The sequence below is a fragment of the Denitraticella aggregata genome, assembly GCF_048158365.1.
GTDB lineage: Bacteria > Pseudomonadota > Gammaproteobacteria > Burkholderiales > Rhodocyclaceae > Azoarcus_F.
This window is the reverse complement of sequence record NZ_JBLLNL010000015.1, coordinates 1-47,110: the sequence shown is the minus strand read 5'-3', so window position 1 is coordinate 47,110 and position 47,110 is coordinate 1. Positions and strand designations below refer to the sequence as shown.

The 47,110-nt window shown below is 64.6% G+C and carries 53 protein-coding genes, 1 tRNA gene and 1 pseudogene; 27 read left to right on the top strand and 28 right to left on the bottom strand.

Features of this window, described 5'->3' with window-relative positions; translation table 11 throughout:
- Together ACKVEX_RS15270 and ACKVEX_RS15265 are read left to right on the top strand one after the other, a co-directional pair.
- Positions 1-501, top strand: a 501-nt coding sequence (locus ACKVEX_RS15270) for a hemerythrin domain-containing protein (RefSeq protein WP_473216602.1), incomplete at its 5' end; no start/stop codon positions are given.
- Complete coding sequence (locus ACKVEX_RS15265) at positions 410-955, top strand: hemerythrin domain-containing protein (RefSeq protein WP_473216601.1); 546 nt, start codon at positions 410-412, stop codon at positions 953-955. The genes ACKVEX_RS15270 and ACKVEX_RS15265, both read left to right, overlap by 92 nt.
- 267 nt (positions 956-1,222) lie before the next feature.
- Here the strand turns inward: ACKVEX_RS15265 and ACKVEX_RS15260 are convergent, their stop codons facing one another.
- Positions 1,223-2,023 (bottom strand): molybdate ABC transporter substrate-binding protein, encoded by an 801-nt coding sequence (locus tag ACKVEX_RS15260; RefSeq protein WP_473216600.1) that lies wholly within the window; start codon positions 2,021-2,023, stop codon positions 1,223-1,225.
- A 207-nt stretch (positions 2,024-2,230) separates the two neighbouring features.
- On the opposite strand from ACKVEX_RS15260, the gene ACKVEX_RS15255 reads away from it, so the two are divergent.
- Positions 2,231-4,021, top strand: a complete 1,791-nt coding sequence (locus ACKVEX_RS15255; RefSeq protein ID WP_473216599.1) for a SulP family inorganic anion transporter — start codon at positions 2,231-2,233, stop codon at positions 4,019-4,021.
- A 43-nt stretch (positions 4,022-4,064) separates the two neighbouring features.
- On the opposite strand, the gene ACKVEX_RS15250 is transcribed toward ACKVEX_RS15255, so the two are convergent.
- The 3 genes from ACKVEX_RS15250 to ACKVEX_RS15240 are packed head-to-tail and all read right to left on the bottom strand — an operon-like array spanning position 4,065 to position 5,357.
- Positions 4,065-4,565, bottom strand: a complete 501-nt coding sequence (locus ACKVEX_RS15250) for a GNAT family N-acetyltransferase (protein ID WP_473216598.1) — start codon at positions 4,563-4,565, stop codon at positions 4,065-4,067.
- Positions 4,566-4,841 (bottom strand): type II toxin-antitoxin system TacA family antitoxin, encoded by a 276-nt coding sequence (locus ACKVEX_RS15245; RefSeq protein WP_473216597.1) that lies wholly within the window; start codon positions 4,839-4,841, stop codon positions 4,566-4,568.
- A gap of 51 nt (positions 4,842-4,892) precedes the next feature.
- The gene (locus ACKVEX_RS15240; protein WP_473216596.1) at positions 4,893-5,357 is read right to left on the bottom strand and encodes a hypothetical protein; all 465 of its coding nucleotides are present in this window, start codon (positions 5,355-5,357) and stop codon (positions 4,893-4,895) included.
- Positions 5,358-5,746: 389 nt separating this feature from the next.
- Between ACKVEX_RS15240 and ACKVEX_RS15235 the strand changes: the two genes are divergently transcribed.
- The 15 genes from ACKVEX_RS15235 to ACKVEX_RS15165 all read left to right on the top strand — a co-directional run bounded on the left by ACKVEX_RS15235 (position 5,747) and on the right by ACKVEX_RS15165 (position 13,724).
- Complete coding sequence (locus ACKVEX_RS15235) at positions 5,747-7,090, top strand: tyrosine-type recombinase/integrase (protein ID WP_473216595.1); 1,344 nt, start codon at positions 5,747-5,749, stop codon at positions 7,088-7,090.
- Positions 7,087-7,650 (top strand): hypothetical protein, encoded by a 564-nt coding sequence (locus ACKVEX_RS15230; protein WP_473216594.1) that lies wholly within the window; start codon positions 7,087-7,089, stop codon positions 7,648-7,650. Before ACKVEX_RS15235 ends, ACKVEX_RS15230 begins: the two co-directional genes overlap by 4 nt.
- Positions 7,651-7,757: 107 nt before the next feature.
- Complete coding sequence (locus tag ACKVEX_RS15225; protein WP_473216593.1) at positions 7,758-7,991, top strand: helix-turn-helix transcriptional regulator; 234 nt, start codon at positions 7,758-7,760, stop codon at positions 7,989-7,991.
- Complete coding sequence (locus ACKVEX_RS15220; RefSeq protein ID WP_473216592.1) at positions 7,988-8,392, top strand: hypothetical protein; 405 nt, start codon at positions 7,988-7,990, stop codon at positions 8,390-8,392. The genes ACKVEX_RS15225 and ACKVEX_RS15220 overlap by 4 nt, the downstream gene beginning before the upstream one ends.
- On the top strand, positions 8,389-8,544 hold the full coding sequence (locus ACKVEX_RS15215; protein ID WP_473216591.1) for a hypothetical protein: 156 nt from the start codon (positions 8,389-8,391) through the stop codon (positions 8,542-8,544). The genes ACKVEX_RS15220 and ACKVEX_RS15215 overlap by 4 nt, the downstream gene beginning before the upstream one ends.
- A complete protein-coding gene (locus ACKVEX_RS15210; RefSeq protein WP_473216590.1) occupies positions 8,541-8,960 on the top strand; it encodes a hypothetical protein in 420 nt (139 codons plus the stop codon). The genes ACKVEX_RS15215 and ACKVEX_RS15210 overlap by 4 nt, the downstream gene beginning before the upstream one ends.
- Positions 8,947-10,347, top strand: a complete 1,401-nt coding sequence (locus ACKVEX_RS15205; protein WP_473216589.1) for a DNA primase family protein — start codon at positions 8,947-8,949, stop codon at positions 10,345-10,347. Before ACKVEX_RS15210 ends, ACKVEX_RS15205 begins: the two co-directional genes overlap by 14 nt.
- Before the next feature lie 185 nt (positions 10,348-10,532).
- Positions 10,533-10,958: a hypothetical protein gene (locus ACKVEX_RS15200; RefSeq protein WP_473216588.1), complete on the top strand. Its 426-nt coding sequence runs from the start codon at positions 10,533-10,535 to the stop codon at positions 10,956-10,958.
- A 153-nt stretch (positions 10,959-11,111) separates the two neighbouring features.
- Positions 11,112-11,372: a hypothetical protein gene (locus ACKVEX_RS15195; RefSeq protein WP_473216587.1), complete on the top strand. Its 261-nt coding sequence runs from the start codon at positions 11,112-11,114 to the stop codon at positions 11,370-11,372.
- Positions 11,369-11,578 (top strand): hypothetical protein, encoded by a 210-nt coding sequence (locus ACKVEX_RS15190; RefSeq protein ID WP_473216586.1) that lies wholly within the window; start codon positions 11,369-11,371, stop codon positions 11,576-11,578. The genes ACKVEX_RS15195 and ACKVEX_RS15190 overlap by 4 nt, the downstream gene beginning before the upstream one ends.
- Positions 11,571-11,840 (top strand): hypothetical protein, encoded by a 270-nt coding sequence (locus ACKVEX_RS15185; RefSeq protein ID WP_473216585.1) that lies wholly within the window; start codon positions 11,571-11,573, stop codon positions 11,838-11,840. The genes ACKVEX_RS15190 and ACKVEX_RS15185 overlap by 8 nt, the downstream gene beginning before the upstream one ends.
- A gap of 79 nt (positions 11,841-11,919) precedes the next feature.
- On the top strand, positions 11,920-12,921 hold the full coding sequence (locus ACKVEX_RS15180) for a hypothetical protein (RefSeq protein WP_473216584.1): 1,002 nt from the start codon (positions 11,920-11,922) through the stop codon (positions 12,919-12,921).
- A gap of 5 nt (positions 12,922-12,926) precedes the next feature.
- Positions 12,927-13,250: a hypothetical protein gene (locus tag ACKVEX_RS15175; protein ID WP_473216583.1), complete on the top strand. Its 324-nt coding sequence runs from the start codon at positions 12,927-12,929 to the stop codon at positions 13,248-13,250.
- Positions 13,240-13,473, top strand: coding sequence for a hypothetical protein (locus tag ACKVEX_RS15170; protein ID WP_473216582.1), 234 nt, complete (start codon positions 13,240-13,242; stop codon positions 13,471-13,473). Before ACKVEX_RS15175 ends, ACKVEX_RS15170 begins: the two co-directional genes overlap by 11 nt.
- A gap of 50 nt (positions 13,474-13,523) precedes the next feature.
- The gene (locus ACKVEX_RS15165) at positions 13,524-13,724 is read left to right on the top strand and encodes a hypothetical protein (RefSeq protein ID WP_473216581.1); all 201 of its coding nucleotides are present in this window, start codon (positions 13,524-13,526) and stop codon (positions 13,722-13,724) included.
- Between the two features lie 174 nt (positions 13,725-13,898).
- Here ACKVEX_RS15165 and ACKVEX_RS15160 read toward each other — a convergent pair.
- From ACKVEX_RS15160 to ACKVEX_RS15120, 9 genes are all read right to left on the bottom strand, one after another.
- A tRNA-Arg gene (locus ACKVEX_RS15160) sits at positions 13,899-13,975 on the bottom strand.
- A gap of 85 nt (positions 13,976-14,060) precedes the next feature.
- Positions 14,061-14,756 (bottom strand): nucleotidyltransferase family protein, encoded by a 696-nt coding sequence (locus ACKVEX_RS15155; RefSeq protein ID WP_473216580.1) that lies wholly within the window; start codon positions 14,754-14,756, stop codon positions 14,061-14,063.
- Between the two features lie 13 nt (positions 14,757-14,769).
- Positions 14,770-15,939, bottom strand: coding sequence for a VWA domain-containing protein (locus ACKVEX_RS15150; protein WP_473216579.1), 1,170 nt, complete (start codon positions 15,937-15,939; stop codon positions 14,770-14,772).
- Complete coding sequence (locus ACKVEX_RS15145) at positions 15,936-16,871, bottom strand: AAA family ATPase (protein ID WP_473216578.1); 936 nt, start codon at positions 16,869-16,871, stop codon at positions 15,936-15,938. The genes ACKVEX_RS15150 and ACKVEX_RS15145 overlap by 4 nt, the downstream gene beginning before the upstream one ends.
- A complete protein-coding gene (locus ACKVEX_RS15140) occupies positions 16,868-17,521 on the bottom strand; it encodes an SRPBCC family protein (protein ID WP_473216577.1) in 654 nt (217 codons plus the stop codon). Before ACKVEX_RS15140 ends, ACKVEX_RS15145 begins: the two co-directional genes overlap by 4 nt.
- Before the next feature lie 198 nt (positions 17,522-17,719).
- The gene (locus tag ACKVEX_RS15135; protein WP_473216576.1) at positions 17,720-20,122 is read right to left on the bottom strand and encodes an aerobic carbon-monoxide dehydrogenase large subunit; all 2,403 of its coding nucleotides are present in this window, start codon (positions 20,120-20,122) and stop codon (positions 17,720-17,722) included.
- An 18-nt stretch (positions 20,123-20,140) separates the two neighbouring features.
- Positions 20,141-20,638: a (2Fe-2S)-binding protein gene (locus tag ACKVEX_RS15130; protein WP_473216575.1), complete on the bottom strand. Its 498-nt coding sequence runs from the start codon at positions 20,636-20,638 to the stop codon at positions 20,141-20,143.
- A 17-nt stretch (positions 20,639-20,655) separates the two neighbouring features.
- Complete coding sequence (locus tag ACKVEX_RS15125) at positions 20,656-21,519, bottom strand: FAD binding domain-containing protein (RefSeq protein ID WP_473216574.1); 864 nt, start codon at positions 21,517-21,519, stop codon at positions 20,656-20,658.
- A 165-nt stretch (positions 21,520-21,684) separates the two neighbouring features.
- The gene (locus tag ACKVEX_RS15120) at positions 21,685-22,461 is read right to left on the bottom strand and encodes a PAS domain-containing transcriptional regulator (RefSeq protein ID WP_473216573.1); all 777 of its coding nucleotides are present in this window, start codon (positions 22,459-22,461) and stop codon (positions 21,685-21,687) included.
- 262 nt (positions 22,462-22,723) lie between these two features.
- On the opposite strand from ACKVEX_RS15120, the gene ACKVEX_RS15115 reads away from it, so the two are divergent.
- Positions 22,724-23,407, top strand: a complete 684-nt coding sequence (locus ACKVEX_RS15115) for a hypothetical protein (RefSeq protein ID WP_473216572.1) — start codon at positions 22,724-22,726, stop codon at positions 23,405-23,407.
- A gap of 60 nt (positions 23,408-23,467) precedes the next feature.
- Complete coding sequence (locus ACKVEX_RS15110) at positions 23,468-24,496, top strand: XdhC family protein (protein ID WP_473216571.1); 1,029 nt, start codon at positions 23,468-23,470, stop codon at positions 24,494-24,496.
- A 140-nt stretch (positions 24,497-24,636) separates the two neighbouring features.
- On the opposite strand, the gene ACKVEX_RS15105 is transcribed toward ACKVEX_RS15110, so the two are convergent.
- The 8 genes from ACKVEX_RS15105 to ACKVEX_RS15070 form a co-directional block, all read right to left on the bottom strand.
- Positions 24,637-25,515 carry an AEC family transporter gene (locus ACKVEX_RS15105; RefSeq protein WP_473216570.1) on the bottom strand — a complete coding sequence of 293 codons (879 nt, stop codon included), beginning with the start codon at positions 25,513-25,515 and terminating at the stop codon, positions 24,637-24,639.
- Between the two features lies 1 nt (position 25,516).
- Positions 25,517-26,410, bottom strand: coding sequence for an NAD(P)-dependent oxidoreductase (locus ACKVEX_RS15100; RefSeq protein WP_473216569.1), 894 nt, complete (start codon positions 26,408-26,410; stop codon positions 25,517-25,519).
- A gap of 52 nt (positions 26,411-26,462) precedes the next feature.
- Positions 26,463-27,722 (bottom strand): TRAP transporter large permease, encoded by a 1,260-nt coding sequence (locus tag ACKVEX_RS15095; protein ID WP_473216568.1) that lies wholly within the window; start codon positions 27,720-27,722, stop codon positions 26,463-26,465.
- A complete protein-coding gene (locus ACKVEX_RS15090; protein ID WP_473216567.1) occupies positions 27,719-28,282 on the bottom strand; it encodes a TRAP transporter small permease in 564 nt (187 codons plus the stop codon). The genes ACKVEX_RS15095 and ACKVEX_RS15090 overlap by 4 nt, the downstream gene beginning before the upstream one ends.
- Positions 28,279-29,250, bottom strand: coding sequence for a TRAP transporter substrate-binding protein (locus tag ACKVEX_RS15085; protein ID WP_473216566.1), 972 nt, complete (start codon positions 29,248-29,250; stop codon positions 28,279-28,281). The genes ACKVEX_RS15090 and ACKVEX_RS15085 overlap by 4 nt, the downstream gene beginning before the upstream one ends.
- 124 nt (positions 29,251-29,374) lie before the next feature.
- On the bottom strand, positions 29,375-30,139 hold the full coding sequence (locus tag ACKVEX_RS15080) for an SDR family NAD(P)-dependent oxidoreductase (RefSeq protein WP_473216565.1): 765 nt from the start codon (positions 30,137-30,139) through the stop codon (positions 29,375-29,377).
- 18 nt (positions 30,140-30,157) lie between these two features.
- Entirely contained in the window at positions 30,158-31,159 is a 1,002-nt protein-coding gene (locus tag ACKVEX_RS15075; protein WP_473216564.1) for a transketolase family protein, read from the bottom strand.
- The gene (locus ACKVEX_RS15070) at positions 31,156-32,001 is read right to left on the bottom strand and encodes a transketolase (RefSeq protein ID WP_473216563.1); all 846 of its coding nucleotides are present in this window, start codon (positions 31,999-32,001) and stop codon (positions 31,156-31,158) included. Before ACKVEX_RS15070 ends, ACKVEX_RS15075 begins: the two co-directional genes overlap by 4 nt.
- A 199-nt stretch (positions 32,002-32,200) precedes the next feature.
- On the opposite strand from ACKVEX_RS15070, the gene gcvA reads away from it, so the two are divergent.
- Positions 32,201-33,109: a transcriptional regulator GcvA gene (gene gcvA / locus ACKVEX_RS15065; RefSeq protein ID WP_473216562.1), complete on the top strand. Its 909-nt coding sequence runs from the start codon at positions 32,201-32,203 to the stop codon at positions 33,107-33,109.
- Positions 33,110-33,430: 321 nt separating this feature from the next.
- Here gcvA and ACKVEX_RS15060 read toward each other — a convergent pair whose 3' ends face one another.
- The gene (locus ACKVEX_RS15060; protein ID WP_473216561.1) at positions 33,431-34,210 is read right to left on the bottom strand and encodes an SDR family oxidoreductase; all 780 of its coding nucleotides are present in this window, start codon (positions 34,208-34,210) and stop codon (positions 33,431-33,433) included.
- Positions 34,211-34,500: 290 nt separating this feature from the next.
- Between ACKVEX_RS15060 and ACKVEX_RS15055 the strand changes: the two genes are divergently transcribed.
- Entirely contained in the window at positions 34,501-36,132 is a 1,632-nt protein-coding gene (locus ACKVEX_RS15055) for an MFS transporter (protein WP_473216560.1), read from the top strand.
- 27 nt (positions 36,133-36,159) lie between these two features.
- On the opposite strand, the gene ACKVEX_RS15050 is transcribed toward ACKVEX_RS15055, so the two are convergent.
- Both ACKVEX_RS15050 and ACKVEX_RS15045 read right to left on the bottom strand, forming a co-directional pair.
- Positions 36,160-36,924, bottom strand: coding sequence for a 2-keto-4-pentenoate hydratase (locus ACKVEX_RS15050; RefSeq protein WP_473216559.1), 765 nt, complete (start codon positions 36,922-36,924; stop codon positions 36,160-36,162).
- Positions 36,921-37,709 (bottom strand): GntR family transcriptional regulator, encoded by a 789-nt coding sequence (locus tag ACKVEX_RS15045; protein WP_473216558.1) that lies wholly within the window; start codon positions 37,707-37,709, stop codon positions 36,921-36,923. Before ACKVEX_RS15045 ends, ACKVEX_RS15050 begins: the two co-directional genes overlap by 4 nt.
- Before the next feature lie 207 nt (positions 37,710-37,916).
- Between ACKVEX_RS15045 and ACKVEX_RS15040 the strand changes: the two genes are divergently transcribed.
- The 4 genes from ACKVEX_RS15040 (at position 37,917) to ACKVEX_RS15025 (ending at position 43,169) form a co-directional block, all read left to right on the top strand.
- A complete protein-coding gene (locus ACKVEX_RS15040) occupies positions 37,917-38,177 on the top strand; it encodes a hypothetical protein (RefSeq protein ID WP_473216557.1) in 261 nt (86 codons plus the stop codon).
- Positions 38,178-38,340: 163 nt separating this feature from the next.
- Complete coding sequence (locus ACKVEX_RS15035; protein ID WP_473216556.1) at positions 38,341-39,036, top strand: CBS domain-containing protein; 696 nt, start codon at positions 38,341-38,343, stop codon at positions 39,034-39,036.
- Positions 39,037-39,125: 89 nt separating this feature from the next.
- A complete protein-coding gene (locus tag ACKVEX_RS15030; protein WP_473216555.1) occupies positions 39,126-42,032 on the top strand; it encodes an HD domain-containing phosphohydrolase in 2,907 nt (968 codons plus the stop codon).
- Between the two features lie 279 nt (positions 42,033-42,311).
- Positions 42,312-43,169, top strand: coding sequence for an HDOD domain-containing protein (locus tag ACKVEX_RS15025; RefSeq protein ID WP_473216554.1), 858 nt, complete (start codon positions 42,312-42,314; stop codon positions 43,167-43,169).
- A 488-nt stretch (positions 43,170-43,657) separates the two neighbouring features.
- Here ACKVEX_RS15025 and ACKVEX_RS15020 read toward each other — a convergent pair whose 3' ends face one another.
- The 4 genes from ACKVEX_RS15020 to ACKVEX_RS15005 form a co-directional block, all read right to left on the bottom strand.
- The gene (locus ACKVEX_RS15020; RefSeq protein ID WP_473216553.1) at positions 43,658-43,825 is read right to left on the bottom strand and encodes a rubredoxin; all 168 of its coding nucleotides are present in this window, start codon (positions 43,823-43,825) and stop codon (positions 43,658-43,660) included.
- Positions 43,826-43,921: 96 nt separating this feature from the next.
- Positions 43,922-44,347: an acyl-CoA thioesterase gene (locus ACKVEX_RS15015; RefSeq protein ID WP_473216552.1), complete on the bottom strand. Its 426-nt coding sequence runs from the start codon at positions 44,345-44,347 to the stop codon at positions 43,922-43,924.
- A gap of 85 nt (positions 44,348-44,432) precedes the next feature.
- A complete protein-coding gene (locus ACKVEX_RS15010) occupies positions 44,433-45,008 on the bottom strand; it encodes an AMP-binding protein (RefSeq protein ID WP_473216551.1) in 576 nt (191 codons plus the stop codon).
- Entirely contained in the window at positions 44,977-46,557 is a 1,581-nt protein-coding gene (locus ACKVEX_RS15005; protein WP_473216550.1) for a 3,4-dehydroadipyl-CoA semialdehyde dehydrogenase, read from the bottom strand. The genes ACKVEX_RS15010 and ACKVEX_RS15005 overlap by 32 nt, the downstream gene beginning before the upstream one ends.
- A 364-nt stretch (positions 46,558-46,921) precedes the next feature.
- Here ACKVEX_RS15005 and ACKVEX_RS15000 point away from each other — a divergent pair.
- A pseudogene (locus tag ACKVEX_RS15000) lies at positions 46,922-47,110 on the top strand (2,3-epoxybenzoyl-CoA dihydrolase); the annotation flags it as partial.

Genomic DNA, 47,110 nt, shown 5'->3' with positions numbered 1-47,110 from the left:
CTCGCCAAACGCCTCCGGTCTGCCCCGAGTACGGACGCAGCCGTGGCGGATGCGGCAGCCGAGGTTCGCACCTTGCGAGGGGAACTGGAGCGGCATTTCGACGAAGAAGAAGCGACGCTGCTGCCGATTCTGCGCATATGCGACCCCGAGTCAGCGACGCAGTTGATGCGCGAACACGGCGAGTTGCGCACGCTGCTCACGCAAACCGAGAACGCCGCCGCATTGACACGCCTGGGCACCCTGCTCGAGGCACATGTGCGTTTCGAGGAGCGTCGAATGTTTCCGTCCATCGAGGCCTGGTGGGCGGCCAGCGAAACCCCACACATGGAAGGACGACCCAGCGGCAAGGCACGAACCAAAACGGGACCTGGACAACCGCGGAAAGCGGACAACTCGAAGGAGACACACCATGACGACCGCTATCAACACTTGGCACCGGGATCACACGAACTTCTCGAGGCTGCTCGACATGCTCGAAGCGGAGGTCCGGTTGTTCAATGAAGCCGGCAATCCCGATTACCAACTGATGTTGGACATCATGTATTACATGACCCACTATCCAGACGTCTACCACCACCCGAAAGAAGACCTGGTTTTCGCGAAGGTCGCGTCAATGGATCCCAGGGCGGATGCGGCGGTACACACGCTGCTCGAACAGCACGTTGTCCTCAAGCAAAGTGGCGCGGAACTCTGCGAGGCCTTGCAGGGCGCGGTGGATGGCGTCATGCAGCCACGCGAGCACGTCGGCCGATCGGCGGCCACCTACATCCGGTTTTTCCGTGATCACATGAGCAACGAGGAAAACACGATCATCCCGCTGGCTCACACGCTGTTGAGCGAGGCGGACTGGAATGAGATCGAAGCGATCGCCCCGGCTCAGCAGGACCCTCTGTTCGGTTCCGATGCCGTCGGCAGACGTTACGAACAGCTTCAGCGACATCTTCTGGCGGCCTAGACCGTCTGGCGGCCAAACCCGCGTTCGCCCCGGCGACACGGGTTTGCGCGACACATGGCGAGCACGATGAAACTGACACGCCGTCCGGTATTCCTCGATCTGAGGAAGCTTCGCTTTCCGATCGGTGCGATCACGTCGATCCTGCACTCGTTGCTCGTCACCATCGTGCTTCATCGCGAGTAGCGGGTGCGCGTACCGACAAACGCAGAGGACCGCGAACTCAGCCCGACGATGAAACGACGTCGGGCTGCGATACGCACGGCGTCGTCAGATTGCTCCGAACCCGTGACGTTTGAACACCTGCTGCGCGTCCGGCGACAGGATGTATTCGGCCAGGGCATGCGCCGCATCCGGTGCACCGTCACGAACGCTCAAGCCGTAGGCGGCTCCGACTTGTAGTTCCCTCGCGATCTCGACGATCTGCAACTGCGGCTGTGCTGCCTTCGCCGCAACCGCATTGGTGCAATAGGTCAGGAAGACATCGGCCTGCCCTTCCGCCATGACCCACTCATAGGTGCCACGACCCTCCGGCGCCTTCGGCGAATCGGGGCCACCGGTGAGCTTGAGTGCCTTGGCGTCGAGCGCCGCGAACGATCCGGCACGAAGCGCTTCGGCCTTTTCGAACAGCGCCCAGGCATAGTCACCCGAAGGATCGGCTTTCGGCGTCGAGGTACCGAGCTTCACTTCAGTGTCGAGCATCACGTCGAGCAGATTGTCACTGTCGACCTGGACCTGGGGTTGCGCGAGCGCGCACAGGACATTGCGGGTGAATACGACCGGCTGACTCCACCCTCCCGCTGCCGCAAGAGTTTCCGGATGGGAGACATTGGCCGATGCGAAAACCTGTGCCGGCTCACCGCTCTCGATCCGCTGCCGCAGCAGGCCTGACGCGGCAAACGTGGCTGCAACAGGGTGCCCGGTCTTGTTGGTGAACGCTTCGCCGACCTCGGTCAGCACGGCGCGCAGACTGCCGGCTGCGTGCAGCGTGACCTCTGCGCCGGTCTGGGCAAATGCCCCACCGGAACAGACCCCTGCGGCGAGCGCACACATCAGCAAATTGCGGTTCATTCGGGCTTCTCCTGGGCTTGGGGGACAAGTTCGGGAGTCTAGATTCGACGCCAACGGCACACCATCCGGGTTGACGTGAAATGAACAGCTTTGCATAGGCTCATCCTGGCCGAACACCCCACGCCGGAGCAGGCACACCAGATTCCTTGCGCGCGAATAGTCGAGGGGGCTACGCTTGCTGGACACGACCCGCTCAGGCCCGATCCCATGAGCCACCCCGACGTCCCCCCAACCGGCACCAAATCGGGCCGCATTGCCCGTCCCGCCCGAGGCGCCGACCAGGCCGGCTGGATACGCTGGATGCCGGGCGTGCAAACCCTGCGCAGCTACGAGGCCGCCTGGCTGCGCCACGATCTCGTGGCTGGCCTGGTGCTGGCGGCGATGCTGGTGCCGGTCGGCATCGCCTATGCGGTCGCGTCGGGTCTGCCGGGTATCTACGGCCTCTACGCCACGATCGTCCCGCTGCTCACCTACGCCCTGTTCGGCCCCAGCCGCATCCTGGTGCTGGGCCCCGACAGTGCGCTGGCTGCACTGATCCTCGCGGTCGTGCTGCAGCAGTCCGGCGGCGACCCGATGCGTGCGGTCGCGCTCGCCGGCGCGATGGCGGTCGTCTCCGGCCTGGCCTGCATCCTGTTCGGACTGCTGCGCCTCGGTTTCATCACCGAACTGCTGTCCAAACCGATTCGCTACGGCTACATGAACGGCATCGCGCTGACGGTACTGATCAGCCAGTTGCCCAATCTGTTCGGCTTTTCCATCGACGGTGGAGGGCCGCTGCAGGACCTGTGGGCGATCGCCGTCGCGATTGTCGAGGGTCGCAGCAACTGGACCACCTTCCTGCTCGGCGCGGGTACGCTGGCGATCATCCTGCTGCTGAAGGGCCACAAGCGCATACCCGACATGCTCGTCGCAGTCATCGCGGCGACGCTCGTCGTGGGGACGCTGGATCTGGGCGAAGACGCGGGCGTCGCAGTGCTCGGCTCGCTACCCCGCGGCCTGCCCGCCTTCGCCATTCCGTGGATCACCTGGGCCGACCTCGGCACCGTGCTCATCGGCGGACTTGCCGTCGCCCTGGTGTCGTTCGCCGACACCAGCGTGCTGTCGCGCGTCTATGCCGTGCGCACCCGCACCCATGTCGACCCCAGCCAGGAAATGGTCGGGCTCGGTGCCGCCAACCTGGCGGCGGGATTCTTCCAGGGCTTCCCGGTCAGCAGCAGTTCCTCGCGCACGCCGGTCGCAGAAGCGGCCGGTGCGCGCACGCAGCTCACCGGGGTCGTCGGCGCGCTGGCGGTCGCCCTGTTGCTTCTGCTCGCGCCCGACCTGCTGCGGAACCTGCCGACCAGCGCACTGGCTGCGGTGGTGATCGCAGCCGCTGCCGGCCTGTTCGAATTCGCCGACCTGCGCCGCATCTGGCGCATCCAGCGCTGGGAGTTCTGGCTGTCGGTGGGCTGCACCGCCGGGGTCGCGGTGCTGGGTGTCATCCCCGGCATCGGCCTGGCCATCCTCGCCGCGGTCATCGAATTCCTGTGGGACGGCTGGCGTCCGCACTTCGCGGTGCTCGGCCGCGCCGAGGGTGTCAAGGGCTACCACGACATCAAGCGCTATCCCGACGCCCGCCGCGTTCCCGGGTTGGTGATGTTCCGTTGGGACGCGCCGCTGTTCTTCGCCAACGCCGAGCTGTTCCGCGAGCGTGTGCTCGACGCAGTCGAGGAATCTCCGACACCGGTCCGCTGGCTCGTAGTCGCGGCAGAGCCGGTTACCAGCGTCGACGTCACCGCCGCGGACGTGCTCGCCGAACTCGGCGAGACCCTGCAGGGCGCCGGAATCGAGCTGTGCTTCGCCGAGATGAAGGATCCGGTCAAGGACAAGCTGAAGCGCTTCGGCCTGTTCACACGCCTCGGCGAGGAAACCTTCTTCCCGACCGTTGGTACCGCGGTCAGCGCCTACGTCGCAACCCACGACGTCGAATGGCAGGACTGGGAGGATCGCCAGACATGACGCGCCGGATGCCGGCAAATAGGGGTGGCAGCATGGGGCGGCCTCAAAACCCCTGGGAGAAATGGGACCTTGGCAACATCCAGCGCCCCGGCCGACCGGGCAATTCGATAAAACCGAAGTGCCGGTAGAAAGCCGCCGCAGCGGGCGACTTGGCATCGACGATGATGGCCGCCACTGCAAGCGTCTGACTCGCCGCCACCACACGCTTGCAGGCATCGGCCAGCAAAATGCCGCCAAGCCCCTGCCCTTTCATTTCACCGCTCACCGCCAGACGACCCAGCAAGGCTGCGGGGACGGGATAGCGCGGCAGTTTTTTCCGCAAGGGCTCTGGCAGATGCTCCGCCGAAACGCTTGCCGCACTGAGGGAGTAAAACCCGACCACCACGCGCTCATCATCGGCCGGAGTCGCTACGAACACTCGCGCCACGCCGCGCTTGACGTCCTGTCTGGCATAACGGTGCAGGTATTCGTCGAGCGCAGCTTCTCCGCAGCAGAATCCAGCCGTGTCGGCCTCGTTGTCCAGCGGCCGAACGCGGTACTCCACTCAGCGAACCTGCGCGTCGTGCCGGGCAAAAGCCCGCTGCAAGGCCGGCGTGGGCTGAGCCGGTGTCTCCAGCGCGTCCAGAAAGGCCGCAAAATCGTCCTGTGACAGGTTGATCGCCTCGTGCTGCTGCACCACAGACTGGGCCTGCTCGACCGCGTTGCGCAGGACGAACTCCGATACGCTCATGTGGGCATAGGCCGCCGCCTTGTCCAGCAATTGCCTGACTTTCTGGTCACAACGGATGTGGAGGCGCGTGTCCTTGGTCATTGAACTCATGTGGCTCTCCCGATAAAAGTCACCACATTGTGCGCCATTTGTACGCACCTCTCAAGCCTGACAGGATTGAGGTGCAGGGAGCGAATAACCTGTCCGGACAGTTCTCCAATGGTACTGGTCAGGGATCCCTTCGTAACGCGCGACCCTGTCCGGGCGCAGGCTGTAGGCCTCGATCCGCACGAACACGAAGTCCGCGGCGCCTCCTCCGCCAGCAAACGGCTGAAGGAACGCGTGCAACCAACCATGGAGCAGCACAATGCGCGGGGCATGAGTGGATGGCTGCGCAGTGCGCAACTGGGCCGCATCGAGCACCCGGAACAGGGCCGGATCGATGTTGGGCAGGTCCGGCAGCGACTCAGGCACGGGCTCCTCCGCATCGACGAGCTTCCCGCGCTCGAGCGGCTTCGGGTACGCGATGGCGATTGGTTCCTCGCCGCTTTTGCGGATCATCGCCAGCATGTCCCGCGAGGTCCCGCAGCGAAGGTCATGGTGAATGTTGATTTCGCTCTTGAGCATGCCAACTCGCTCATGACGTCCAGTCCTGCCGCAGCGAGGGCGAACTGCAGCGGTGTCACCAGAGCGCACGCGATTGCCGACGCTGGGTCAACAAGCACAAACGCCACCCTTGCGAGGTGGCGTTTGTGTCTGATTCATGGCGCGCTCGGCAGGATTCGAACCCACTACCCCCTGGTTCGTAGTCAGAATTTTACTGTTCCGAAGCATGCCGAAGCGATATTTAAATGCGCGTTTTTTCGCATATCTACCAGACACTTACGCTGTTTTCTTTTCCTGAGCATTCCATTACAATCCGAGTGAATCCTGCGAATTTGTGGGGGGAAATGTGGGGGGAAAATTGAGCCCCTACCGCACTTCACTACCCCCTGGCAGTCACCAAGGAGAACGTGATGTCGAAACTCACCGCTACGCAATTGAAAGCACTTGGCGCAAGTGACCACGGGAAGAAGTTGCGCGATGAGGGCGGTCTGTTCGGCACCGTCCGATCGGGGGCGAAGGGGACGTCGGTCTATTTCGACTGGCGCTATCGGCGTGACGGCAAGGTCAAACAGATTGCTGTCGGCGCGTGGCCTAAAATGTCCCTGGTCCAGATCAGGGCGGAACGCGATCGACTCAAGGTCGAGGCCGACACCGGCACCGACCCGGCCGAGGGCCGCAAGGTCGAGCGACTCAGGGCTAAGGCCGATCAGGCCGAGGCGGTCGAGGCTCAGAGATCCCGGCTCGCTGAGATCGAGGCGCAGTCTGCACGCATGACGGTCAGGGCGCTGTTCGAGCGTTGGGAGCGGGTCGAGCTATCGCGCCGCAAGGACAAGGGCGCAGAGGTTCACCGCATGTTCGAGAAGGACGTCATGCCGAAGTGGGGCGAGGTCGCCGCCGAGGACATCACCCGTCCGATGGTCGCCGCACTGCTCGACGGCGTGGCAGAGCGTGGAGCACGCATCGTCGCGCGAAACCTGCTCGGCGACATCCGGCAGATGTTCGGATTCGCGATCAAACGCGGTTTCGTTGAAAACGATCCAACATCCCATTTGAAGCGTGACGACTTCGGCAGGAAGGTCGAGCGCGACCGCGTGCTGTCGGAGTCTGAAGTTCGCCAACTGTGGGACAAGGTACCTGACGCGGATCTGTGGGATTCGTCCGCGTCGGCGATCTGGATCATGTTGTCCACCTGCTGCCGCGTCGGCGAGATCGCGTCCGCACGCATCGAGCACCTGGACCTTGACGCGGGAGCCTGGCGCATCCCGTCCGAGAACAGCAAGAACGCGAGGGCGCACACGGTCTATCTGTCTGACTTCGCGCAACAGCATTTCGCAGAACTCAAGGCTCGGGCCGAGCGGCTCGGCTCGGACTGGCTGTGTCCGTCGAAACACAAGGACGATTCGCACGTCTGCCCCAAGTCACTTGCGAAGCAGATAGGCGATCGCCAACGGCCAGGCCTGGAGCCGATGAAGGGCCGAACCCCGCTGACGGAATCGCTGGTGCTCAGTGGCGGCAAATGGACCCCGCACGACCTGCGCCGCACTGGTGCAACGCTGATGGGCACGCTCGGCGTGCGACCGGACGTCATCGAGAAATGTCTTAACCACGTCGAGCAAAACCGCCTGGTGCGGATCTACCAGCGGCAGGAACTCAAGGACGAACAGCGCGAAGCCTGGCGACTGCTCGGCGAGCGCCTGGACCTGCTGACGCGCGAGGACGCCGAGAACGTGGTCACGCTTCGGGGGGCTGCATGATGGCCGAAAAGGTCGGACACGCCGAAGCCCTGCGTGAGTGGTGCGGCGATGACATCGGGTGGCACTACGCGGACGCGGATAATCAACGGCTCGCGCCACTCGTGGGCATCCTGGCCGGCGTCAATCTGGTCAGCCTCGACGAGTTCATCGAAAAGCTGGAGGCGGAAGGCGCACCCGCTGGCGACGAGCTACGCGAACGCCGACGTGACGCGCTCCGTCTGTTCCGCGAACAGTTCGTCGGCAAGGTGGGCGAGTTCGACAAGCTAAACGACCACGCCTTCGCTGGACATATCGAATGGATCATGAACCGCAAACGGGAGATTGAACGCTCGGAGGCGGTGCTGCCGTTGGCGAGGCTCGGCAGGAACTACAAGATCACGCAAAGCAACCGCCGCAAGAACAAACCCGGCACAGACGCTTATGTGGACCTACACCGCAACGAGCGCATCCGGGCATTCGTGAAACGCCTTCGCAATGCTCACGAGCGCAACTATATCGCGCAAGCCGCCGAAGAATTCGACCTCTCGCCACGCCAAATCCGACGCATCACAAATTGCTGAAGAACCGCAAGGCGGACATATCCCGGATGTGTCCGTGACCGGTTAGATAGTGCGAACCATGCCGGCACCGCATAGGGCGAGCCGGAGTTTTCCGAGAGGACAACATCATGGTTCAGCAGCAGCAACGCATCGTCCGCCGTCGCGCGGTTGAGGCGCGAACGGGACTCAGCCGTAGCACGATCTACGCGCGCATGGACCCCGAGTCCGAGCACTTCGACCCGGACTTCCCGCGTCCGATCAAACTTGGCAACGGCAAGAATCCGCCGGTCGGCTGGATCGAGGCTGAGGTCGACGCCTATATCGCGCTCCTGATTGAACGCAGTCGCGAGGTGTCAGCATGAACAATTTGCTGACCAACCCTGCCGCGCTGGCGAAGGAGCTTCGCGCCGTCATGGCCGCGAACGACGAAGCGCAACGCGACGCACTCGCAAGCCGGCTCGCATCACAGATGCTCGGCATCCTCAAGCAGCCCGCCCCGCCGCCGGTCGTCACCACCCGCTTCGCCGGTATCGACCAATGTGAGCTGACCGACGCGATGGCATTGGGCGACGCGATCCGCCGCCGGCTTGCACAGGTACGGGCAATCAACCGTCTGATGAGCAAGGCCGCCGAACTGGTCGGCGAAGTGCCTGACGACGTTATCGAGAACGCCGGATGGGCCGTAGCGGATTTGTCGGACGAAGCCGAAGAACTGACCAACATGCTGCAAGAACTGGTCGCAAGTGGCGAGGCGGCAGCATGACAGACGAAAAAAACGCCCGCTGTCCCGAAGGATCAACGAGCGCCACTCTCAAGCGCAATTTTAAACGAATCCACGCCGGCCTGCTCGCCGAGTGGCTGGTGATATTGGCCGTGTGCATCGGCATCCTGCTGCTGTCGGGGGTGGCGCGATGATCGACGCCCTGCTGTCCCGACTGGAGCGCGTCAAACAGACCGGGCCGGGCCGCTGGATCGCATCGGCACCGACGCGCGACGACAAGCGACCGAGCCTGACCATTCGCCAGTTAGACGACGGCCGCATTCTGCTACACGACTTCGGTGGAGATTCGGTGGACGCCGTGCTTGCCGCCGTCGGTCTGGATTGGTCGGCGTTGTTTCCCGAGCGCGCCGAGCACCAGGCGCAACCGATGCGCCGACCTTGGCTTCCGGCCGACGTGTTCGACGTGGCGCGCCTCGAAGTCGGCGTGGTGGCAGTGATTGCAAGCGACATGGTCAAGCAGCGCAGCATTGCCGATGCCGACTTCGATCGGCTGCAGGTGGCTATCTCGCGCCTGGCGCATGTCGCGGAGGTCGCATATGGCCACGCGTGAGGATGAGGTGCTCGCCAAATTCGGCAAGCGGAAGCCTGCTGTCGTGCAGAACATCGCCGACGCGAAGCCCGGACTTGCGGCCGACTCCACCCATTACCAGGTGGCCGACCATTGGCTTGAGCGTGTGACCGCTGAGACCGGCTGCCGGCCGATCCATACGCAGGGGACGCTGTGGCGGCTCGACCCGAATGACAAGCTGTGGAAGCCGATGTCGATGGACGCCTTGGCCGCTGATCTGGGACGCAGATACAGCGCGCACAAGCTGTGCCGGCGACAGAGCGATTACAAGCAGATTGCCGCAGTGGTCGGACAGATTGCCGGCAGCGATGATTTCTTCTCGTGCGCGCCGGCTGGCATTGCGGCAGCCGGCAAGTTCTGGAGCGTGTCCGAATCGGGCGAGATCCGGCACGACCTGCTCACCGCCGAACACCGCCAACGAATGCAGGTAGTGCAGCCGCCCGAATTCGAAGCCGGCGCACCCTTGTTCGAGGGCCTCCTGAGTAACGCCTTCGGTCCTGGTGTTGAGGGCGACGGACAGCGCGAGCTGTTGCAGATGGGACTCGGCGCGGCACTGACCCGACAGCTATGGCGACATCGAATCGTTCTGCTGCTGTACGGCAAGACCTCCACCGGCAAGTCCACCACGCTGGAGATATTCCGCGCGCTGTTTCCGCTGGACATGATCGGCGCGACCAGTCCGCAGAATTGGGCGAGCGAATACTACGTGGCCGCGCTGGCTGGCAAGCAACTGAACATTGTTGGCGAACTGGACCCGCATACGCCAATCCCAGGCGGCCCATTCAAGGCCGTAACGGGTGGCGACGTGGTCGAAGGCCGGCATCCGACGCACCGACCCTTCACGTTCGTCTGTGAGGCCGCGCACATTTTCAACTGCAACAGGCTACCGCCGACCCGCGACAAGTCCGACGCATTCTTCCGACGCTTTCGCATCCTGGAGTTCCGCAATCCGATTGCCGTCGGCTCGGAGATCACCGGCCTTGCCGAGCGCATCAACGCCGAGGAACAAGGCGCTGTGTTGGGCTGGCTGCTCGACGGTGCGGCAAAGCTGGCGCAGCGCGGCACGCTGCCGGAAACCAAAGACCACAAGGATCTGATCGACACATGGCGATCGGCGAACAACAGTGCGCTGCAGTTCCTGAACGACGCAGAGTTCTGCGAGACGGGCGTCGACCTCGAACAACCCGCCGCGCACGTCTTTGAGAGCTACCGCAAGTGGGCCAGCACTGAGGGTGTCAAGCCTCTTGGCCGTTCCGGATTCTACGAGGCGATCGCCGACGGTGCTGGTCGGTTCGGCGTGACCATCTTTGACGATCGCAACAAAGTCCGAAAGGTGAAGGGCTTGAGCTTGAAGAAGGAGTTCGGCTGATGCGTGCGGGTGTTGCGGGTGTTTTTCGGGTGGGGTGGGTCCATGTGCGCGGGTGCGCGCCATGTGCGCGCGCGTGTGTACGAGGTGGGGGGTAAAAACACCCGCAACACCCGCAAGTGCAGAAGAGGCAGTAAGCCTGGTGGGCACTGGCGACCAGGTCGGATTTGTGAAATGGAGATTTGAAAATGAACGAGATGAACACGTTGAAGAAAATGTGCGAGCCGTACCTCATGCGCAAGAACCGCAACGGGCATACGGCCACCGTCCAGTGGCACGATGGGGTCATGTTGTCCGAGGAATCACAAGAGTATTGCCGGCAGTTCGATGAGCGAGTCAGTCCCGTACTGCTCCAACTGTTCGACCAGAACCGCGAGCGCCTGCCAGAGAAAACGTGTCTGTACGTCAGCGGTTACGGGGGCTGGTATTCATGCCCGCGTGACATTGCGGACCAAGTCGAAAGCCTGGTGCGAGCCTTCCACGATGAGTTTGTGCCCGCCGCACTCGTTCGCATGGCAGCCAGAAGAGCCGAGCGCCGCGCATTCCTTGAGAGCCGAACCCATCTATCAGGGCATTCAGCCGAGACGCCAGACCCAGGCCGGGGGGGCGTTTGAAGAATGGAAACGACCCAAGCGGAAACCGGCCGCCTAGTCTTTTTTTTCGTACGACATGTTTTGCAAAGGGGGGGGGGTCAAAAACACCCGCAACACCCGCACACGTGTACCAAGTCTATCGAACCGCTGGCCTACTACAGGAGATCGCCAAGCATGAAACACCGCACCAACCCATCCGCCGCCGCCATCGCTGCCGCGCTCGAATTTCAAAGCCTGGATGCACCCGAGCTGCACCGGCGCTGGAACGTGTATTTCGACCATGCCGGCGCACCGATCGAGCGTACCTATCAGGTGCCGGTCCCGATGTCGCGTGTGCTTCGCGAGCACGCCGCCGCCATTGCCGCCGTCCCGGTCGCGGACGACTCGACCTACACGCTCGCTGCTCGCGCCAGGCTGCGGGGGGCTGCCCGATGAGCGCCGCGCTATACCGGGCTGTCAGCCAGGCGCGTCGGCGCACGCTCGAGGGCGATCGAACTTTTACGGGTGCGTGTCGCGAGGCGGCCGGGGATTTCGGCCTACCCGCTGAACGCATTGCGCTGTTTGCCGGCGAAGCCGTGTTTTCCGACCTGGTGGCGATCATCGAGCGCCTGCAGTGCCGATTGGATCAGGGCGATGTCTGAGCGCTGCCCGAACTGCGGCACCGTCATCGAGGCCGGCACCGACACCCTGACCCGGATGCACGCCTGGTGCGAGGCGTCCGGCGTCCGGCTGGACTTCGAAGACGCGATACCGACAGCCGATGCGGAGCGCCTGCTCGGGCTGGCACCGGGCGTCCTGCGGAACTGGCGATGCATGGGCACCGGGCCGGACTACATCCGCCGTGGGGGCCGATGCCGATACCGCCTTGCGGATCTGGCGAACTTTTTTTGCGACGAAGCGTAATCAAGCGTAATCAGGCGATTGGCATAGATTCGGGGTTGAATGATTCAATGGAACCACCATTCAACCGGAGCAATGCACGATGTCCAGATTCGCCAAAACCTATCCTTTCGCCGCCGCGTTCAAATGCATCGGAGCCGCCGACGGTAACCGCGATGAAGCGCTGCTATTTGCTCAGCGCGCGTACCCCGCAGAACGTCAAACCATCAACTTCCTGAAGTCCGACGCATCCGGCCTGGATACGGACGCGCTTCACAGCACGTACTCTTACGGCGGCCTGGTCGAGCAATTCACGGAAAGTTTGCGCCAGTTTTCGCCGTTCGACGCGATGAAAGCGGGCATGCGCGAAGTCCCGTTCAGAACCCCGATTCACAGCACCACCGGCATCGAAGGTGCAATTGTTGGCGAAGGCGAGTACGCACCAGTCAGCATGCTCGGCATTGACGACTCCGCGCTGATGCGTCGCAGGGCATCGAGCCTGATCGTCATGACCCTGTCCGCATTCCGAACCGATGGACTGCTGGCCCACGTACAGCGCGAGCTGGTGGCCGGCGCATCGAGCGCGGTCAATTCGGCCTTCCTTGCTGAACTCGCATCGGTCGCGACGCCTGAAACATCTGCCGGATCGACGGCCGCGCATGTGCTGACCGACGTCGAGAAGCTGCTCGGCAACATCCGCAAGCGCGGGCTGTCCAGTCTCTACCTTGTGGTCAGCCCGGATCACGCCGCACGCCTGGCGTGCAAGAACGCGGCCGGCGTGGTGTCTTTCCCGGACATGACACCGAACGGCGGAACCCTGGCCGGAATTACTGTCCTGGTCAGCGATCAACTGCCGACCGACTCCGACGGTCATCAAGTCCTGCTCGTGGACGCTGACGCGATCCTGTACGGGGACGACGGTATTGAGCTGATGCGCGCCTTGTCCGCGAACATTCGCATGAGCGGAGATCCCGAGAACGATATTGATCCGGCTGAGGTGAATCTGTTTGTGACGAACAGCACCGCGATCATGCTTGATCGGGTCATCGGGTTTCACGTCGTCCGCGCCGATGCTGTCGCGCTGCTGACAAACGTCGCGTGGTGACCGCCATGACCACCAAACGCACCGAGCCGCCCGGATGGGTGGCCGCGACCATGAAGGCCATCGCCCGGACACTCTCGCCGCACCTGGGGCGCATCGACGCCCTCGAACGCCGCCTCGCAGAGCTGGAGGGCAGTACGAAGATGCTCTATCGCGGCGTCTGGAAGCCAGGAGCCACCGCATCGAAGGGCGAGTTCTGGACGCACGCCGGATCCGTCTGGCACGCGAACGAAACCACCGACCAGCAACCGGGGGCGGACTACCTGGCGTGGACGCTCGCCGTAAAGCGAGGCCGTGACGCGCGGACAAAGGAATTAACCCATGACCATTGAATACGGATCGACCGAATACAAAGCCTGGGCCGCGCGCCTTGTCCAAACGCTGGAGACCGAGAAAGCGACCATTCTGGCCGCGCTGTCGGACTGCAGCGAGGTGCACGACCTGACCGCAGAGTTCCTCGAAGGGGGGGTTCGGCTGCACTTCATTGTCGACGCGGAGCACCGATGCGTGACGGTCACTTTGGACATCCCGCCTACACCCGATGAGCTGCACTGATGGCATTGCCTAAACCCGGAACGCACGAGTACGCACAGTGGCACGCGCGGATGATGGCCACCATCGGCCGCCAGCGCTGGCGGATCATCCAGGCGCTCGGGGCGCGCCATGACATCGTCGACGTTCAGGGGCGTTTCGCTGAATCGCAAGTCGAGGTGCACATTGTGCTGTCTCGTGGCGAGACCGTGATCGTTCCGTTTGACGTTCCGCCGGCATCGGTGGCGACAGGCGCATCCGCCGAAGGTCGGTAGTCGCCTCCGCCTATGTCGGGCACGTCAGGCACGATCACTGACCGCAAACACCGCCTGCGTGGCGGTTTTTTTGCATCTTGTGGTCTGTGGGGGGAAATGTGGGGGGAAAATCTGAATTTCGCCCTACAGGAGCAAAAACGCCACCCCGGAGGATGGCGTAAGTGCTTGATTCTGTGGCGCGCTCGGCAGGATTCGAACCCACGACCCCCTGGTTCGTAGCCAGGTACTCTATCCAACTGAGCTACGAGCGCGCTGAAAAGAAGCGTGATTATAGCGGGGTTTCGAGGAGCGTCAACTCGAGGGCCGGAGTTTTTCGCTTTTCCGCGGGCCCAGCGTTCAGCCGATCCGGGCCGAGTCGGTCGCGTGCTCGTCCATCGCCGGCAGCTCGAAACGCCAGCCGGTCTCGTCCTGCAGGCGCGCGATGTCCTCCGGGGTGTCCAGATCGGTAACGAAGCGCCGGTTGGTCGTCTCGTGCACGAACACCAGATCGGGGTTCCGGTCGACCAGATGGCGACAGCCGAGGTTTCGGCCGCTGGCGAGAATGTCGTCGCGGGCGACCGCATCGAGCACGATCGGATTGCCCCGCGCACCCGTGACCATCGGCACGACGACACGGCCCTTTGGGCGCTTCTTGAACGCGGCGATGAGTTCGGTGAGATCGTTCGAACCGATCAGCGGCTGGTCGGCCAGCACGATCAGCACCGCATCCATGCGCGGCGACAAGGCCTCGAGCCCACGTCGGACGGAACCCTGCTGGCCCTCGGCAAAGTCCGGGTTGCGCACCAGCGTCACCGGAAAATCGAGGATGGCCGCCTCGACCGATTCATGGCGGTGACCGGTGACTACGACGACCTCGTCGACGCCGGCACCGGACAGCGCGACCAGCTGGCGCCGGATCAGCGGCACCCCCTGCAGGCGGATCAGCGGCTTGGAAACGCCGCCCATGCGGCTGCCCTCACCCGCAGCGAGCACGACCGCGCCGATCGCAAGCCGCGCATACAGGCCGCCGCCCTGCTTCAATGGACATCCCATGATTCGTTCCTCGTCAGATTGCAGCCGGCAGCCGCTCCAGGCTGCGCAGATCGAACACCGGCACGAAGGCACGCACCCGCGCGGACGCTCCGCGCATCGCTGTGGACGCCGGAGGCTCACGGGTCGGGTGCAGCCAGACCAGGTCCGCGCCACGCTGCCGGACCCTGTCCAGTTCGAGCGCCAACTGCTCCGGTGGATCCGCATCGAAGCCGTCGCTGCACACCAGCACCAGATCCCGACGCGCCAGAGTACCCCGTAGCGGTCCGTCGAGCGCATCGGCCAGATTCGTTGCGATCCGAGTGCCGCCGCCGAACGCGAAGCTCACCGCATTGATGCGCTCCTGCATGCGCGCGCCCGGCTGGCGCAGCATCGCGGTGATCTCGGCCAGCCCTGTGTGGAACACGAACACCCGCGCACCCGCGCATTCACCGAACGCCTTCGCGATCCGCAGGAACAGCGGCGCATGCGCCTCCATCGAGCGACTGACATCGACCATGACCACCACCTGCGGACGACGCCGGCGGCGACGCTTCAGCGCGAGCTCGATCAGTTCGCCCCCGCTGGAACAGGCGGCGCGCAGCGATGCGCGCACATCCAGCGTGCCGTCACCCGCAGCCTCGCGCCGGCGCATCAGCACGCGCCGCAAGCGACGCGCAAACGCGGCCACCACCGGTTCGATGCGTTCGAGATCCTGCGGGGCCCATTCGGCGAACGGTCGCGTGTCGGCCGGATCGCCGCGGCTCGCGCCGCCCATCGCACGGCGCACGCCGTGCGCTTGCTCTTCGTCCGCGCCGGCCCCATCGCTTGCCCAGGCCGTCCGCGCCTCGGCACCGTGCCGGCTGTCGGCCTCCAGGCGCGCATGCAGATCCGCGACCCGCTCGGGCAGACTGCGCCCCGATCGTGCCGTGCCCGACACCTTTACCGTGCCCCGAAGCTTTCGCGGAAACCAGAACGCGTCGAACAGCGCCGGAAAGCGGTCCCACTGGCGACGGTCGCCACAGACCGCGCTGCGCCACATCGGCGCGACCGCCTTCCATCGCGCGACCGGCACTTCGGCCGCCATACGTACCATCAAGCCCAGTTCATCGAAGCCGATCGGATAGCCATGCATGCGCAGGTGGTTCGCGAAGCGGCGGATCTGACCACGCGGATCGCAGGCCGCAATGTCGGCGGGGGCAGTCATCGGCTCGCCACCGGGCTGGCCGCGACGCCGGCATCCTGCGCGATGCGGCGACCGCCGGCCAGCCGCCGCACCACGTCCGGTGTCATCTGGAACACATCGGCCCGGGTCTTCAGCAGCGCGGCGAGCGTCGCCGCGATCGCGTGCTCGTCGTCGGGCAGCGCGGTGTGGCCGAGCTGGAAAAGCGCCCGCACCCAGTCCAGCGTCTCGGCCACGCCCGGGGTCTTGTCCAGATCCTCGCGGCGCAGTTTCTGCACGAACGCGACCGCATCCTCGACCAGATGCCCGGCCGCCTCCGGCACCAGCCGCTTGACGATCGCCATCTCGCGCGCGAGATCCGGATAGTCGACGAACTGATACAGACAGCGCCGCCGCAGCGCATCCGACAGCTCGCGGGTGCCATTGCTGGTGAGCACGACCAGCGGCCGGCTCAAGGCCTTCAGCGTGCCCAGCTCCGGCACCGAGATCTGGTGTTCCGACAGCACCTCGAGCAGAAAGGCCTCGAAGGCCTCGTCGGCGCGGTCGATCTCGTCGATCAGCAGCACGGTCGCCTCCGGGCTCCGGATCGCCTGCAGCAGCGGTCGCTGCAGCAGAAAGGCTTCGCTGAACAGATTGTCGCGCAGTTGGCCAGCCCTGGCCTGCCCGGCCTCCGCCAGGCGGATCTCCAACAACTGGCGGCTGTAGTTCCATTCGTAGGCCGCCTGCGCCAGATCCAGCCCCTCGTAGCATTGCAGGCGCAGCAGCGGGCGCCCGAGGGCCTGCGCCGCGGCCGCTGCGATCGCGGTCTTGCCCACGCCGGCCTCGCCTTCCAGCAGCAACGGGCGTTCCAGCTTCAACGCCATCCACAGCACGCTGGCCAGGCCCTCGTCGGCCAGATAGCCGGCGCGCTGCAGATCCTGCTGCAGGCTGGCGATGGATGCGCCCGACGCGTTCATCCCGAGCGCCGTCCGAACAGACCGGCGAAGAAGTTGCGGATCATCGCCCACAGCAGCGCCAGCGCGTTGAGTTCCTTAGGTGCGGCCGGCGGCGCGGCGTGGCGGGCGGCCGAGTCCTGCTGCGCCTGCGCGGCACATTCGGTCGCGCTGGTGTCGGGCTGCAGATCGGCATCGGGCACGGTCTCGGGAGCCGGCGCCAGCGCCTGGGCCTTGTTCGAATAGTTGGTCGCGAACTGCGCCAGCAGCACGTCGGACACCGAGTTCAGCATGCGTCCGCCGAACTGCGCGAACTTGCCATTGACGATGACATCCGCCTTGCCCTGCAGCGTGCTCATGCCGTCCTCGGCCGCGACCAGCGTCGCGGTCAGCTCCATCGATGCGGACGAACCGCCCTTGTCGGCACCCTTGCCGATCATGCGCATCGTGCGCGCGGCCGCATCGACCTCCAGCACCTCGATGTCGCCTGAGAACGCCGCGATGGCCGGACCGACCTTGACCTTGACCGAGCCCTTGTAGTGCGTGTCATCCACCTGCTCGGTGATCTGCGCGCCCGGCATGCAGGTCGCCAGTGCGGGCAGATCGGTCATGACCGACCAGGCCGCATCCAGCGGTGCGGCGATCGGGTACTGCTTGTCCAGGGTCACTTGCATCGGGGATTCCTCGTCTCTTTTATTTCATCAGGTGTAATGCCCTCTGGCATACAGGCGGCGTTGGGACCGCCCGGGACCGGCCGGGACCGCCCTCCCATCAAGGGAAGGGTTGGGGAGGGGAGGGGTTGGGTTCAAGCAGCGCTGACGACCCATCCCCATCCTGACCTTCCCCTCTGGGAAGGAACCAGCCAAGCCCGACTACTGCGCCACGCCCAGCCGCTTCAGCTCCTTCCACATGCGATAGGCGGTATGCGGCATGTCGACATGGGTCACGCCCAGGTGCGACAGCGCATCGACCACGGCGCTGGTGAAGGTCGGGATGCTGCCCACGTGCGGCGACTCGGCCACACCCTTGGCACCGAGCGGATGGTGCGGCGACGGCGTCACCGTGTAATCCGTTTCCCACTTCGGCGTTTCGACCGCGGTCGGTACGAAATAATCCATCAGCGTGTTGCCCTGGATATTGCCCTGCTCATCGAAGGACAGCAGTTGCCCCATCGCGACCGCGAAGCCCTCGGTGAGCCCGCCGTGGATCTGGCCCTCGATGATCATCGGATTGATCCGGGTGCCGCAGTCGTCCAGCGCGTAGAAGCGCCGGATGCTGGTCTCGCCGGTGCCCTTGTCGATGTCGACCACGCACAGGTAGATGCCGAACGGAAAGGTGAAGTTGGGCGGATCGTAGTAATGCACCGCCTCCAGCCCCGGCTCCAGTCCGGCCGGCGGCTGATGGTAGGCCGCCCACGCGATGTCGGTCATCGTCTTGAAGCGGGCGTTGTCGCCGCGCACCTTGAAGCGGTCGACCTCCCACTCCAGGTCGGCCTCCGACACCTCGAGCAGATGGGCCGCGATCTTCTGCGCCTTCGCATGGATCTTGCGCGCCGCCATCGCGATGGCGGCACCGGCCACCGGCGTAGACCGCGAGCCGTAGGTGCCCAGCCCATAGGGCGCGGTGCTGGTATCGCCCTCCTCGACCTGTATCACTTCGGACGGGATGCCCAGTTCGGTCGCGATGATCTGCGCGTAGGTGGTCTGGTGCCCCTGGCCTTGCGTGATCGTGCCCATGCGCGCGATCGCGCTGCCGGTCGGATGGACCCTGATCTCGCACGAATCGAACATGCCCACGCCCAGGATGTCGCACATTTTGCTGGGACCTGCCCCGACGACCTCGGTGAAGGTGACCAGACCGATGCCCATCAGCGTCGGGCAATCGGGATCGGCGCGTCTGGCCGCCTGTTCGGCGCGCAACCCCGTGTAGTCGACCGCGTCCAGCACCTTCTGCAATGCGGTGTGGTAGTCGCCCGAGTCGTACTCGAAACCGAAGGCCGACGTATAAGGGAACTGCTCCTTGCGGATCAAGTTCTTCGCGCGGATCTCCGCCTTGTCCATGCCGAGCTTTTGCGCGAGCACGTCCACCATGCGTTCGATCAGATACACCGCCTCGGTGACGCGGAAAGAGCAGCGGTAGGCCACGCCGCCGGGCGCCTTGTTCGTATAAACACCCTTCACGCTGCAATGAGCGGCCGGAATATCGTAGGACCCGGACACGATATGGAACATGCCGGCCGGGAACTTGGTCGGATCGGCGCAGGCATCGAACGCGCCATGATCGGCGATGACATCGACCCGCAGCCCGGTGATCCTGCCGTCCGGGGTCGCAGCGAGCTCGCCGCTCATGTGGTAGTCGCGTGCAAAGGCGGTCGAGGACAGGTTCTCGATGCGGTCCTCGACCCATTTCACCGGGCGGCCGAGCACGATGGACGCGACGATCGCGCACACATAGCCGGGATAGACGCCGACCTTGTTGCCGAAGCCACCACCGATGTCCGGCGAGATGATGCGCACCTTGGACTCCGGGATGCCGGACAGCATCGACACCACGGTGCGCACCACGTGCGGCGCCTGGCTGGTGATGTGGGTGGTCAGCTCGCCGCGCACCGGGTCGAAGCTCGCGACGCAACCGCAGGTCTCCAGCGGGCACGGGTGCACCCGCGGGTAGAACATGTCCTGCTTGACCGTGACCGGTGCGGCGTCGAAGGCGGCGTCGGCCTTGGCCTTGTCACCGGCTTCCCAAGTGAAGATGTGGTTGTGATGGGTGCGCGCGCCATGGGCGCCCTCGGTCCTGCCGGCGAGATCCTCGCGGATGACCGGCGCATCCGGCATCAGCGCCGCCTGCGGCGTGATCACGGCGGGCAGCTCCTCGTACTCGACCTCGACCGCCTCGACCGCGTCGGCCGCGATGTAGCGGTCGTCGGCGATGACGACCGCGACCTCCTGCATCTGGAAGCAGACCTTCTCGTCGGCGAGCACCGCCTGCACGTCGCCGGCCAGCGTCGGCATCCAGTGCAGTTTCAGCGGCTTCAGGTCCTCCGCGGTCAGCACCGCATGCACGCCGGGAATGGCCAGCGCCGCCTCCTTGTTGATGCGCTTGATGCGCGCATGGGCAAGCGGCGAGCGCACGATGTCCATGTGCAGCATGCCGGGCAGCTTCAGGTCGTCGACATAGTTGCCCTTGCCCTGGATGAAACGGGCGTCTTCCTTGCGCAGGCGCGACTCGCCGATGCCCATCAGCGCCTGTTCGCGTTCCTTCACTGGTGCGTTCATTCCGTGTCCTCCTGCGGATCAGGCCGCGACGGTTTCGGTGGCCGGTTCGCGCAACTTGCGCGCAGCGTACTGAACCGCCTTGACGATGTTCTGATAGCCGGTGCAGCGGCACAGATTGCCCGACATGCCGACCCGGATCTCCTCCTCGCTCGGATTCGGGTTCTCCTGCAGCAGCCGGTAGGCGCGCACCAGCATGCCCGGCGTGCAGAAGCCGCACTGCAGACCGTGCTCCCTGTAGAAGCCTTCCTGAACCGCATGCAGCACGCCGCCGGTGGCGAGCCCCTCGACGGTCACCACCTCGGCGCCGTCGCACTGCACCGCCAGGCAGGTGCATGATTTCACCGACTCGCCGTCGATATCCACGGTGCAGGCGCCGCAGTGGCTGGTCTCGCAACCGATGTGTACTCCGGTCAGCAGCAGCTTCTCACGCAGAAAATGAACCAGCAGCGTACGCGGTTCGACCGCCTCCTCGACCGTCTTGCCATTGACCTTCATCGTTACCAGTTTCTTGCTCATGTTCGTCTCCCCTCCGGTCAGCGGCAGCGCTCGGCGGCCTGGCGCAATGCACGCCGGGTCATCTCGCCGGCCATCGCGGTCTTGTATTCCTCGTCGCCGCGCAGATCGACCGCGGGGTCGGCGATGCCGCGCACCAGCGCGACCGCGTGGTCCAGTGTCGCGTCGTCCAGCGTCTTGCCGGTCAAGAACTGCTCGGCGTCGGTCGCGCGCAGCGCGGTCGGTGCGACGTTGGTCAGGCCGATGCGCAACTGCGACACCCGGTCACCGTCCATGCGCAGCACCACCGCGGCCGCGGCGGTCGCCCAGTCTCCGGTCTTGCGCTTGAGCTTGGAATAGGCGTAACCGGTGTTCGGCGCGAACGGCTCGACCAGGATCGCGGTCAGGATCTCGTCCGCCTCGAGCGCGGTGAAGTAGGTGCCGAGGAAGAACTCGGTCGCAGGGACCTGGCGCTCGCCGTTCGGACCGGTCAGCACGAACACCGCATCCAGCGCCATCGCGATCGCCGGATGATCGTTGGCCGGGTCGCCGTGCGCGATATCGCCGCCGATGGTGCCGCGGTTGCGCACCTGCGGGTCGGCGATCTGGCGGGCGGCCTCGGGCAGCAGCGGCAGCCTGTCGCGCAGCAGCTGCGACGCGATCAGCTGGTTCTCGGTGGTCATCGCGCCGATGCGGATGCGCCCGCCCTCCTCGGTGACGCCGCGCAGGGCTGCGATCCGGTTCAGGTCGATCAACGTCGCCGGTTCGGCAAAGCGCAGCTTCATCATCGGCAGCAGGCTGTGGCCGCCCGCGAGTATCTTGGCTTCGTCGCCAAGCTGCGCGAGCAGGCCGACCGCCTCGCCGATGGAGCCCGGCGCATGGTAATCAAAGCTCGGTGGGATCATTCGTGTCTCCTCGTTATCCTCGTCGGCCCGGCTGCGAGGACCGCGTCCACATTTGCCGGGACGCTTGCAGTCTAGGTTTTGTCCTGGACGGAATGATCGAGGATTAACAAATGGCGACGAGGCCTGCACGAAACGCAGGCTGACTGCACGAAGTGAAACCGACGCTCAGCGCCAGCCCACCGCACCGGCGAGTCCGAGGTTCTCCATCAGGCGCGACACGCTGGCACGCGCCACCGGAATCTCGGCATCTTCGGGCTGGACCAGCTTGAGCAGGACCTTGCCGTCATCGCGCACGATCTGCTCCGCCTGCTCCAGGTTCACGATGTAGCTGCGGTGCACCCGCATGAAGCGCTCCGGGTCCAGGCGCGCTTCCAGATCCCCGATGGTCAGGTTGCAGAAGTAGTTGCCATCGGCGGTCTGCACCCAGGTGTAGTGACCATCCGAGCGGATGTAGGACACCGACGCGACATCGACCAGCACGATACGGTTCTGCCTAAGCGTCGGGATCTTGAACAGCTGGCGTTTGGCCTCGCGCCGCACACCGGCCCCGTCGTCACGACTGACCGCGTCGGTGATGTCATGGAAAACAAGCGTATAGCCCTGTACCTCACCCGCCGCATCGGTCATCTTGGAGACCTTGATCAACAGCACCCTCTCCGGGATGTTGATGATCATCGTCATCGGCGGCGGATTCGAGACCGGGCACTGGGCCTGCTCGAGCAGGAACGCGACCTTCGCACGGGAGACCTCGGGGTGGAAGCTGGTGACGATCTTCCCGAAGGGCTGTCGCTCGTCGACCGGCAGGGTCCTGCGCGCGAACTCGTTCATGCCCACGACCCGCAACTGCTGGTCCAGGTTGATCACGCCCACGTCGAAGCGCTCGAGCATGTACAACCAGGACGCACACCCGCTCGGCGAGTGATCGACTGGGCAACTTGTCATGGGACGCCCTCCTCCAAAGTATTGGTCCCTGCGCCGGCAGTGCCGGCCGTTCATGTCTCCGCAGTGCAGTTCGTGCACCGCTGTCGCGCTTCGTTCATGGAACGCGCGTTTTGCTTGTGGCGAATCTATAGTGGAATCTGTTCGAACAAAGTTCCATTTGTCTTGGACAATTAAATAAATTGTGCGGCCAGCAAGACGTCCTGACGAACGACTGTCGCTCACCACGATCACAGGCAATTTTAGACCCCATGGAGTCTGCAAGGTGCAGATGAATCCACTGGTGCAGAACTTCGGTTCCCAGACCCGCACGCCATTGCTGCTGCTCGCGATGGTCGCCGGCGCCTATTGGCTGGTGGGCGCATCGCTGGCGCGGATCGACTGGCCGGTGTTGCTGCTGACCGTCGCACTGGTCGTGGCCGGCTGCTTCGCGCTGGTCGCGATCCGGCCGCAGAGGGCCGGGCTTTCGCCCCCGCATGTGATGCTGTCGCTCGGTTTCGGCGGCATGCTGATCGGGCTGGCCTGGGATGTCACGCAGACCGGGGTGATGGCGCTGGAAGACTTGTGCGCGGGCACGGAGGGACTGCCGTTCGCGGCGGCGCTAGAGGCCCATTTGATGTTTCTGCCGGGCATGCACGTCGGCATGATCGCGGGCGGACTGGCCGCGATTCCGGGCTTGCGTCTGCTGCGACCCGATTGCGGGCGCTACCTGTGTTCGGTCTTCGCGCAAAACCTGATGTGCTCCGGCTGGATGCTGCTCGGCATGACCGCCGGCGCGCTGTGGCTGTCGCGGCTGGCGACCGGAGACGGTTACGGCCTGACCGAAATGCTGGGCGGCATGTTCGCCGGCATGACCTGGGGCATGGTGATCAGCGTGGCCCTTTATCGCGGCTACTTCCGGCTAAAGGACTGGCGAGCCGGCACACCCCGCAGCGGGCGCTCACGCTGAACATGCCCGGTCATCGCTGACCTGCTGGATCACGACAACACGAACGACGGAGACGACACGATGGACAGCACCGACCTCTCGGTCCTGAGAACCGCAATCGACTGGATCGACGCCGGCCGACCGACCGCCCTCGCCACGGTGGTCGAGACCTGGGGTTCGGCCCCGCGGCCGCTCGGCGCATGGCTGGCGATCCGGGACGACGGCCAGGTCGTCGGATCGGTCTCCGGCGGTTGCGTCGAGGACGACCTGATCGGACGCGTGCAGACCGAGATCCTGGCTCAGGACACGCCCGAGCTGATCACCTACGGCGTGACCCGGGACGAGGCCGCCCGCTTCGGCCTGCCCTGCGGCGGCACGGTGCGCATCGTGGTCGAACCCCGCCCCGATGTCGCAACCTTGCGCGCGCTGCTCGAACGCATCGCGGTCAAGCGCCTGACCATCCGCGAACTGGACACCTGCACCGGACGCTCGACGCTGATCGACGCGACCCGCGGCGACGCATTCGGCTTCGACGGCCGCATCATGCGCAGCTTCTACGGCCCGCGCTGGCGCATGGTCATCATCGGCGCCGGACAGTTGTCGCAATACGTCAGCGACATGGCGCTGGCCGCCGACTACGAAGTCATCATCGTCGATCCGCGCGAGGAATTCGCCGAGGGCTTCACCCATCGGGCCATCGAGTTTCGCCGCGACATGCCCGACGACGCCATCCTCGCGCTCGGGATAGACGGCCACACCGCGATCGTCGCGCTGACCCACGACCCCAAGCTCGACGACATGGCGCTGCTCGAGGCCCTGAAGTCCCCGGCCTTCTACATCGGCGCGATCGGCAGCCGCAGCAACACCGCCAAACGACGCGAGCGCCTGGCGATGTTCGACCTGTCGCAGGCCGAGATCGACCGCCTCCATGGCCCGGTCGGCCTGTTCATCGGCGCGCGCTCACCGGCCGAGATGGCGATCTCGATCCTGGCCGAGATCACCGCGGCGAAGTACCGCGTTCCGATCGTGCAGAAACGCGCGATCCCGGACATCGACCTGCAGCATCGGCACCTTGCGCTGGATGCAATGTCCTCGGCCTGCGCCCGCTGAACCGCCACACTGACCCGGACATCGGGGCCTGCGGCAGACCGGACCTGTACCGATGGAGCGCCACCGTGTTCGATCGTGCGGGGAGCGCAACGGTCCCAGCCTGACCATTGCCGAAGGCCCCGGGAATGGCGTGCTGTCTCTCAACCCGACAACCGCAAGGCCAGCGCAATCGAGATCGAGAAGAAGGCGACCAGATTGCCGATGATGACGATGGACGCCACCTTGGCCGGCTCCTGTCCGTAGCGCTCGGCGAACATGAAGTTCAGCACGGCCGGCGGCAAGGCGCCGAACAACACCAGGATGTCCGTCTCACGGGACGACAGATCGAACGCCAGACAGAAACCGTACGCGATCAGCATGCCGGTCAGTGGCGTGACGATAGCACCGACCAGGCCGATTCGCCACTCGGCAAACGGCGCGGTGTTCAGGCGCACGCCCAGCGAGAACAGCATCAGGCCAGTCGACACGTTGGCGATGATCGTCATCGCGGACAGCAACGGCGGCCATAGCCCGACGCCAGAGATGCTGACGGCCAGCCCGGCCAGGCCCGCGATGACCACGGGTTCACGGAAGATGCGCCAGAGCTGCGGGTTGTGGCCCAACCAGTAGGCCGCAATGACGAAATGCAGGATGTTCTCGACCAGGAACAGAATGACCGCGGCCGGCAGAACCTGCTCGCCGAACGCGAACAACAGCAGCGGCAAGCCCATGTTGCCGGCGTTCTTGAACATCATCGGCGGCAGCAGCGTCTTCGGTGCGTAGCCGAGCCACCGCGCGATCGGCCAGCCCAGCAAGCCGGAACCGAGTACGATGACCAAACCGCCCAGCGCGATCATCTGCAGATCGTCGAATGCGATCGCGCGACCGGCCAGCGCGGTGAAGACCAGCGCCGGCACGAACACGTCCATGTTCATGCGATTGGTCGCGATCATCTCCGGGCGGTGCCAGCGCCCGTACAGATAACCGACGACGATGACGGTGAAGACCGGAAAGACGATGCTCGCGATCTGGACGAACATGTCAGACTGGCGCGTCCGGATTCGTGCCGTTCAATGCGTAGTAGCTGCGAATCACCTGGCTGTCGTCCGCTCGTCCGTCTCCCCGACCGGAGGTGGCCATGAAGAGCTGATGCGCGAGCGCCGCGATCGGGGTCGCCGCCTGCACCTCGCGACCAGCCTCCAGCACGATGCCGAGATCCTTCACGAAGATATCCACCGCGCTGGTGACTTCGGGATCGGACTGAAGCATGCGTGGCCCACGGTCCTTCAGCATCCAGCTCGAGGCCGCCGAGCCACTCATGATTTCGAGCAACACGTTCAGGTCGACACCGACCTTGGCCGCCAGCGCGAAGGCTTCCGCGACGACCGCGATGTGTACGCCACACAGCAGCTGGTTCACGGTCTTGACCGTAGCGCCCTGTCCGGGCTGCTCACCCACATGGTAGATCCGCTGTCCTACAGCTTCGAACACCGGGCGCATCGCGTCGAAGCTCGTCTGCTCGCAGGCCGCCATGATGGTCAAGGAACCCGCCGTGGCACCCGCCACGCCGCCGGACACCGGTGCATCGACGAAGCGACGACCGGTGGCGGTCACATGTCTCGCGACCTTCTGGACTGCACCCGGCGGGCAGGTCGCCATCAGGCAGACTGTCGCCCCCTCGGGCAAGGCCGCCAGCAGTCCGCTGCCGAACAGGATCTGCTCGGCCTGGTCCGCGTTGACCACCATCAGCATCAAGACGTCGGCACCGGCCACCGCTGCGGTCGACGAATCGGCCCTTTCCCCGCCCGCAGCCTGCAGCTTCGCCAGCGCGTCCGGATTCACATCGATGCCGCGAACGGTGAATCCCTTGGCCAGGAGGTTTCTGGCCATCGGCAGGCCCATGGCCCCGAGTCCTGCGAATGCGATTGTTTTCATGAATGCACTTCCTTTCCAGGGCACCTGTGCGGTGCCCGATCGATTTCATTGATCAATAGAACGTGAACGCCGGCACAAACGAGATCAGCCCGAGCACCGTAATCGCCACCAGGTAGAACGGCCACAATTCCTTGACCACTGCGCCGACCGGCTCACGCGCGATCGCAGCCGAGATGAACAGGGTGGTACCGACCGGTGGCGTGAACAATCCGATGCTCAGATTCACCGCCATCATGATTCCCAACTGGATCAGGTCCAGACCGATCGCGTTGCCGATCGCGACGAAGGTCGGACCGAGCAGCAGGATCGCGGCCGGCAGGTCCAGGAACATGCCGACACACACCATGATGATGTTGAGCATCAGGATGATCTTCCACGGCGACCCCAGCGTGTCCAGTGCCCATTCCGCAACGAAGCGCGGCACGGCTTCGACGGTCAGGACGTAACCGACCAGGTTCGACGCGGCGATCACCAGCATCACCACACCGGTCGTGACCGCGGTGTGCACCAGTGCACCGTAGAGTCGTGTGAGGGTCAGGTCGCGATAGACCAGCGCGCTGACGACGAGTCCATAGGCGACCGCCATCACGCTGACTTCGGTGGGCGTCGCGATGCCGGCACGCAACAGGACGACGATGAACGCCGGCATCGCGAGCGCGGGCGCCGCAGCCACGGTGGCACGCAATACGTCACGCGGCGTGACCTTGTCGAGCAGTTGTTTGAAGCCTCTCAGTCGCCCCGACAGATAGCAGACGAACATGAAACCGCTGGCCAGCAACAGTCCCGGCACGATACCGGCGAGAAACAGCGACGCGATCGACTGGTTCGACACCGCCGCGAACAGGATCAACGGAATCGACGGCGGGATCAGGCCGGCGATTACCGACGACGAGGCCGTCACGGCCGCGGCGAAGCCGCCGGGGTAGCCTTCACGCTTCTGCCAAGGGATCAGCATCGAGCCAAGTGCCGACGCCTCGGCCACCGCCGAGCCGGACACCCCGCCGAACACGGTGGAGCCGACCACGGTGACTTGCCCCAGACCGCCCCGAAAGCGGCCGACCAACAGCGTCGCGAAGTTGATCAGACGCTTGCCCAGCGTGCCGCCCATCATCAGGCTTCCCGACAGCATGAAGAACGGGATCGCGAGCAAGGGGAAGCTTTGCGTGGGCTGGAAGATCTTCACCACCGCGAGCACACTGGGCATGTCACCCACGGTGATGGCCGCGAGCCCCGAACTGATCACCAGCGCGTAACCGACCGGCAGTGCCAGTACGAGCAGCGCGCCGAACACAAGAAGCATTACGAGCGTCATACATCCTCCTCGGCGTGATGAACACGCACGGCGAGCGGGTCTTCGGCGAGCAACAGGCGAACGAAGGTCGTCATCGCGGTGATGCCGATACCCACGAAGCCCACGATCATGGAGAGATAGGCCCAGTGCGCGGTGATGCCGGTGACTGGATACACCTCGGTGCCGGTGATCTCGAGCACCTCGAGCCCCACCCAGGCCAGGTAGAAGAAGGCGGCGACGAGCAGCACCTGGTGAGCCAGCGCAAGCAAGCGGTTGGCCTGCTTGCCCAGCCAGCCGGTCAGGGCCTTCACGGCGACGTGTTGGCCACGCTGCGCGGCCAGGACCACGCCGCTCATCACCAGCCACGGAAACAGGATGTTGGGCATCTCGGTCGGCCATCCCATGCCTTGATTGGTCAAGTAGCGGACAACGACATCGGCCATCAGCGCGACGAACATCACACTGATGGCCGTGATCGAAAGCACCACGCTGGCCGCCACGATCACGCCATCCACCCACTTCACCACCGACGCGGCCGCGCTTTTCGCACCGACTGCACTGTGGGAGTGGGCGCCGCTCATTGCTTGCTGGCCTCGGAGACGATCAGTTCGACCAGCGACGGGAACTGCTTGCCCCACTTCTCGTAGACCGGCTTGGTCTTCTCGATGAAGGCGGTCTGGTCCACCTCATTGATCTCGACACCGGCTGCGGTGAGCTTCTCACGCAGTTCGACATCAGAGGCCAGGGACATCTGGCGATTCATCGCACCGGCTTCGACGGCTGCTTCCAGGATAGCCTGCTGGTCGTCCTTGGACAGTTGATCCCAGATCCGCTTGCTGGCAATCAGCGGCGTGGTCTCATACTTGTGTCCGGTCAGCGAGATGTACTTCTGAACCTCGTACAGCTTGGACGAATAGATGTTCATCAGCGGGTTCTCCTGGCCGTCGAACACGCCCTGCTGCAGTGCGATGTAGAGCTCGGAGAAGGCCAGGGGGCCCGGGTTGGCGCCAAGGGCCGTGAAGATCTCCAGCGTCATCGGATCGGGCGGTGTGCGCACCTTGATGCCGGCCAGGTCTTCAGGTTGCGTGATCGGCCGCCGGCTGTTGCTGGTATGGCGGATGCCGTTGTCCCACAGCGACAACACCACCAGACCCTTGGTCTGCGCAGCCTCGTCGATCTTCTCGCCGACCACGCCGTCGACGACGCCATAGGCATGGTTCAGGTCGCGGAACAGAAAGGGCAGGCCGATCACCGCGATCTCGGGTACCACGTTCGAGGTCGCACCCTGCGAATTGGCGCTGAAGGCCAGCGTTCCGAGCCGCATGTTGGTCAGCGACTCGACGTCGTCACCGTACTGCGCGCTACCGCCGACATCGACCTTGATCCGACCGCCGCTCTTCTGCTCGACCAGTTCGGCGAATTTCAGCGATGCCTCCGCCTTGGGGTTGCCGGGCGCGGCGTTGTGCGAAAGACGCAGCACCTGCTGCGCCCAGCTGGCGGACGTGCTGAAGGCGAGTGTGGCTGCGATGGCGATGAGTGTCTTTTTCATGAGTATCTCCTTCCGTTTCGTTTGGCGGGTCATGAGGCGAGCGAAGCCGCTCCGGCTTCACTTACGCCACGTGTATGAGCGGACCAGAGGCCGCTTGTGGTGAAACCGTGGTGGGGTCGAACGATCAGCCGTGGATGAGCATGCCGCCATTCACGTCGATGACCGCCCCGGTGATGTACGACGACAGGTCCGACGCGAGGAACAGATAGGCGCCGGCGACCTCCTCGGCATTGCCCAGGCGGTTGAGCGGAATGCCTGCGGCGATCTCGGTCTTCTGCGCGTCGCTGAGCTTGCCGGAGCTGATGTCGGTCTGAATGAGCCCCGGTGTCACACAGTTGAACCGGATGTTGTCCGGGCCGAACTCGCGGGCCATGGCCTTGGCCAGACCCAGCACGCCGGCTTTGGCTGCAGAGTAATGAGGTCCGCCGAGGATGCCCCCGCCTCGTTGGGCCGACACCGACGACATGCAGGCCACAGCCCCCCCACCCTGCTTCTTCATCTGCGGAATGACCGCCTGCGACAGGTAGAGCACGCCGCGCAGATTGACGTCCAGAATGCGGTCCCAGCTTGCGGGATCGATCTCCAGTGTCTTGACCGGCTGGGTGATGCCGGCATTGTTGATCAGCACGTCGATGCGGCCGAATTCTGCGATTGCGCGCTCCGCGGCGGCGCGGCAGGCATCGCGATCGACCACATTGCAGGCATAGCCGCGATGCGCCGGTCCGATCTCGGCGGCCGCCTCGGCGGCCGCCTTTTCGTCCAGATCCAGGATGACGACCGTGGCCCCGTGGCGGGCGAACAGTCTTGCGGTGGCCAGCCCGATGCCGCGCGCCGAGGCGGCCCCGGAGATCAGCGCCACCTTGCCTTCGAGAAGTAGAGAATTGTTCATCTGATTGCTCCTGTGAAGTCAGCCGAGCCAGCTCTTGATGGTCGAGGCCATGACCTTGGTGGAAATGCCGTAGCGATCGTGCAGGGTCGGCAGTGCGCCCGCATCGAGGAAGGCGTCGGGCAATGCGATCTGGCGGAACTGCGGCGTCACGCCCGCACGAAGGAGTTCGGTGCCGACCGCTTCGCCCAGGCCGCCTATCGTGGTGTGGTTCTCGGCCACGACGACCAGACGTCCAGACCGACCCGCCTCGCGCAGAATCGTCGAGGTGTCGAGCGGCTTGATCGTCGGCACATGCAGCACCGCCACATCCACGCGATCCGCTTCGAGTTCCTTGGCCACCTCCAGCGCGCGCATGGTCATGATCCCGGACGAGATCACCAGCACGTCCCGGCCGTCGCGGATGAGCTTGGCCTTTCCGAGTTCGAACCTGTAGTCGTACTCGTCCAGCACCAGCGGGACGCTGCCGCGAAGCAGGCGCATATAGACCGGCCCCTTGTGCGCGGCCACGGCAGGCACCATCTGCTCGATGTCGAGCGCGTCGCACGGGTCGATCACGGTCATGCCCGGCATCGCGCGCATCAGTGCCAGATCCTCGGCCGCCTGGTGGCTGGGGCCGTAGCCGGTCGTCAGCCCGGGCAATGCGCAGGCGATCTTCACGTTCAGATTGTCTTCGGCGATCGTCTGATGCATGAAGTCGTAGGCACGGCGGGTCGCGAACACCGCATAGGTCGTCACGAACGGCATCGCACCCTCGTGCGCCATGCCGGCTGCGGCCCCCATCAGCAATTGCTCGGCCATGCCCATCTGGTAGAAGCGCTCCGGATAGGCCTGGGCGAAGATGTGAAGGTCGGTGTACTTGGCGAGGTCCGCGGTCATACCGACGACGTCGGAGCGTTCCGCAGCCAGTTTCACTAGCGCGTGACCGAACGGCGCCGCCGTGGTGCGCTGGCCCTCGCCGGCGATCGAGGCGATCATGGCCGAGGTCTTCAGTTTGGGTTTGGTCGTCACAGTCGAGTTCATGCTTGCCTCCCGGCTTCCAGTGCCTCGAGGGCGAGTTGCCATTCGTGTGCATCGACACGGATGAAGTGGTTCTTTTCGCGGGCTTCGAGGAAGGGCACACCGCAGCCCATGCGGGTATCGGCGATGATCATGCGCGGCTGCTCGCCGGGATGATTGCGCGCCGCGTCGAAGGCCGCGATCACCGCATCGAGATCGTTGCCGTCGATGCGCTGCGTGAACCAGCCGAAGGCCTGCATCTTCTCGGTCAGCGGCTCGAAGGCCATGATCTTGCTCGAGGGACCGTCGGCCTGCTGGTTGTTCACGTCGACGATCGCGATCAGGTTGTCCAGCTTCCAATGCGCGGCCGACATCAGGCCTTCCCAGATCGCGCCCTCGTCGAGTTCGCCATCCGAGAACAGGGTGTATACGAACGCCTTCGAGCCCTTGCGCTTGAGGCCGAGACCGCGCCCAACTGCGATGGTCAGGCCCTGGCCGAGCGAACCGCCGGACATCTCCATCCCCGGCGTGTAGCTCGCCATGCCCGACATCGGCAGACGGCTGTCGTCGCTGCCGTAGGTTTCGAGTTCTCCCTGAGGGACGATGCCGGCCTCGATCAGCGCCGCATACAGCGCAATCGCATAGTGGCCATTCGACAGCAGGAAGCGGTCACGCCCTTCCCATTCCGGATCTTCGGGGCGATAGTTCATCGCACCGAAATAGGACACAGCCAACACGTCGGCAATGTCGAGGGCTTGTCCGATGTAGCCCTGACCCTGCACCTCGCCCATAAGCAGCGCGTTCCGCCTGATGCGGTAGGCGCGCTCTGCAAGCTCGGCGCGGACGTCGGTTACGCTTTTCTCCACGCAGTTCTCCTTGGTTGGACCCGACTTCGAAACAAGCCCGGGTCAGCTTCGTTGCTCTCTTTTTCGAGCGGTTTTTCCTCGGCCGCCGCAAGCTCGTAAGAACAGCCGGCGAGTGGATGAAAGCTTATCCCCTTGATTTCTTGCGCTCAAACGAATATTAATGACCACATAAATGAATTGAATTCATGTGAGTATTGCAATGCAGCATCGGATTTCGCTCAAGGCAGTGCAGGCGTTCGAGGCCGCAGCACGCTTGTCCTCCTTCGCACTTGCAGCAGAGGAACTGTTCGTCACGCCGTCGGCGGTCAGTCACCAGGTCAAGTTTCTCGAGGAGCAATTCGGGGTGAAGTTGTTCCATCGGTTGCATCGCGCGGTGGTGCTGACCGATGCGGGACGGGTTTACGCAGAGGAGATCTCGGCCGCCTTCTCGAGAATCGAAATGGCAACTCGAGAACTGGGACGAACGGCCAAAAGCGACATTCTCACCGTGCACTCGACCCCGAGTTTTGCAACGCAGTGGCTGATGCCCAGGCTGGCACGCTTCAGCGCGATGCATCCGGACATAGATGTGCGGCTGAACGCCTCGTATCCGCCTCCGGCAGACCTGCTGATGCACGGGGTCGATATCGATATCCGCTATGGCAGCTCCCGGCGGCTGCAACCTGCCGGCACGATGGTGCTGCCCTTCCCCTCCGAGACCATCGTGCCCTTGTGCGCCCCGTCGATCGCAAATGGTCCGAACCCGATTCGCACGCCGGAGGATCTTCGCCACCACACGCTGATCCACAGCGAGGTCTGCTTGGTCAGCTGGCGCGACTGGATGCGGCTTCATCGAAAGGTCCCGCTGGACATCTCGCGCGGACCGCGTTTCGATCGTTCGTTCATGGCGATCAGCGCTGCCGTGGATGGCCTGGGAGTGTGCCTGGAGAGCCTGCTTCTGGTGCAGCGCGAACTGGAGACTGGTCGCCTCGTCGCCCCGCTTGGCCTGGAAGGCCCGAAGATCCTGGGCTACACCGTCAACCTGCTCAAGTCTCGCGCCGATCTGCCCAAGGTCCGCAGTTTTCAGGACTGGCTGTTCGATCAGCTCGAGAAAAACGGCTCGTACTGATGCGCGTACCTCCGCACCGCGATACAGCGACGACGAAACTGACGCCTGTTCTCACCAACGAGATGCGCCAACAACATCATGTCGCTACGAGCTTTCTCGATTACCGCCGTTCTGCTCGCCATCACCCCCGGGGCCGGGCGTCACCTACGTCGTCGCACGCACGGTGTGCACCGGGAGCTCGGAAGGCCTGGCGTTCGGAAGACCAGGTACCTAGATTCGATTCGACCGACGACGTCATCCTGACCGGTGCGCAAACCGACTCGTGACCCTGCCCTCACTGCTCGGTGATGTCGACCGCGGTGACGCGGTGAACACGCTTCATCACAAGGTACCCGGAAACGCCCCGCCGTCGAGCAGCACGTTCTGCCCGACGATGTAGCCGGCCTGCGCACTGCAGATGAACGCGCAGGCCGCGCCGAACTCGGCAGGATCGCCGAAGCGGCGGCTCGGATTGTCCGCGATGCGGGCCGTGCGCACTTCGTCGAAGGACTTGCCGGACGCCTTCGCCGCCCCCTCGAGCGTCGCGTTGAGCCGATCGGTTTCGAACGGACCGGGCAGCAGGTTGTTGATCGTGACGTTGTGCTGCGCGACCTGACGCGCCAGCCCGGCCACGAAGCCGGTAAGCCCGGTGCGCGCGCCGTTGGACAGCCCCAGCGCCGGGATCGGGCTCTTGACCGCGCCCGACGTGATATTGACGATCCGGCCGAAACGGCGCGCGATCATCCCGTCGATCACCGCGCGGATCATCTGGATCGGCGCGACCATGTTGTTCTGCAGCGCGGCGTGCCAGGCGTCCTCGTCCCAGTCGCGAAAGTCACCCGGCGGCGGACCGCCCGCGTTATTGACCAGGATGTCGGGGTCCGGGCATTCGGCCAGCACCGCTTCACGCCCGGCCCGCGTCGTGATGTCGGCCGCCACCGCGATGACCTGCACCCCATGGCGTTCGCGAAGCTCGACCGCGGTTCGCTGCAATGCGGCTTCACTCCGCGCATTGATGACCAGATCCACCCCTTCGGCCGCGAGCGCCTCTGCGCACGCCCTGCCCAGACCCTTCGAGGCCGCGCACACGATGGCGCGGCGTCCGGCGATATTCAGATCCATTGCACGTTTTCTCCTGTCGGACATCGGACACGAACACCGGCGCGCCCGTTCCGACGTTTTCGGCGTGCGGCGCCGACGCAGCATGCTTGCGATCGCCATCGACGGTCAAGTGTTCGCGGCCGGGGTGGTGCTCGGGGGCGCGCGATCGTCCGTCGGTTCAGGCAGCGGCAGGCTCACCCGGCATGCGTCAGCGGGATGCGCGCCTGATAGACTTAGCGTCTGTCTAAGCGCGTTCGACTGCGCCCCGACATTCGACGTCCGCTGCGCGAGAATCACGGAGACACCCGACCATGTCCAACTCACCGGAAGCGACCGCGGATCCAGCCCAGTCCGGCGCCCTCGCGCCTCTGCGCGGACCGGTCTTCCGCATGCTGTGGATGGCGTGGCTGGCCGCCAACGTGACGATGTGGATGAACGAGGTCGCGGCCGCCTGGCTGATGACCTCGCTGACCGACAGCGTGGTCATGGTGGCGATGGTCCAGGCCGCGTCCACGCTGCCGGTGTTCGTGCTCGGTCTGCCCAGCGGTGCGCTCGCCGACATCATCGACCGCCGCCGCTACTTCGCATTCACGCAGCTCTATGTCGCGATGATCGCGGTCGTGCTGGGCATCCTCGCGATGACCGGCGGCCTCACCGCCAACCTGCTGCTGGCGCTGACCTTCGCCAACGGCATCGGCATGGCCATGCGCTGGCCAGTGTTCGCCGCGATCGTGCCCGACGTCGTGCCCCGCGATCAGCTCGCGGCCGCGCTCGCGCTCAACGGCATCGCGATGAACATGTCGCGCGTGATCGGCCCCGTGGTTGCAGGTGCCTTGCTGGCGACCGCCGGCAGCCCCTATGTCTTCGGGCTGAACGCCATTCTCGCGATCGTCGCTTTCATGCTGATCATCCGCTGGAAGTCCGAACCCAGGCCCAGCGTGCTGCCAGGCGAACGTTTCTTCGGCGCGATGCGGGTCGGCGTGCAGCATGTGGTGCAGTCGCCGCGCATGCGCGCGGTGCTGGTGCGCATCTTCCTGTTCTTCTTCCAGTCGACCGCGGTGACCGCGATGCTGCCGCTGATCGCGCGCGACATCCATGGCGGCGGGCCGGTCACGTTCACGATCCTGCTGGCGGCGATGGGTGGTGGTGCGATCGTCGCGGCGCTGAACCTGAATCACCTGCGCAAGCGCATCGGTCGCGACGCCTTCGTGCGCCTGGGGACCCTCCTGCATGCGCTCGCATCGGTCGTGGTCGTGCTGTCGCCCTACACGTGGCTTGCGGTGGTCGCGATGGCGGTCGCCGGCATGGCCTGGATCGCGACCGCCAACTCGCTCACCGTGGCCGCCCAGATGGCGCTGCCGAACTGGGTGCGCGCACGCGGCATGTCGATCTACCAGATGGCGCTGATGGGTGGTGGCGCGGCCGGTGCGGGGCTGTGGGGTTACGTCGCGGGACAGACGACGGTCGTCACCGGCATCGTGGGGGCCGCGTCCTTCGGCCTGTTCATGCTGCTGTTCACATGGCGCAGCCGCCTGGGCGGTGCGGGCGACGAAGACATGACGCCGGCGCGGATCCAGAGCAGCGCCCCGCCCCCCCGGATCGACATCGCACCGGACGAGGGCCCGGTCATGGTGACGGTGGAATACATCATCGATCCGTCGCGCGAAGCGCAGTTCAACGACATCATGCAGGAGACCCGCCGTGCGCGGCTGCGCCAGGGTGCCTTGTCGTGGGGGCTGTTCCGCGACGCCGCGCAGCCCGGCCGTTACATCGAGTATTTTCTGGACGAGAACTGGATAGAGCACCAGCGCCGCCTCGAGCGCTTCACCGCCGCGGACGTGGGCTTGAGGGAACGCCGCCAGTCCTTCCACATCGGCACCGAGGCGCCGCGCGTGCGGCGCTACGTCGCGGAAGCGGGCGGGCGCCGGGGTGGCAGGATGTAAGGTCCGGTCGCGATCGCGCCTGTCGGATCAGGCCGGCTGAATCGTCACCGACACGCTGCCCAGCCCCGGAAACTCCGCACTGACTTCGCTGCCGGCATCGGCGTAGATGAGACCGGTGCAGGTGCCGGTGGTCACGAACTGTCCGGCGCGCAGGCCACCGGCGCGTTCTGCGACATGGTTGGCGAGCCAGGTCAGCAGCCGGAAGATATCGCCGGCGACATTGCCGCCGACGCGCTCGACCATCTGAGTGCCATCGATGGTCAGCGTCACCGCTTGCTGCGTCTGATCGATCAGGATCGGATCGGTGCGCCCCGCTCCCCACACGAACCCGCCATTGCCGAGTGCGTCGGCCGCCACCGCGAGCGGCGGCTGCGCGGCCGCGTCCGCGAAGCGGTAGGTCACGATCTCGATCGCGGGATGAATCGAGCCGATCGCGGCGACCACCTCGTCGCGGGTATACGGCGTATCGCGGCGCGGCAGGTCGAGCTTGAAACGCACCGCGATCTCGGCCTCGATGCCGGATCGTCCGACCAGCGGCGGTGCGATGCTGCACGGCGCCGCGCGGATCAGCGATGCGGGCATCGGCGCACAGGTGGGCTCCAGATCCGGTCCCTTCGCGCCGACCTTCCAGCCGCCGACCGGCCCGAGCCCCTCCGCCACCGCATCCTGAATCGCGTACGCGCCCGACACGTCGGTCGGCACGCAACCGGTCGGCAGCGAATCGAGCAAGCGGCCGCTGGTGCGGGCTTCCAGTAGCAGCCCCGCTGCCAGATCGATGTCTTCAGTCTTCAATTCGGTTTCGCTCCGTTCCTGGCTTCATTGGCATACGCATCGCGCCGCAGATTCTTCTGCACCTTGCCCATCGTGTTGCGCGGCAGTTCGGCCACGAAAAAGACCTGTTTGGGCACCTTGAAGTTCGCCAGGTCCGCCTTCAGCCTGCCTATCACGCGCGCCGCGTCCAGCCTCGCGCCGGGCTGAGTCACGATCACCGCCGCCACCGCCTCGCCGAAGTCAGGATGCGGCAGGCCGATCACCGCCGATTCCTTCACGCCGTCGATGTCGTCGATGCAGGCCTCGATCTCCTTCGGATAGACATTGTAGCCGCCGGTGATGATCAGATCCTTGGATCGGCCGACCAGCACGACGTAGTCGCGTGCATCGATCATGCCGAGGTCGCCGGTGCGGAAAAAACCGTCGTCGGTGAACTCCTCGCGCGTCTTCTCCGGCATGCGCCAGTAGCCCGGGAACACGTTCGGTCCGCGCACCTGCACATGACCGATCTCTCCCCGCGGCAGGGGCCGGCGGTCCTTGTCGACGATGCGCACGCTGACGCCGGGCAACGAGAATCCCACCGTGCCGGCGCGCCGCTCGCCCACATAGGGGTTGGAGGTCAGCATCTTGATCGCCTCGCGCAGCGGTGTGCGCGACACCGTCAGGCGCTCGCTGAGTTCGCGCTCGTTGAGTTTGGCGCCCGGTGCGAGTTCGCCCTCGATGATGCGCTGACGCAATCGCGTCGCGACCTCCTGGTGCAGCGCCTGCCTTGGGATCGAGACCGAATTCCTCGCGCTACGCGGCAAGGACGAGACAGGGCTGCCGACCGGTTGGCGGTACGGGGTACCGGCCTGGGCAAGGTCAAGGGCGCATGTTCCGCATCGCCCATCTCGGCGACTGCAATGACCTGACCCTGATGGCAACCTTGTCGGGCGTGGAGATGGGCATGAAGTTGTTCGGCATTGCGCTCGCCGGCAGCGGCGTGCAGGCCGCAGGGCGTGTGGCGCGTGAAGATGTTCCAGACCTACGGGGCCAATCCGTCGCCGATGGCCTTGTCCGAGGTCTTCGTGGCAGTGCAGACCGGGGGCATGGATGGTCAGGACAATCCCTTCACGCAGATCTACTCCTCCAAGTTCCAGGAAACCCCCGGCGTCGTGCGCAGCCCGGCGCCGATGCTCGGTCAGCACACCCGGGAGATACTCGAACAGCATGGACTTTCGGAAACCGAGATCGGGCTGCTCGTGGCCGAGGGCGCGATCGAGCTCGGCAGCTGAGACCAGGCCGCCGGATCGGCAGAGGATCGGGAGAGGCGCACAGGGTCCACACGCCGATGGCTGGCCGAGAATCGTGTGCGCAACCGACGTCTCGCCAGTAGAATCCTGATACACGAGTTGAATTCCAGGTTTCGTGCACACACGAACGACGAGGAGAACCCGAATGCAAGCCACCGATGTCATGACCAGGGACGTCATCACCGTTTCACCCGAGACCGAGGTGCGCGATATCGTCGAACTGCTGATTCAGCATCGCATCAGCGCGCTCCCGGTGGTCACCGCCGACGGGCGCGTGGTCGGCATCGTCAGCGAGGGCGACCTGATGCGCCGGGTCGAGAACAACACGGACAAGCGCGACTCGTGGTGGCTCAGCGCGCTGTTCTCCGGGTCCAATGATGCCGAAAACTACATCCGCTCGCACGGACACAAGGCAGCGGACATCATGAGCCGCGATCCTGTCACCATCCCGGACGACTTTCCGCTGTACAAGATCGCGCAGACGCTGGAGAAGCACCACATCAAACGGGTGCCCGTGGTCCGGGACGGCAAAATCGTCGGCATCGTGAGCCGGGCCAATCTGCTGCAGGGCTTTGCGGTGGCCTATCAGAACGACACCGCCAGCGGCTCGGACGATGATCAGACGCTGCGCGACAAGGTGATGCATGAACTGACCCGCAAGGCCGGGCTGTCGGGGGCGCGCATCAACGTCGTGGTCGCCGAAGGCGAGGTTCAGTTGTGGGGTCTCGTCGAAACCGCGACCGAGCAGAAGGCAGCCGGTCTCGCCGCGGAAAGCGTAAAAGGCGTCAAGCGAGTCGTGAACAATCTCGGCGTCGCCCCGCCGGCCACCCGCGCGTACTGAGCAGGGTGGTCCATTCATGAACGCGAACGGGGGCGGCGGCCCCCGTTTCCTTTCCCGTCCGTCCGGACATCGGTGCGCAGCCTGACTAAATGACGCGCAATTTTCCGCTGCACATTTATATCTCGACCGTGTTCCTGCTGCTGATCCTGGTGGTGGGCGGCACCATTGGCGCCCTGGGATATCGGCTGGCCGCGCAGATGCTGGAGGCGACCGCCAACGATCTGACCGCGCGCATCGGCCAGGAACTGGCCAGCGAACTGTCGAACCTGGTCGCACCGGCCGAGATGGCGACCAACATGGTCGCGTTCGATGCACTGGTCGACGAACGCGAACTTGCCGCGAGAATGCGGCGTCTGCCGCTACTCAGGGAGGCCTTGCGGGACTCGGCCGCGCTGTCGTCGATCTACGTCGGCTATGCCGATGCTGATTTCTTCTTGTTCCGGCGTCTGCGCGACGACGCGGAGCGCCGCGGGTTCGATGCACCGCCCGACTCTGCCTACCTGGTGCAGTCGATCGCGCGGCAGGAGGATACAGCCATCGGTCGCTTCGTCTTCCTCGATCAGGAGTTACTGACGCTGCGCGAGGACCTTCGGCCGGAATACGCAGCCGGTTACGATCCGCGCAGCCGCGGATGGTATCGCGACGCGCTCACGGCATCGACTGCGATCAAGACCCCGCCCTATCTCTTCTTTTCCGATCGCAAGGTCGGCGTCACGCTTGCGACCCCGGCCGCGAGCGGCAACGCGGTGGTCGGCGCCGACATCCAGCTCGAAACCCTCGGGACCAGCCTGAGTCGGCGCAAAGTCACCCCGGGAACGCATATCGCGCTGGTCAATCGGGACGGCTGGGTGCTGGCGCATGAGGATATCGACAGGCTGGTGTCGGTGCCGGATCAACCCGCTGCGCAACCAACACTGAGGCAGTTGCAGGACTTCGGTCCGTCGGTGCTGGTCGAGGCTATGGCGCTGCTGCACGAACTGAACGGGCGCACCGGCATCGATACGCTCACACGCGCCGACGACGACAACTGGCGCATGCATGTCGGCACCGTCGACTTCGACGGGGTACCGCCGCTTTATCTGGTCATGGCGATTCCGGAGAGCGAACTGTTCGCGGACGCGATCGGACTGGCCAGGACGACCGCCTGGTCGATCATCGGCATCATGCTGCTGGCGATGCCGCTGACCTGGGGTATCGCCCGCCTGGTGTCCGGTCCGCTGCGCAAACTGTCGCACGAGGCCGAAGCGATACAGCGCTTCGAGTTCTTGGAGCCCGTCCGGGTCGAATCGCGGGTCAGGGAGGTCAGCGAGCTGTCGCGCACGATGGACGGCATGAAGCGCACGATCCGGCGCTTCCTGGATCTGAGCGAAGCAGTCGCCGCCGAGACGGACTTCGACCGACTGTTGTCGCTGCTGCTGACCGAGACGCTGTCGGCGTCCAGCGCCGAAGCCGGCATCCTGTACCTGATCGACGACGACACGCTGGTCCCGGCTGCCGCGACGAGCCGGACCGGCCGCGACGGCATGGCCGGCCTGCAGACGCTGACCCAGGGTCAGACGGGGCCGCTGATGTGCCGTGCGCTCGACACGGACGTACCGCTCGTGGACAGGCTGAGCGACGCGGACATCCGCGCTGCCGGAATCGGGACGATCGTGTCGGACAACGACTGTCACGAGGCGGTGTTCGTGCCGCTGCTCAATCGCGACCGGCAACGGGTCGGCGCGCTGCTGCTGCTGCATCGCAAACCGATCGCCGATGCGCATGTGGCGTTCGTGAAGGCCTTGTCGAACTCGTCTGCGACTTCGCTCGAGACGCGCGAGCTGATCAGGGCGCAGAAGGACTTGTTCGAGGCCTTCATCCGCCTCGTGGCGGGCGCGATCGATGCGAAGAGCGCCTACACCGGGGGCCATTGCGCGCGCGTGCCGGAGCTGACCCGCATGCTCGCCGTTGCAGCCTGCGCCGACCGGAGCGGACCCTGCAAGGACTTCGAGCTCGACGAGCAGGGATGGGAGGCGCTGCATGTCGCGGCATGGCTGCACGACTGCGGCAAGGTCACGACGCCCGAGTACGTCGTCGACAAGGCCACCAAGCTGGAGACGATTTACGACCGCATCCACGAGATCCGGATGCGCTTCGAGGTACTCAAACGCGATGCCGAGATCGAATGCTGCCATGCGATCGCGCGCGGCGAGGACGAAGCCGCTGCCCGCGCGCACCGCGATGTGACGCTGAAGCAGCTCAATGACGACTATGCCTTCGTCGCCGGCTGCAACGAGGGCGGCGAATTCATGGCGCCGGACAAGCAGGCGCGGCTCGCCGCGATCGCCGGCCGGACATGGCTGCGCACGCTCGACGACCGCATCGGCATCTCGTACGAGGAGAAGGCCCGCAAGGCGCGCCGCCCGGCCCAGCCGCTGCCGGTGCTCGAAGCCCTGATCGCCGACAAGCCCGAGCACCTGTTCGAACGCCGCGCGCAGGACCGCCTGCCTCAAGACGAGCGCTGGGGTTTCACGATGGCCGTGCCGGAGCTGCTCTACAACCGTGGCGAACTGCATAACCTGTCGGTGAGCCGCGGCACGCTGTCCGACGAGGAACGCTTCAAGATCAACGAGCACATCGTGCAGACGCTGGTGATGCTGTCGCAGCTGCCCTATCCCAAGCATCTGCGGCAGGTGCCCGAGATCGTCGGTGGTCACCACGAAAAGATGGATGGCAGTGGCTACCCAAGGGGTCTGACCCGGAACGAGATGAGCCTGCAGGCCCGGATGTTGGCGATTGCCGACATCTTCGAGGCATTGACCGCGATCGACCGCCCGTACAAGCAGGGCAAGACGCTGTCGGACGCGATCCGGATCATGGCGCAGATGAAGAACGACGAACATATCGATCCCGACCTGTTCGACCTGTTCCTGCGCTCGGGCGTGTTTCGCGATTACGCCGAGCGCTTCATGCGTCCGGAACAGATCGACGAAGTCGAGATCGGACGCTACCTTTAACACGGGTACCGCCCCTTTCGGCACATCGGCCGCAGCGGCGGATCTGGGCCACCCGCACCCGGTCAAGCACACGCCCGTGCGCACAACTTCACAGAATTGGGCAATCGGAACGTGACACAGGTCGTGACCGGCACCTAGAATGCGAATCGCGTGACGGCGCGATCCGACTCCTCGGACATGCGTCGTACAGCCGCATCGGGCCGAATCGATCGCTGCATTCGACCCGTGCGACATCCAGAGGGCGTGAACATGATCAACCACTCGACTCGAATGATGACCGTGAATAGTTTCGACAAGAAGGGCGAAGAGCTGAAGCGGGAGCGATTCCGGATGCTCGAGGACATCGCGGTGGAGCTCTCCGGCGATGTCGTGTTCCCGACCTACTTCGATTCCGTCCTGCGCCTGCGCAACGCATTGCGCGACCAGGCCATCGACGACGACAGCGTCGTCAGCCTGATTCGCACCGAACCGCTGGTTTCGGCGCGGCTGATCCATCACGCGAATGCCGCATCGAAGGGGTCGAGGCAGGAGGTGCGCGACCTCACGACCGCGATCGACAGGCTCGGCATCGACGCGGTTCGCAACACTGCACTGACCGTGGTGATGAATCAGCTCGTGCGCTCCAAGGAACTGGTGCTGTTCCACGACATGTCGCGTACGCTATGGCAACACTCACTTTACTGCTCGGCCGCGGCCGAGGTGATCGCGCGTGAACTGTCGGACGTCGATCCCGACGAGGCCTCGCTGACCGGGCTGATTCACGATCTCGGTGCTTTCTACATGCTTTACCGCGCGGCTCAGTATGCCGATCTGCGCGCACGTCCCGACACCGTTCGCTACCTGGTCGCGCAATGGCACGACAGCATAGGCGAGACGCTGCTGACATCGCTGAAGCTGCCCGCCGCCGCGATCGAGGCGGTGCGACTGCATGACCAACCACGCCCGCCTCTGATGGAGGCCCCGCGGACGATGAGCGACGTCATCTACGCCGCCAATACGCTCGCCCGGGCGGAGTTCGAGTGGCTGGAGGACGGGCCCATCGAGCGCATTCTCGGTGATCAGTACCATGCGTTGAGGGCCGAGATCGAGGAGCACTTCGACGCGTTGCAGGACGACTACGTTGCGATCGCGGCCTGATGGAACCGCAGCGCCCAAACTTTGATCGCGGTCGCTTGCCGAAAGCGTCGAACGTGTAGGCGCGCGGGGGTCATCACAGCCCTAGGAGGCTGTCGGACTTGAGGCTGATCTACTGCGCCGGTGGGAGAAGCGGTCCATATCTGCCCGATTTTTCGTTGCATAGAACCACTATGCGCCTCAAAATCGACCAGATCTGTCCTCGCTTTCCCACCCGGCTCGTGACGATCGCTCAAGTCCGACAGCCTCCTAGATGCAATCCTCCCGGGCAATAGGCTTGTCACGCGTTCAGAGGCCCACCGGTCATCGCGCGGCGACGCTCGCTACCGCTACCCATCGCGCCGGCCCCGATGCCCGCGAACTTGGTTGTCGTGGCCAGAGCAGTCACATCAGACTCCCAACAGTGTGGGATGAAACGGGACGAGAAGGGCACAGTGACCGGGCGAAGCGGACACCGGACGGACCGGCGTCACACCCGATTACGTCGGATCTCAATCCGGGTGATATTCCATCCAGTTCGATTTTGGCGTGCCACATTCGGGGCACACGAAGTCCTCGGATACGTCCTCCCATCGGGTTCCGGGGGCGATGCCTTCCTCCGGCAGGCCGGTGGCCTCGTCATAAGGGAAGTAGCAGGCACTGCACTGGTATTGGGCCATGATTTGTCTCCGTTTGGTTCTGGGGTTGGGGTTTGTGGGGCTTGTCGCCCCGGAATCCTTGTAGAACGGGGCGTCCGGTGGGAACGCAGGGGCCGATCATGAAGCGACGTGTTCGTTCAGGAAGGCGGCGAACTTCGGCCGCCAGAATTCCTCGGTGATCGGCACCGGGCGCAGGGTCTTCACCGACGCGAGTACCACCTTCAGATGGCCTCGCACCCGCAACTGCTCGCCCGCATAAGCGCCGATCGACAGTCGCAGCGACGCGTTGCCGATCTCCTGCACATGCAGCCGGAAAGTCAGCAGATCACCGTAGCGCGACGGCGCGAGGTATTCGACATCCAGCCGAACGGCCGGAATGCCCAGACCATGGTCCTCGTGCAGCGTATGAAAGTCCACACCGAGACCCTCCGCGAACCAGTCCTCGACCACTTCGTTGAACAGTTCCACGTAACGCGGGTAAAAGACGATCCCGGCAGGGTCGCAATGGGAAAAGCGGATACGTTTGCTGCGCTCGAAAATCATCGTTGATACGCTCCTTGTCAGGCTTTGCATGAAGCCTCTTCACCTTGTTCCGGCCGATCAGACCCCGAGATGCTTGCGGATCATCTCAGGGTCGTTCCTGACCGTCTCGCTCGGGCCGTCGAAGACAACCGACCCCTTGACCAGGACCATCGATCGATCGGTCAGGGATGTCACGGCCGAGTGATTCCGGGCTGTTGCGGATCTGTTCGGGCGGCCCCGATTCCAGCACCACTCCGTCCACCATCACCTTGATCGTGTCCGCGACGGCGAACACCGCGTCCATGTCGAGCTCGGCCATCAGCACCGCAGTCGCGCCGACCGTCAGGCCGTTGCCCAGCCCATACGCGAAGAACGACTTGGCCGCCGAGAACACCACGTCCGACTCGCTGCAGCCGAGTACCGGACGGGCATACAGCTCGACGGTCTGGATCAGGCTGGAATGGATGTGGACGGTGCCCTTGGGCGCACCGGTCGAACCGGACGAGTACAGCCAGAAACAGGCGTCGTCGGCCAGCGTGGGCGCCGCGTCGAATGCATCCCGCCCTGTCGGTCTGCGTGCCTGCATCGAATGGCTCGGGGGTGCAGAATGTGACGACCGGGCCGGCTGCGGCGGGTCGTCACGATATTCGTCAGCTGCCGAGCAGTGCCGCGTCGACCGCATCGACCGCCAGCGCCTCGAGCAAGGCGGGACCGCCCTGCACCACGAAGCGTCGGTGATACATCGCCAGCGCTCGTAGCCCGCCGAGTTCCTCGCCGCCACCGGCGCGGCCGGGGCCGCCGTGCAGGCAGCTGGGCATCACGTTGCCATGGCCGGTGTGCTGAGAGCCGACCGCCGCATCGACCACCATCACGCGACCATGCAGATCCGCAATCGCGGGCACCAGTTCGGCGAGGAACGCGGCATCCCCGGAATACACCGAGGCCACCAGCGAACCCCGCCCACGGCGCGCGATCGCGACCGCGTCGGCCGTATCCGCATAAGGCAGCACGGTGGCCACCGGGCCGAACACTTCGACGTCATGCACATGCTGCGCGGCCATCCCCTTGTCGCAGAACAGCAGCGTGGGCTGTACGAAGGCGGCGACCGCCGGATCGGCATCGATCGGCATGAAGTGCTCGTCGCCGCCGAACACAACCCTTGCATCCTGCCGCAACCTGGCGATTCCCTCGAACGCGGCCGTCTGTTGCGCCTTGCTGACCAGCGGCCCGACGCGCACCCCTTCGCTTCGCGGATTGCCCACCGACATGCCCGCCAGCCTGGCCGCCACCGCGTCGGCCAGCGCGGATGCAATCGTGGCAGGAACAAGAATGCGACGAATCGCGGTGCACTTCTGGCCCGCCTTGATCGTCAGTTCGCGCACGACCTCCTTCACCGCGAGATCGAACTCGGCGCTGCCCGGGACCGCATCGGGACCGATGATCGCGCTGTTCACGCTGTCGGCCTCGATATTGACGCGTACCGATTGCGCGACGACCGCCGGGTGATTGCGGATGCGGGCCGCCGTATCGGCCGAACCGGTGAAGGACACCACGTCGCACTCACCGACATGATCGAGCAGATCGCGCGCCGATCCGCAAACGATGTTGATCGCACCTGGCGGCAGAATGCCGGCGGCCACGACATCGGCCACCATGCGCTGAGTCAGCCACGCGGTGGGCGTGGCCGGCTTGACCAGCACCGGCACGCCGGACAGCAGGGCCGGTGCTGCCTTCTCCCAAAGACCCCAGGCCGGGAAATTGAAAGCGTTGATGAAGATCGCGACGCCGGTCAGCGGCTTCAGGAAGTGCTGCCCCTGGAAGGCGTCGGTTTTCGCCAGCGGAACGCGCACTCCTTCCGTCAGAAGACGGCCGCTGCCGAGTACCCTGCCCGCGCGGGCGTATGTCTTCAGCGTGAAGATCGCACCATCGACGTCGAACCCTGCGTCGGCCGCGGTAGAACCCGAGTTGCGCAGCGAGATATCGAAATAGGCGTCACGGTTCGCGGAAAGGACGTCAGCGATACGTCCGAGCAGTCCGGCGCGCGCTTCGTAACTCATCGACCCAAGCCCTTGTCCGCCCTGCTCACGCGCGAATCCAATCGCGGCGCCGAGGTCCAGGCCATCGGACGAAACCCGTACAAGTTCTTCTCCGGTCACCGGGTCGGACAGGACGATCCCTTCTCCCGCCCCGTCCAACCACTGTCCGCATAAGTGATTTGCGAGTTTCATCATGTCTCCTCGTGCTTCACTACATCTGACACGCAATTATACGTGCACTAAAACGCAGTTATTGCCATGCGAATGTGCAATAGCCTACACGCTGAAAGCTATCCGTCAAGCACTTTATTGCCACATTTTATCGAACCGTGCGCTGGCATATGCACGATCTAACGCTCGCTTCGAAGACACAGGTCGGAGCTTTTAGTTAAAGATGCACTAACTTGCTTGTTTGCATTTGACACATGCTTTTTGTTGCACTATCGTTCAGGTCAAGCATGAATTTCGATGCAGTCACAAACAGGTTGAGTTGCCCCCCATAAAGAGGAGATAGAAGGTGGAAGCAGTCGCAGACAAGCAGGAGGTCGCAGCAATCGCGGTGAATGCCGAATCCAGCCAGCCGGTCGACTACCGTACCGACCCGTCGCAGTACCGTCATTGGTCGCTCGCGTGCACGGGGCAGGTGGCCACGCTGACACTGAACATCGATGAGGACGGGGGCCTCCGGCCGGGCTACAAGCTCAAGTTGAACTCCTACGACCTGGGCGTGGACATCGAACTGCATGAT

Excerpts from the sequence above, each read along its gene's own strand:
- ACKVEX_RS15155 (WP_473216580.1), bottom strand. The coding sequence starts at position 14,756 with ATGGGATGTCCATTGAAGCAGGGCGGCGGCCTGTATGCGCGGCTTGCG.
- ACKVEX_RS15060 (WP_473216561.1), bottom strand. The coding sequence starts at position 34,210 with ATGGATCTGAATATCGCCGGACGCCGCGCCATCGTGTGCGCGGCCTCG.
- ACKVEX_RS15035 (WP_473216556.1), top strand. The coding sequence starts at position 38,341 with ATGCAAGCCACCGATGTCATGACCAGGGACGTCATCACCGTTTCACCC.
- ACKVEX_RS15095 (WP_473216568.1), bottom strand. The coding sequence starts at position 27,722 with ATGACGCTCGTAATGCTTCTTGTGTTCGGCGCGCTGCTCGTACTGGCA.
- ACKVEX_RS15040 (WP_473216557.1), top strand. The coding sequence starts at position 37,917 with ATGTTCCAGACCTACGGGGCCAATCCGTCGCCGATGGCCTTGTCCGAG.
- ACKVEX_RS15190 (WP_473216586.1), top strand. The coding sequence starts at position 11,369 with ATGAGCGCCGCGCTATACCGGGCTGTCAGCCAGGCGCGTCGGCGCACG.
- ACKVEX_RS15210 (WP_473216590.1), top strand. The coding sequence starts at position 8,541 with ATGATCGACGCCCTGCTGTCCCGACTGGAGCGCGTCAAACAGACCGGG.
- ACKVEX_RS15165 (WP_473216581.1), top strand. The coding sequence starts at position 13,524 with ATGATGGCCACCATCGGCCGCCAGCGCTGGCGGATCATCCAGGCGCTC.
- ACKVEX_RS15125 (WP_473216574.1), bottom strand. The coding sequence starts at position 21,519 with ATGATCCCACCGAGCTTTGATTACCATGCGCCGGGCTCCATCGGCGAG.
- ACKVEX_RS15265 (WP_473216601.1), top strand. The coding sequence starts at position 410 with ATGACGACCGCTATCAACACTTGGCACCGGGATCACACGAACTTCTCG.
- ACKVEX_RS15140 (WP_473216577.1), bottom strand. The coding sequence starts at position 17,521 with ATGCAAGTGACCCTGGACAAGCAGTACCCGATCGCCGCACCGCTGGAT.
- ACKVEX_RS15085 (WP_473216566.1), bottom strand. The coding sequence starts at position 29,250 with ATGAAAAAGACACTCATCGCCATCGCAGCCACACTCGCCTTCAGCACG.
- ACKVEX_RS15215 (WP_473216591.1), top strand. The coding sequence starts at position 8,389 with ATGACAGACGAAAAAAACGCCCGCTGTCCCGAAGGATCAACGAGCGCC.
- ACKVEX_RS15080 (WP_473216565.1), bottom strand. The coding sequence starts at position 30,139 with ATGAACAATTCTCTACTTCTCGAAGGCAAGGTGGCGCTGATCTCCGGG.
- ACKVEX_RS15260 (WP_473216600.1), bottom strand. The coding sequence starts at position 2,023 with ATGAACCGCAATTTGCTGATGTGTGCGCTCGCCGCAGGGGTCTGTTCC.
- ACKVEX_RS15015 (WP_473216552.1), bottom strand. The coding sequence starts at position 44,347 with ATGATTTTCGAGCGCAGCAAACGTATCCGCTTTTCCCATTGCGACCCT.
- ACKVEX_RS15245 (WP_473216597.1), bottom strand. The coding sequence starts at position 4,841 with ATGAGTTCAATGACCAAGGACACGCGCCTCCACATCCGTTGTGACCAG.
- ACKVEX_RS15105 (WP_473216570.1), bottom strand. The coding sequence starts at position 25,515 with ATGTTCGTCCAGATCGCGAGCATCGTCTTTCCGGTCTTCACCGTCATC.
- ACKVEX_RS15200 (WP_473216588.1), top strand. The coding sequence starts at position 10,533 with ATGAACGAGATGAACACGTTGAAGAAAATGTGCGAGCCGTACCTCATG.
- ACKVEX_RS15145 (WP_473216578.1), bottom strand. The coding sequence starts at position 16,871 with ATGAACGCGTCGGGCGCATCCATCGCCAGCCTGCAGCAGGATCTGCAG.
- ACKVEX_RS15255 (WP_473216599.1), top strand. The coding sequence starts at position 2,231 with ATGAGCCACCCCGACGTCCCCCCAACCGGCACCAAATCGGGCCGCATT.
- ACKVEX_RS15240 (WP_473216596.1), bottom strand. The coding sequence starts at position 5,357 with ATGCTCAAGAGCGAAATCAACATTCACCATGACCTTCGCTGCGGGACC.
- ACKVEX_RS15180 (WP_473216584.1), top strand. The coding sequence starts at position 11,920 with ATGTCCAGATTCGCCAAAACCTATCCTTTCGCCGCCGCGTTCAAATGC.
- ACKVEX_RS15030 (WP_473216555.1), top strand. The coding sequence starts at position 39,126 with ATGACGCGCAATTTTCCGCTGCACATTTATATCTCGACCGTGTTCCTG.
- ACKVEX_RS15110 (WP_473216571.1), top strand. The coding sequence starts at position 23,468 with ATGGACAGCACCGACCTCTCGGTCCTGAGAACCGCAATCGACTGGATC.
- ACKVEX_RS15100 (WP_473216569.1), bottom strand. The coding sequence starts at position 26,410 with ATGAAAACAATCGCATTCGCAGGACTCGGGGCCATGGGCCTGCCGATG.
- ACKVEX_RS15010 (WP_473216551.1), bottom strand. The coding sequence starts at position 45,008 with ATGCGGTCGACGCGGCACTGCTCGGCAGCTGACGAATATCGTGACGAC.
- ACKVEX_RS15150 (WP_473216579.1), bottom strand. The coding sequence starts at position 15,939 with ATGACTGCCCCCGCCGACATTGCGGCCTGCGATCCGCGTGGTCAGATC.
- ACKVEX_RS15055 (WP_473216560.1), top strand. The coding sequence starts at position 34,501 with ATGTCCAACTCACCGGAAGCGACCGCGGATCCAGCCCAGTCCGGCGCC.
- ACKVEX_RS15135 (WP_473216576.1), bottom strand. The coding sequence starts at position 20,122 with ATGAACGCACCAGTGAAGGAACGCGAACAGGCGCTGATGGGCATCGGC.
- gcvA (WP_473216562.1), top strand. The coding sequence starts at position 32,201 with ATGCAGCATCGGATTTCGCTCAAGGCAGTGCAGGCGTTCGAGGCCGCA.
- ACKVEX_RS15205 (WP_473216589.1), top strand. The coding sequence starts at position 8,947 with ATGGCCACGCGTGAGGATGAGGTGCTCGCCAAATTCGGCAAGCGGAAG.
- ACKVEX_RS15075 (WP_473216564.1), bottom strand. The coding sequence starts at position 31,159 with ATGAACTCGACTGTGACGACCAAACCCAAACTGAAGACCTCGGCCATG.
- ACKVEX_RS15130 (WP_473216575.1), bottom strand. The coding sequence starts at position 20,638 with ATGAGCAAGAAACTGGTAACGATGAAGGTCAATGGCAAGACGGTCGAG.
- ACKVEX_RS15235 (WP_473216595.1), top strand. The coding sequence starts at position 5,747 with ATGTCGAAACTCACCGCTACGCAATTGAAAGCACTTGGCGCAAGTGAC.
- ACKVEX_RS15195 (WP_473216587.1), top strand. The coding sequence starts at position 11,112 with ATGAAACACCGCACCAACCCATCCGCCGCCGCCATCGCTGCCGCGCTC.
- ACKVEX_RS15020 (WP_473216553.1), bottom strand. The coding sequence starts at position 43,825 with ATGGCCCAATACCAGTGCAGTGCCTGCTACTTCCCTTATGACGAGGCC.
- ACKVEX_RS15175 (WP_473216583.1), top strand. The coding sequence starts at position 12,927 with ATGACCACCAAACGCACCGAGCCGCCCGGATGGGTGGCCGCGACCATG.
- ACKVEX_RS15170 (WP_473216582.1), top strand. The coding sequence starts at position 13,240 with ATGACCATTGAATACGGATCGACCGAATACAAAGCCTGGGCCGCGCGC.
- ACKVEX_RS15230 (WP_473216594.1), top strand. The coding sequence starts at position 7,087 with ATGATGGCCGAAAAGGTCGGACACGCCGAAGCCCTGCGTGAGTGGTGC.
- ACKVEX_RS15225 (WP_473216593.1), top strand. The coding sequence starts at position 7,758 with ATGGTTCAGCAGCAGCAACGCATCGTCCGCCGTCGCGCGGTTGAGGCG.
- ACKVEX_RS15185 (WP_473216585.1), top strand. The coding sequence starts at position 11,571 with ATGTCTGAGCGCTGCCCGAACTGCGGCACCGTCATCGAGGCCGGCACC.
- ACKVEX_RS15220 (WP_473216592.1), top strand. The coding sequence starts at position 7,988 with ATGAACAATTTGCTGACCAACCCTGCCGCGCTGGCGAAGGAGCTTCGC.
- ACKVEX_RS15090 (WP_473216567.1), bottom strand. The coding sequence starts at position 28,282 with ATGAGCGGCGCCCACTCCCACAGTGCAGTCGGTGCGAAAAGCGCGGCC.
- ACKVEX_RS15005 (WP_473216550.1), bottom strand. The coding sequence starts at position 46,557 with ATGATGAAACTCGCAAATCACTTATGCGGACAGTGGTTGGACGGGGCG.
- ACKVEX_RS15120 (WP_473216573.1), bottom strand. The coding sequence starts at position 22,461 with ATGACAAGTTGCCCAGTCGATCACTCGCCGAGCGGGTGTGCGTCCTGG.